The sequence below is a fragment of the Nocardia sp. NPDC059236 genome (genome assembly GCF_042754085.1).
Taxonomy (GTDB): Bacteria; Actinomycetota; Actinomycetes; order Mycobacteriales; family Mycobacteriaceae; genus Nocardia.
This window is the reverse complement of the sequence record NZ_JBHZAF010000004.1, coordinates 461,374-518,426: the sequence shown is the minus strand read 5'-3', so window position 1 is coordinate 518,426 and position 57,053 is coordinate 461,374. Positions and strand designations below refer to the sequence as shown.

The window sequence follows — 57,053 nt, the reverse complement described above, 5'->3', positions numbered from 1 at the left end:
GCCGACCCAGTCGCCCTTGGTCGAGCTGACCGTCGCCGGGACAGCGGCCAGGGTCGGTCCGTCGACCTTGGCCAGTTTGTCCTTGCCCTCCAGCAGATTCAGCGCGGGCGGGTTCTCGGCGAAGTACGCGTCGGCGGGCGAGGCGTCGCCCTCCTCGAGGATCTGATTGGCCAGCTCCGCCTCATCGCCGGAGCGGACGTTCACCGTGACGCCGCTGCGCTGCTGGAAGTCCTTCACCAGCGCCTGCACGGTCTGCTCGTGCTGGCCGCTGTAGAGGGTGAACGAATTCCCGTCGTCCTTGGACGAATTGCCACTACAGCCCGCCAGCAGCAGGGCCGCCGCCGATACCGACGCGATCGCGACGATCGACTTCTTCATGAAATCCTCCGAAAACTGATTACGTTCGACTGTGAATCGAGGTGGTCTGCCGTTCAGGCGAACAGCGTGGCGCCGATCCAGTCGCCCTCGCCGTGGGCGCCCGGCGGGATCGCGAAGATGCCCGTGGCAGTGTGGGTGGTGAACTGGCTCATCGCGTCGGTGAGCGCGAGTTTCTGGTTGACCGGGATGAAGCTGATGCGTGGATCCTTCCGATAGGCAAGGAACAGCAGCCCGGCGTCGTAGGCCAGGGTCTGCCGCCACGGTGGCCACCGTTCGGTGAACGGTGTGGTGCCGTTGTTGTAGGAGAACGCGCGGCGCAGCATCATCGCGCTGTTGTTGTTCTCCGGCGCGGCCAGCCGCACGTCGGAGTCCACACCAGCGCGCACCCCGCGATGCGTGCCCGACCTGTGAATCCATATTTGGTCATTTGACTTGCTCATTCCTCATCAACCATGCGGCCTCGATCACCGCACGGCGGAGGGTAGCATTACCTAACAATCTATGGATAGTGTTACCTAACACACGGCCCATCGGCTGCTTTCGTCTTGATCCGATCGAGACACCCGATCTCTATTACGCCGTCGCCAACGCCGACGCGTGGACAGTCTCGGCCGCCGAGAAACGCCCACCGCGAGCAATCCCCATCTTGGGTTGATCGGTTGTTTCGCGCCGGCATTCGCACTCACCTATGCATCCGTTCGGACCGGCGCGGCTGTGGCCGCTCTCGATACGGCGATTAATCTGTTGCGACACTTCGTAACCCATCGCGCACGCCGGACCTCGCCGCGATAGGCGGTGACCGCCAACACCTGACGACAGCGCCGCCACCTCGAACGCTCGGCCGAAACTTCACGGGCGCACCTCGGTCCGGAATTCTCCTATGCGCACAGTGGCAGCGAGACGCTGAATCGCGCCCCGCCGAGCGATGATTCGCCGACCTGGACGCTACCGTGGTGTGCAGCAACGATTTCGGTGACGATGGCCAGTCCGAGCCCGGTGCCGCCGCTGCTGCGTGCGCGGTCGTCTTCGAGCCGGACGAACCGGTCGAATATTCGGGAACGATCCGCTGGAGGTATTCCCGGCCCGTCGTCGTCAATGATCAGATGTGCTGTGTCATCAGTTGCCGAGATCGTGACGATGACAGCCGACCGGGCATGGGTGACAGCGTTATCGATCAGGTTGCGGACGACACGGGTGAGCGCCTGCGGATCGCCGGTCAGCCGGACAGGCTGCAGCCGTGCTGTGACCGTCACGTCCGAGGTGTGCCGTAGCAGGTCGACGACGGTGGCGGTGATGTCGTCGAGGTCGACGTCGGTGACGCGGAGGGTGAGGCCATGGTCGTCGGCGGCTGCCAGCGTGAGCAGGTCGTCGATGAGCTGCTGCATGCGGATTGCTTCGGGCAGCAGGGTAGACCCGATCAGCGTTTCGTCGAGGGTTTCGGGATGATGTTGGGCCAGTTCCAATCCCGCGACGACGGTGGCCAGCGGACTGCGCAACTCGTGCGAGGCGTCGGCGAGGAAGCGCCGTTGGGCGGCCTGCCGCGGTCAGTGCCGAGCGCACCCGCAGACCCCACCGGGACGGGGCACACACGATGTCGAGGAGGGCCATGCCTGGCATTCTCGACCACACCGGTTCGGATCTCGGGCGCGGTCTCAGCGTGTTCTCAGCGCCGCTTTGTCACCGTGGCACGGTGCTAACGAAGTCTCCGGGTCCGAACGAGGCGGTGCCGTGCAGCACCTGATCCTCACCTACGGTCTCACCGCGATCCTGCTGCTCATGGCCGCCGAATCGGCATGCATCCCCATCCCGTCCGAAATCACCATGCTGCTGGGCGGAGCCTTGGCGGCGGGTGCGGTCAGTGGCCCGCACCCCAATCTGATCGCCGTGATCGCCGCCGGCACCGCCGGCAATGTGCTCGGCAGTTACCTGGCCTGGCTGGCAGGCCGCTACGGCGGCCGCCCCCTGCTGCACCGCTGGGGCCGGTACATCTTCCTGCGCGCCGACGACATCGACCGAGCCCAGGACTGGTTCGTCCGCCGCGGTGCTTCCTCGGTGTTCTGGGCCCGTCTGCTGCCCGGTATCCGCACCTTCATCTCATTGCCCGCGGGCATCGCCGGTATGCCTGCCGTCCGGTTCGGTCTCTACACACTCGCGGGCTGTCTGCCGTGGACTGCGGTTCTGGCGGTCGCCGGTTACGGAGTCGGAGCCAACTGGCATCACCTCGAGGACAGCCTGCGCGGCCCCAGCTACGTCGTCGCGGGTCTGGTGGCATTGGTGATCGCCGTCGCGGTCGTCGTGGTAGTGCGGCGACGCCATCGAGTTGCCGCCGGCGCGGATGAGCAGTGACGTGGCGAAACGGCAGGTCGTCGCTCTCAGCGTCGTCACAGTCATTGGTCACTACCGTTCCCGCCGTGACGGAGATGACGAATTCCAGGGTTGATTCGACCCGGCGCTTGCTGAGCAAGGTGCCCGAGGTCACGGTGTGGTTCTGGATCATCAAGATCCTGTGCACTACGGTGGGTGAGAGTTTCGCCGATTGGATCAACAGCTCACTCGGGGTGGGCTTGACCCTCGCGGCGCTGCTGTTCACGGTCGTGCTCGTCGCCGTGCTGGCCTGGCAGTTGCGGCTGAACCGATATGTGCCGTTCGCGTACTGGCTGACGGTGGTCGTGCTCAGCGTGACCGGCACCCTCTACACCGACATCCTCACCGACAATCTGAATGTGCCACTCGCAGCGAGCACCAGCGTCTTCGCCGCGGCCCTGGCCGTGGTCTTCGGGATCTGGTTCGCCCGCGAGCGCACCCTGTCCATCCACAGCATCGTCACCCTGCCCCGCGAATTGTTCTACTGGCTGGCGGTTCTGGTCACCTTCGCCCTCGGCACGGCGGCCGGAGACTGGACGCTGCAGCTGACCGGATGGGCGCCGGGCGTCTCGGTGCTGCTGCCCGCCGGGCTGATCGCCGCGATCACGCTCGGATGGCGGCTGGGAGCCAATGGCGTGCTGTCCTTCTGGCTCGCCTACATCCTCACCCGTCCGCTGGGGGCCAACCTCGGCGACTGGTTCGCCTCGGCGCGTGCCGACCACGGCCTCGGCTTGGGCACTGCGGCCACCAGCGTTGTGTTCCTCGCCGCCATCCTGGCCACCGTCGTCTACCTCACCCGCACCCGCGCCGACGTCATCGACAACCAAACAAACACCGCGACAACGGTTTCCGCCGCGAACCCGGCACGTGAGCGGCTCATGCTCGGTTACTACGCGGTCATCGCGGTGCTGGCCGGAGCGCTGCTGGTGTGGGCCGCCGGGCAACCGCACTCCAACGCGGCTGGAGACGACGAGAACACGGCCGGTCCGTCCACCACGGCGGTGGCGTCCGGTGCGGTGACCGCGCATTTCCCCGCAGCGAAAATCGCGAACTACCGCACCATCACCCAAGACACCCTCGCCAAAGTCCAAGCCGGACAACAGGCCGACGCGAAGACGCGGATCAAGGACCTCGAAACCGCGTGGGACAAGGACCAGGACACCCTGCAGCCGATGGACAAATCCGCCTGGGACACCCTCGACCACCAGATCGACACCGTGCTGCACGCGATACGCTCCGCCAAGCCGGACCCCGCGACCGAGTCCCAGGCCCTGACCACGCTGCTCACCTCGCTCGGGTGAGTCCGTCATGGCCATCACCTATCTGGAATCCATCGTCGTCGGGGCACTGCAAGGGGTGAGTGAGCTCTTCCCGGTGTCCAGCCTCGGGCACAGCATCCTGCTGCCCGCCTGGATCGGCGGGCAGTGGGGCCGCGACCTCGACATGTCCGCCACTGATTCGCCGTATCTGGCGCTGCTGGTGGCTATGCATGTCGCCACCGCGCTCGCCTTGGTGATCTTCTTCCGGCGCGATTGGGGCCGCATCCTCGGCGGATTGTGGGATGTGCTGCGTACCAGGCAGATCCGCACACCCGAAGCCCGCCTGGGTGTGCTGCTGATCCTGGCCACCATCCCGGTGGGCCTGGCCGGGCTCGCACTCGAGAAGGCGGTCCGCAACTATCTCGGAACGCCCATCCCGACCTCGATCTTCCTGACACTCAACGGTTTCGTGCTGCTCGGCACCGAGCTGCTGCGCAAGCGGGACAACGAACGTACCGCGGTGCTCACCGCCGGCGGACACATCGCCGATGCATCCGCGCAGGACACCATGGTGCTGCCCATCCTCGACTACGACCGCGCCTCGGATGTCCGGCTGTCGCGCCTCGGTGTCAAGGACGCGGTGGTCATCGGCTCCGCGCAGATCGCGGCGCTCTTTCCCGGTATCAGCCGATCGGGCAGCACCATCGTGGCGGGCCTGTTCAAGGGCATGAAGCACGAGGACGCCGCGCGCTTCGCTTTCCTGCTCGCCACCCCGGTCATCCTCGCGGCCGGAGTGCTCAAGACTCCGGAGTTGTTCAAGCCCGCCAACCATGACATCCTCGGCCCGGCGCTGGCCGGATCCGTCGTGGCGGGCATTCTCGCCTACGTCTCGGTCAAGTTCCTGGTCAAATACTTCGAGACCAAGACCCTGACCCCCTTCGCCATCTACTGCCTCGTGATCGGCTTCGCCAGCCTCGGATACTTCACCCTCCGTGGGTGATACCCGAGCATCGCGCTCGCGGCGGTGTTCGTCGCGTGGCATCGCACCGAACACACCCTGTCGATCCACACCGCGTGCTGATGTGTTGGAGGCCGAAGGCGGGTCGCGTCAGACTGGTCGATGGCTATCTCAGACGGGTATCCCTTGTCTCGGATAGGCCAACTCTTCGGGTACCGGTCCGGCGGTCAGGAGCGCACCTTCGTGGATGACGATGCCCGCCGTGCAGTGGCGGGTGAGCAGGTCGAGGTCGTGGCCGATGACGATGACCGCGATGTCGTCGCGGACGGCCGCTTGGTCGAGCAGCGTCATGATGGATTCGGCGGTGGCGGGGTCCAGTGCGGAGGTGGCTTCATCGCAGATCAGCACATCCGGGTCGAAAGCCAGTGCGCGAGCGATGGATACGCGCTGGCGCTGGCCGCCGGACAGCTCGTGTGGACGCCGGTCGGCGAATTCCGGTCGCAGTTCGACGGCTTCGAGGGCGGTTCGGATAGCAGCGGCGCGGTCTTGGATGCCGCGCCGCACCAGCGGGCGGTCGAGGATCTGGCCGACGGTGCGTTGCGGATTCAAGGCCGACAACGGGTTCTGCGGCACCAGCTGGATGCGGGCACGGGTTCGCTTGTCGCGGCGATGCCCGGCCACCGGGATCTCGTGGTCGCGGAGAAGCAGCTGTCCGGTCGCGGCGGGCTCGAGGCCGGTCAGGATGCGTGCGAGGGTGGTTTTGCCCGCACCGGATTCGCCGAATATCGCTGTCACGCTACCGAACGGGGCGTCGATGGCGACATCCTTCAGCACGGTTCGCCCGGCCCGCCGCAACCCTATTCCCGTTGCGGTGAAACGACTTCGGCCTACATCGGTTCCCCGAGTGGTCCCGATCGCCTTCGATACCGCGCCCTGATGAGTGCCCAGGTGTATCCGCTGGTCGGCCAGAGCGTCGAGGGTGGCGTGGTCATGACCGGAGACGAGTACTGTCCTTCCGTCGTCACGGGCGAGTTCGCGCAGCAGGTCGGCCACGATGCGGCGAGCGTGGACGTCCAGGCCGGCGAACGGCTCGTCGACGATCAGGATCGGTGTGCGACGCAATAGGGCTCGAGCGAGAGCGACCCGCCGCTGCTGGCCGCCGGACAGCTCGTCGCGCCGCCGCAGCAGCAGTGCCTTGGGCAGCCCGACCTGTGAGAGAGCCTGCTGAATGGAATCGGAATCGGCGGTCGCTTCGGTCAGTATGGTCTGCACCTGCATCGCCGGGTTGAGCGCCGAACCCGGATCCTGGCCAACGAAACTCACCTCGGCGCGGCGGAAGCGGCGCAAGGATCCGGGGTCGAGCCGCAGCACCTCATGGCCCGCAACATGAATGGATCCGGCGGTGTGGCACGTCGTGGCAGGCAGCGCACCGAGTAGCGCCCGCATGAGCGTTGTCTTGCCGGACCCGGATCCGCCGGTGAGACCGGTGACGGTCCCGGCGTGCAGGGTCATCGATACGGCGTGCAGGATCGGCAGACGGTTGCGCCGATCGAGCAGCGTCAGTTCCTCGACGTTGACGGATGGGTGGCTCATCGAGACGGCTCCTGGGTGCCGATGGGTTGGAGGGCGACGGCCACACTGACCGAGACCACCGCGATGGCGGTCGCGGGCGCGACGACGGCCCACGGGTTGAGCATGACGCCGGAGCTGTTGTCGCGCACCATGATCGCCCAGTTCGAGTCGCCCAGCGTCGCGGGCAGTTGGAGGAAGGCGGCGGTACTGACCAGGTAGATCGCCTCGACGAAGCGCAGCCCCAGCTGCGCGAGAATGGTGGGGCGCAGATTCGGCAGCACCTCCCGGCCCAGCAGATACGGCAGCGATTCTCCGCTGGCGACCGCCACCTCCACGTACCCGCTTGCGGCGATCGACGCGGCCGCCGCGGCGAAAACCCGTGCCGAGTACGGGGTTCCGATCGCGACCGCGACAATTACCAGCCCGAGGGTCCCGGAGCCGGGCCACGACAGCATCACCAGCAGGATCGCCAGAATGGGCGGCACGAGCATCGAGACATCGGTGATCCGTTCGAGGCAGACGCCTAGCCGTGGGCGCAGGGCGGCGGTCACGCCGAGCATGGCCGCGCACGCGGTCACCGCCACGGCGATCACGGCGGCGACCGTGAGCAGTCCCCATCCGCCCGAGCACAAGTGGGCGAGGACGTCCTGGCCGAGATGATCCGTGCCCAGCAGCGCTGTCCGCGAGGGGCGCGCGAAGGGAATGTCGACACCGTCGGTCCGTCGCCCCGGGGCGATCACCGCCGCGGCAGCGAGCATGAGGACCACGGCCGCGGGCGGAGCCCCGGCCAGCACAGCGCGGCGACGCTGGGCCTCGCCGTGCGGCGTCATCGTTGTCCCCGCAGGGACCAGTCGCGGACCAGATCGGCCAGGATCAATACGGCCGTGATCGCCGTCCCGGTCAACGCCACCACGGCCGCCGCTACCGCGCTGTCGCGATCGCTCATCGACCCCGCCAGCACCGATCCGATCCCGGGGTAGTTGAAGACCGCCTCCACCACCACGGCGCCGCCGAGCAGCATGCCGACCGACGTGGCCAGCGATGCCGCGACGGTAGGTGCGGCGACCGGCAGCACATGCCGGGCCAGGATGTGGCGATCGGTGAATCCGTCGAGTCGTGCGGCGTCGACGTGCGGCAGGCGCGCGGCTTCCTCGAGCGCGGCGCGGGTGACGCGAATGTTCCACGCCGACTGTGGAATCGCCAAGGCGAGTACCGGCAGCACCAGCGAGGCGGCATCGGCGGGCGCGCCCGCGAGATCGGTGACGGTCACCGCGGGCAGCCAGCGCAGCCCCAGTGCGAAAATCGAGACCAGCATGATCGCGACCACGAACTCCGGCACGGCGACGGCGGCAGTGGTGCCCGGCCCGAGCAGCCGGGCGGGTCCGCGCGGGTGCAGGAACCACCACGAGCCGATCACGATGGCGGCGATCGCGGTGAGCACCAGCGCTGATCCCGCCAGGAGCAGGGTGTTGGGGTACTTCGCCGCGAGCATGTCGTTGATCGACGCGCCTCGCAGGCTGGTACCGAGGTCACCGTGCAGCAATCCGGTCAGCCAGGACCAGAATCGCACGGGCAGTGGACGATCGAGTCCCATGGCGGTCTCGTAGGCCGACACCTGCGCCGGGCCGGCGTCACGGCCCAGGACCGCGGCGGCGCTTGCTCCCGGCAGTAGTGCCACCGCCGCGAAAACCAGTATCAGTACGCAGAACAGACCGGCTGTCCGAAGGGCGAGCATTCGTGCCCAGCGGGCCCCGGCACCCATGAACCCTGTCCGGGACATGGGAATTCGTCGGATCGAGCCGGGTTTCCTCACCGAGTCAGCCACGCCCGTTCGAGTTGCATTCGCCCGTATCCGGCGAGAGTCGGCAGGTCTCGGACCTTCGCCGACGCCACATCGACGCCGTCGGCGATGCCCCAGACCAGATAGCCGCCCCGGTCGTACTGGATGCGCTGGATATCGTGGCTGGCCGTGCGGTAGCTCGCGTCGTCGGTGGCCGACAGCGCGCGCAGGTAGGCCGCGTCCAGCTCCGGGTCGTGGGTTCCGGCCTCGCTCCATTTGGTGGTCGAGATCATGGTCTTGCTGGCGAAGAAGATCACCGAATCGTTGGTGCCCCAGTTCGCGGTGTACAGCGGTGCCCTCAACCAGGTTTCGTCGTAGAAGACGTTCGCGTCCTGGACAACGACATCGATCTTCACTCCGGCCTCGGCGACCTGGGTCGCGAACAATCGTGCCGTATCCACCTCGCCGACCGCTTCGTCCTTGGTGACCAATGGGTAGGTACGGCCGGTATCGAATCCGGCCTCGGCCAGCAGCGCCCTGGCCCGCGCGATGTCACGGCCACGCTTGGGCAGCGCGGTGTCGTAGGTCGGGTCTCCGGTACCGAGTATGTCGTTGGCGGGTGTGCCGTATCCGGAGGTGATCTGTTTGACCATGGCGTCGCGATCCACCGCCAGCCGCAACGCTGTCCGGACCCGGGCGTCGGCGAACGGCCCGTCGGCGGTGCGCATCACGATCGGGATGACGACGTCGTTGGCCCGCCTGACCACCGCGAGATCGCTTCGTCCTGCAGCGGTCCGGCCCGCGACCGCGCCCACATTGGAGGCGAGGTCGATCTGCCCGGCCAGGATGGCGTTGGAAAGCGCCGTGGCGCTTTCGAATCGGCGGATCTCGATGGCATCCAGCTTCGGCGCACCGCCGTGCCAGGCGTCGTTGCGGACCAGACGGGCGTTGCCGTCGTTGTAGGACTCCAACCGGAATGGCCCGGTGCCGACGGGAGCGGTGAAATCGGTGACACCGTCCTTGACGACGAAGGTCATCAGACGCAACAACATCGGCAGATCCCGATTGGGGGCGGCGGTTGTGATGATGACCGAATCCGGCCCGTCACCCGCTATGGAATCGGGCGAAGCAACCGGAACCTTTGTCGCCCCGGCGATTTCGTGAAGACGGCGCAGTGACCAGACCACATCCCCGGATCGAACCGGCGTTCCGTCGTGAAATGTCGCGCCCGGCGCGATGGTGAACCGCCAGCTGCGCGGATCATCGAGCTGTTTCCACGCCGAGGCCAAGCGCGGTGCGACATTCGGGTTGGCCGCGGGCACCGTCAATGGGTCGAACACCAGAGAAGCGATCAGGAAGTCGCTGTCGTTGCTCAGCGTCCTGTGCGGATCGCGTTCGATCTTCGACGCCTTCCCGAGCGCGCCGACCCGCAGGGTTCCGCCGCTTCTCGGAACGCCGTCCGATCGGTCGGAGGATTGACACGCTGTGGCCGCGAGGATCCCAGCCGCGCCGAGTCCGGTGACCGCGATGAACTGCCGACGAGAGAACTGCACGAACACACCTTCGGCTCGAACTGTCAAAGTTTGGGATGCCTAACCTAACGTATGATCCTCGCGTCGACAATGACGTACGGGCACGTAGACCGTGCGCGTCCTCGTCGACTGCTGTGGATGCCAACCTCGGAATGGAGGTTAGGGCAACCTAATTTCCGGGTAGGTTGAGGCAGGCTCGCGGCGAGCGAACCACGATGAGGGGTGGTTCGGTCGCCGCGACGCGCCAGTTGCACCGCACCCGCGTCGCCGAGGTCAGCACCTTCTCAGGCGACGGTCGCCGCGATCGTCCCGGCCCTGGCGCACCGCCGAACAGAAATCCTCGGCCTCATGAACCATGCGGCGCAATGGCTCGCGACATCCCCCATCAAGGACAACTGCAGCGGTAGTTTCGGCGCACTCGGGATATTGCCCATCCCGGCCGACACGATGGCCACCATCAATAGGTCGCTCGACAGTGAATCGGCTGAGGCGATTTTCCAACAGCTGAGTATGAAGGGCCGGAAATCGGGAGTGCCGCTGTTCATTTACCACGGCATCAACGATCCTTGGATTCCTGTGTCGGAGGCCGAGCAGCTGTGGCGCGAGCAATGTGCGCTGGGGGTGGCGGCGACGAAGAATATCGTCGGCGGTGAACATCTGACGGCCTACGTCAGTTCCTATGGCGCGACCATGAATTGGGTGGATCAACGATTGCGCGGTGTGCCGGTGGACGGAACATGTGCCGCGTCACCCGGCGGACGGTGACACCGCCGGCACAACTCGGATTGTCAGTGTTTGGGAGTCACCGGGTCCGTCACCGCCGACCACGCGCCGAGCACATCCTCGGTCTGCTGCTCGGCGGTGCCGTAGGTGTGGGCGGCGACGGTGAATCCGGGGCCGAAGGACACCGATGCCACTTCCGGAGCTCCGACATCGGACCAGCCCCACTTGGTTCCGTACACCTGTGGCAGTCGCGCGGTGCCCCAGTCCTGGCGGGTGCCGTCGGCCGCCCGCTCGCTGGGCTGCTCCATCCAGGCCAGGATCAGACTGTCGGGTTCGTCGCGGATTTTCGCGGCCAGGAAGTCGGCCACGTCGGCGACGCTGGTGGTCGACAGTTCCCACCCGCCGCCGCCGTGGGTGGCGCGCAGGCCGTACTCCTGGGCGACCGCGTCGATGGCGTACGGATATTTCGCCGCGATCCGGTCGGCGGCCGCGTCGTCGGACTTGCAGACCATGCGCTCGCCCAGCTCGCGATCCTCGGCCGAGCCGTCGCCGTGCCGCAGGGCGAAATCCGCCAAGAACAGCTTGGCGATGGACAGCGCCGCACGCTCCTGGGTCTCGTTCTCGGTGCCCCAGCCCGCGCCCGGCACCAGCGTGCGCACCGAGAGCGCGGTGCGCGGCGGGATGTGAACGGGCTGCAGGATGTCCGGGTCGAAGCCCGGTTGTGCGCACGCGGCGCCCGCCACGGCCATCCAGACCCCCGCCACCACGGCCGCGACCGCACCGGCTCTCGTACCCATCACCACCTCCGCGTCGTGTTCCGCCCGATGCCACCTTGCTCTCCGAGGCCGGGCGGAGGTTCACGACACGCCGATGACTCTCAGACCGTGAGGATGGTCCGGCCAACGGCGGCGCGGGAGCCGATGGCGGTGTGCGCGGCGGCGGCCTGATCGAGGGGGAAAGTCTGGCCGATGACGACCTCGAGGCGACCGGCCGCGACCTCGGCCTGGGCGCGGTCGTGGAGGGTGAGCCAGTCGGTCTCGGGGGTCGCGATCTCGAACAGGGAGACGATGGTGATGGCTTGGGCGGCAGCGGATTCCGCGTCGACCGCGGCGAAGCCACCGGCCGAGTTGCCGTAGGCGATGAGCAGCCCGCCGGGAGCGGTGGCGGCCAGGGCCGCGCGGCCGATATCGCCGCCCGCGCCGTCGAGGACCACCTGCACGCCACCGGTCCGTTCCCGGACTTGCTCGGCCCAGCCGGGTTTCGAGTAGTCGACCACCTCGTGCGCGCCGAGCCGTTGCGCCAGAGCGAGTTTCGCCTCCCCGCGCGCGGCGGCGATGACCTGTGCGCCGGCCGTGCGGGCCAGCTGGATGAGCAGGGTGCCCAGACCGCCCGCAGCGGCGGTGATCAGGACCCACTGACCCGGTTGGATCGCGGCCCGGTCGGCGACCGCGAGCACGGTGCGTCCGTCGTGCACGAGGGCGGCGGCCTGCTCGAAGCTCAGCCCGTCGGGGATGACGGCCAGGGTGGCGGCCTTGGCCAGGGCCAGTTCGGCATAACCGCCGACGGGCAGGCCGCCACCGATGCCGCTGGCCGCCGTCGGGGTGGCGACCCGCTTGCCGACCCACCCGGGGTCCACGCCGGGCCCGACCGATTCGACCGTGCCCGTGACCGCGCCGCCCGGCACGAACGGGGGCTCGACGGGGAAGAAGTCGCTCGCCCACCCGCTGCGCAGTGTCGTGTCCAGGAACATGACGTCGGCGGCCGCGACCCGCACCACCACTTCACCCGGACCGGCGACCGGATCCGCGACCTGCCGCACGGTCAGCACGTCGGGTCCACCGAACTCCTCGGCCTGCACTACACGCATCTCGCTGCCTCCCTTTCGCTTTCGACGGGTTGTCGATGACTCCAGGATCGAACCTCCACTTATGTTGAGGTCAAGTGCGCGGGCCGCGATTCCGCTCTGAGCGAACCGTGGGTGATCCATGGGCATACCGAAACCGGGGCTGCGTCATGTCCCGGAGCCGGGGTGAGCCCGTGCGAGAATCGAGCGGTGGCGGGATCATCACCGAGGCCGAGGCGCAGCGCGCCGGATCGGGCAACGCCATCCCGCAGCGCACCACATGGCAACTGCGTGAGGCCGTTCCGGTGAACACCGTCGTGCCCCTGCTGGCCGCACTGCTGTCGCTCGCCGCGGCGGGGGCCCGGCTGCGGCGCCGACGGGCTCGCGACTCGCGGCCGTTCACCATCGCCATGGTGTTGCTGGCGGTGTGGGCGCTGCTGCGCACCCCGGCCATCAATGGCTCGGCCGACGAATTGGCGCTGCCGAGCGGGCATTTCGAGGGCTTTCCGGGTTTGGTCGCCGATCTGACGCTGGTCGGCGCGGGCGCGCTGATCGGGGTGACGGTGGCCGGCGTGTGGGGAAAGTCGCTGTTGAAGCGGGCGTTCTATCTGGGGCTCGTGACGATGGAGGCCGGGCTGCTGCTCACCTATGACCCACTGCGTCCGTCGTATATGACCATCGAGACCCACCAGTGGATCCTGGCGCTGTCGGGCCTCGCGGTGAACGGTGCGGTGGTGATCGCGGCAGCGCCGAGTTATCGCATCGTTCCGGCGCGGTTCCGGCTGCCGTTGTCGCTGTTCATGTTCGGCGGGCTGAGCGGGGTGACGCTGGCGGCGATCCGGGTGGTGACGCTGCTGCGACCGGCGGGGCCACAGGTGAATTCGTGGTCGCCGATCGTCGCCGTTCCGATTTTCGGGTTCGCGCTGGGCTCGCTCATCGCCGGTGCGCGCATACGCGAACAGGAACTCGAGGACATCGAACCCGGCACGCGCACTCGATAATGACCGCATGCAGTACCCCGAATCGCGGCTTTCCGACACCACCCGCGTGGAAGCCTTCAGCGACGGCGTCATGGCCATCGCGATCACCCTGCTCGTGCTCGAGATTCGCATTCCGGAGACCGATGACGGCTCGCTGTGGCACGAGCTGACCGGGCTGTGGCCCAGCTACCTCGCCTATGCCGGATCGTTTCTCACCATCGGTGTGATCTGGCTGTGCCATCACCGCTTCTTCGGCCGGGTCCGGCGGATGGACGGACTGCTGCACTGCGGCAATCTGCTGTTACTCCTGGCGGTGGCGTTCCTGCCGTTCCCGACGACCGTGCTGGCCCATCACCTGGAGGACGGGGGCTGGAATGCCAAGGTGGCGACCGCCTTCTACGGGCTGGCGGGTGCGGTGCAGGCGGCGGCCTGGTTCGTGATGTGGATTGCCCTGCGCCGCAACCCGGATCTGTTCGAGCCGGGCTACGATGCGGACTACGCGCGGCGGGAGAGCATGCAGGCGGTGATCGGCTTCGTGGGCTTCGACCTGATCGCGGCGATCGGACTGGTGCTGCCCGCGGCGGCGTTGCTGCTGTATCTGGTGGCGGTGCTGGGCTACGGGTACCTTAGTACGCGCCCGCAGGTCTTCGCCCGCGTCTGAACCGTCGTCCCGCTCAACGGGACTCGTGATCGCCAGCGGGTTCGCGCTCGGGTAGCGCGGCCCGCCCGGTGCGCTTATGCTGCGTCCGGCAGATCCGAATCTGCTTGCCGGTCCGGGCATTTGGCACGGGTCCCGCATGCGGGTGCGGTTGGGGGCATCGGGGTATTCGCTCTGGTGGACGTCGGTTCGGAAGTGCGGAGCGTGTCGGAATCAGTGAATCCGCCGGGCGGGGAGCAGCAACCCGTCCTGCGACAGCGACCGCCCCTGTCCACACTGGCGGGATCCCTGGCGCTCAGCACGGCCGCAGTGGCAGTCGCGGTCTTCAACTCCCCCACCGATTTCCGGCTGCCGCAGGCCATCGGAGCGAGCGTGGCGGCGCTGTTGCTGACCGCCGCCCTCACGGCCGCCGCCTACTACCGGGGCCGGCTGCAGGCGGTGCGGCAGGAGGCACTGGCCTACACCGCGCAGGCCGATGCCCATGTGGCCGCGACTGTTTCCGCCGCGCAGGCGCGAATAGCCGAGTCCGAGGCCAGGATTCACGGCATTCGCGAACAGGTCGCGGCCGAGGCCCGGGCAGCCAAGGAGAGCGAGAGTCGCCGCGCCGCCGCCATGGCCGCGTTCGCCGGCGCGGCGGGCCGCATGCAGGCCATGAGCACCAGCATGCTGGCGGAGCTGCGCGAGATGGAGCACCGGCATGCCGACCCGAAGGTGCTGGCCGACCTGCTGGAACTGGACCACCGCACCGCGCAGGCGGGCCGGCTGGCCGACAGCATCGCGGTACTCAGCGGTGCGCGCTCGGGCCGCCGGTGGGCGAAACCCATTGCCATGGAATCGATCCTGCGCGGCGCCATGGGCCGGGTCGCGGGCTACCAGCGCGTGCGCCTGCGCTCGATCACCGAGATCGCCATCGCGGGCCATGCCGCCGAGGGCGTCATGCACGCCCTGGCCGAGCTGCTCGACAACGCCTGCAACTTCTCCCCGCCCACCACCGAGGTCCACGTCTACGCCGCCGAGGTCCCCGCCGGGGTGGTGATCACCATCGAGGACTCCGGCCTCGTCATGAGCGAATCTGCCCTCCGGCGAGCCGAATCCGCCGTTTCCGGCCCGCGCGCCGGCTCCGACCTCTCCACCCTTTCCGGCACCCGCCTCGGCCTGGCCGTGGTCGGCCACCTGGCCCGCAAACACGACCTCACCGTCAGCTACCGCCCCTCCGCCATCGGAGGCACCGCCGTGGTCGTCGTCATCCCCCGCGAACTCACCACCCGCCTGGAACGGCAATCCGGCACCTTCGGCCGCCTCACCCCGGTCACCACCCGCCCGCACCCCGGCACTCCGGCGAGGGATGTCCCCGCCGCGCCCGAAACGGCCCCGCCGCCGAAACCCGCCTTCGCCTCCGCCGCCCAGGACCTTTCAACGGCCCATCCCGAAATCGACCAGCACACAGCGACTTCCAGCGGCCTGCCGAAGCGCCGTCGCGGCAGCACCCTGGCCGCCGTCCACCCGGACGGCCTGTCCGGCCCGGCGCAACCCGAGGCGCCACGCGCACCGTCCGCGCCCTCGGCCATGGCCGCCTTCCAACGCGCCTTCACCACGAACTCGTTCCCCGCCCCTACGACCCCATCGGAGACCGATCGATGACACCGTCCGCCACACATCTGGGTTGGCTGCTGGAGCAGTTGCTGGCGCGTACGCCGCGGGCGCGGCATGCGCTACTGCTGTCCGGCGACGGGTTGAAGATCTGTCATACGGCCGGGCTGGGGAACGACAGCGCTGATCAGCTGGCGGCGATCGCCGCTGGGATCCAGAGTCTTTCGCACGGGGCCTCGGTGGAGTTCGGGGACGGGCGGGGCGGGGTGCGCCAGTCGATGACCGAGTTCTACGGGGGCATCCTGTTCATCGTCGAGGCCGGGGTGGGGGCGCACATCGCGGTGGTGGCCGCGGAGGACGCCGATGCCGGGCTGGTCGGCCACACGATGCGGGAATTGGTCGAGCAGCTCGGCGAGCATCTGGCCGCCGCCCCGCGGGTGCCGGGGGCGAGCGTGTCGTGACCAGGCCAGACGAGGATCCGGATCGGCTGTACACGCTGACCGGCGGTCGCAGCCAACCGGATTCGGACGCATTCGATCTGGTGACCCTGGTGGTCAGCGAATGCGATCCGGTGCGCGGCATGCAGTCCGAGCATGCCGCCATCCTCGACATGTGCCGCGCGCCGACGGCGGTGGTGGAGATCGCGGCCGAGCTGCGGTTGCCGGTCGGCATCACCGTCGTCCTGCTGTCGGACCTGCTGCACGCCGGCAAGATCACGGTGCGTCATCCGGATCATGCCGCGCGGCAATGGAATTCGCTGCCCGATACCGACATGCTGGAAAAGGTGCTCGTTGGACTCCGTAAGCTCTGACATCCGGTGCGCCGGCACCGAGGACCCGCGTCCGGCCCGCGCCGACGCCCCGCTGCACGCCGATGCCCGGCAGGGCCTGAAGATCGTGATCGTGGGCGGCTTCGGCGTCGGCAAGACCACCATGGTCCGCTCGATCAGCGAGATCCGCCCGCTGGACACCGAGGCCACCATGACCCAGGCCGGCCAGGACGTCGACGATCTCGCGGGCGTGCCCGGAAAGACCACCACCACGGTGGCTTTCGACTTCGGCCGCATCACCATCGACACCGAGCACGTGCTGTACCTGTTCGGCGCGCCCGGCCAGGAACGCTTCTGGTTCCTGTGGGACCGCCTGTTCGCGGGCGCGCTGGGCGCCATCGTGCTGGTGGATCAGCGGCGGATCGCCGACTCCTGGTACGCCATCGACCGGCTCGAGCACCAGCGCACCCCGTTCATCGTGGCGTGCAACAACTTCGGACCCGGTCCGGCCCTGCCCGCGGTGCGCGAGGCGCTGGATCTGGACCTGCACATCCCGCTGCTCGACTGCGACGCCCGCGACCGCGACTCCTGCAAGAACGTCCTGATCGCCCTGGTCGAATACCTCTCTCACCCGGAGACCGCGCTGTGGAGGAATCCCGCATGACATCGCCCGCGCCGGGTTCCTGCCCCGTGCCCCACGAGCCCGGCGTGGTGCCGTTGAGCGGCCCCCGCTTCCGCACCGACCCGCATTCGCTCTACCGGGAGATGCGCCGCGACCACGGGCCGGTGGCCGCGGTCGAGCTGCCCGGCGGGATTCCGGCCTGGCTGGTGCTGGGGTATCGGGAGATGCACCAGGTCACCAGTTCTCCCGAACTGTTCCCCCGCGATGTCAGCCTGTGGAATCAGTGGCCGAACATCCCGCCGGACTGGCCGCTGCTGCCCATGGTCGGCTCGCCCATGCCGTCGATCTATTTCACGGCGGGCGCGGAGCATCGGCGGCACCTGGCCATGGTCGAGCCCGCGCTGGAATCGGTGGATCCGTTCGAATTACGCCGGGTCTGTGAGGGTTTGGCCGATCGGCTGATCGACTCCTTCTGCGGTCGCGGCCAGGCCGATCTGGTGGGCGAGTTCGCCGAACCGCTGCCCGTGCTCGTCCTGGCCTGGCTGCTGGGCATTCCCGACGCCGAGGGCCCCGGGCTGGCGCGGGCCATGAAGGTGATGGCCGACGGCGGCGTGGATGCGCAGGCGGCGCACCTGCAGTTCATGCAGTACATCCAGCATCTGCTGGCGGTGAAGAAGACCGCGCCGGGCGATGATCTGGTCTCGCGCATGCTGGCCTTCCCGGCGCCGTTCACCGATGAGGAGTACGTCAACGACCTGATGGCCGTGACGGCCGCGGGACACCTGCCGACCGCGGACTGGCTGGTCAATTCGGTGCGCCTGATGCTCACCGACGACCGCTTCGCGGCCGCGCTGGGCGGCGGGCGGCGCAGTGTGGACCAGGCGATGAACGAGGTGCTGTGGGAGGACTCCCCCACCTCGATCCTGGCCGGGCGCTGGGCCGCGCGCGATACGCGCCTGGCGGACCGGACGATTCGCGCCGGCGACCTGCTGCTGCTCGGGCTGGCCGCCGCGAACACCGATCCGCACGTGCGCCAGGCGGTCGGCGAGGCCGCCACCCACACCGGCAACAATGCGCACTTCGCGTTCAGCCACGGCGAGTACCGCTGCCCGTTCCCGGCGCAGCAGATCGCGGAGGTGGTGGCGCGCACCGGCATCGAGGTGCTGCTGGACCGGCTGCCGGACATCGATCTGGCGGTGCCCGCGCAGAACCTGGTGCGGCGGCCGTCGCCGTTCCTGCGCGGAATGACTTCCCTTCCTGTTGTTTTCACTCCTGTTCGTGCTCTCGGAGGTTTCCAGTGAGTTCCCCCTGCCCGCATGCGATTTCGATAGATCCGATGGTCGGTGATCTCGCCGGCGAGACCACCCGTCTGCGCGCCGCCGGGGCGGTCACCCGGATCGATCTGCTCGGCGCCCCCGCCTGGACGATCACCGACCACACCATCGCCCGCCAGCTGCTCACCGACACCAGGCTGGTCAAGGACATCAATGCCTGGAAGCTGTGGCGGGACGACGTCGTCACCCGGCAGTGGCCGCTGATCGGCATGATCGACGCCGGCCGCTCCATGTTCACCGTGGACGGCCCGGAGCACCGCCGCCTGCGCATCAAGACCACCCAGGCGCTGACCCCGCGCCGCCTGGAAGCCTTGCGCCCCACCATCGAACGGCTCACCAAGGAGCTGCTCGACGATCTGGACGAGGCGGGCCACGACGGCGCGGCGGTGGATCTCAAGCAGGTCGTCGCCTACCCGCTGCCCATGCGGGTGATCTCCGAGCTCATGGGGGTGCCGCGCGCGGACCACCCGATGCTGCTGGACTGGTACAAGAAGTTCTTCTCCATGGTCACCCCGCAGGACGAGCGCCTGCAGATCATCGAGGACATGGACGTCTACTTCACCGAGATGGTCCGCCGCAAGACCGCCGAGCCCGGCGACGATCTCACCAGCGCGCTGATCCTGGCCGACGAGGGCGGCGAGCCGCTCACCGAGGAGGAGGTGGTCGGCAACCTGAAGGCACTGGTCGCCGCCGGGCACGAGACCACCGTGAGCCTGATCCTGAATGCGGTGCGCGCCTTGCTGACCCGGCCCGAACAGCTGGCCCGGGTGCGCTCGGAGGAGGTGGAGTGGAAGCAGGTCATCGAGGAGACGCTGCGCTGGGACGGCCCGGTCACCCATCTGCTCATGCGCTTCGCCACCGAGGACATCACCGTCGGCGACACCGTGATCGAGCAGGGTGAGGGCGTGGTCATGTCCTACCGTGCCATCGGCCGCGACACCGCGGTCTTCGGCGAGGACGCCGACGATTTCGACATCACCCGGCCGAGCGCGCACCGCAATATCTCCTTCGGATACGGCCCGCACATCTGCCCGGGCGCGGCGCTGGCCCGCCTCGAAGCGGGCATCGCGCTGCCCGCCCTGTTCGACCGCTTCCCGGAGCTCCGGCTGGCCACCCCGGTCGAGGAGATCGTCAATCTTCCGGTCATGACCCAGAACGACATCGCCGCCATGCCGATCCACGTGGGCTGAGCCGGGATTCGGCGCGCGGACGACTGTCCGGGCCGCACGATCACGACTCGGTGATCGCGGCCCGGGCGGGTCACGGGCGCATGCCGGATTCGGTCCACCTCCTGAAGACGTCCACCTTCTCCGTCGACCAGGCGCCGTCGCAGGGCATGGTGCCGGCTGCGAGGCGGTCGAGGATCTCGGCGGCGTGCTTGGTGACGTCGTCGAGCGACCACAGGTCGAAGACGAAGCTCATCGAGCGCTGATCCTTGTCCCGGAACAGGGGTTTGATGTGGGCGGCGAAGCCCACGGCCTCCTCGGGTCGGGGCAGGGCAGGGTCGGATGATTCGGCGGACGGCTGCGGCGCCACGTAGGACGGCGGTCCGGCCGGGCCCCAATCCCAGTCGGGCGCAGGGCCTTCGGCGGTGACCGCCCAGGCCACGAAAGCGGCGAAGGCGGAACGGAATTCGGGATCATCCGGGAGTCCGGACTCGCGTGCGGCGCGCAGGATCAGCTGTCCCCAGCGCTCCTGCTGATCCTCGGTCAGGTCGGGCCTGGACCGCGGTTCGTCCGACTCCCGGGGCGCGCCGAACGCGACGGCCAGCCAATCCGCATCCCGGCGTGCGTGATCGGCGTCAGGATCGCTGAAAGCCGCTGCCAGGATCGCATCATCCGGTATCAACTGTTCATAGAGCAGCGCGGTCATCCGCCGCAGTGCCGGATAGCCGCCCGCCCATTCGAACAGCGTCGGCTCCCGGCCAGGCGCGGGTACCGGATCCTGGAAGCCGACATACCAGTGCATACCGCTGCAGAACGGCTTGTTGCGGGACTGTCCGCACCGGCACAGCGCGTAGTGCTCGGCGGAAGCGCCTGCGGCACGGCCGATATCGCCCCCTTCGGGGCCGGTCAGCGGGATCCCGCCGCGAATCCGGTAGGGCCGTCCTTGGTCACCTCGACGACCGGGCAGGTGCAGCATCTCCTGGGTGGCCACGTGCGACACCAGTTTCCGCCAGCGCGTGACCTTCTCGGCCTCGGCGGCGCTCAGGCCCTCCGCGGCGGAGGTCTTGAGGGAGAAGGCCGCGAACAGGTACTGGCACATGATGCCGTGTTCGAGTTCGGCGGCCTGGCAGAGCATGTAGATGAGCGCTTCGCGGTGTTCGATGACGAACGGCGCCTCCGGGGCCGCCAGTCCGCCGCGGGCGGCGATGGTCCGGGCCAGGGCGCCCCGGCCGGTGAGAGAGGGAGTTTCGGGCGCATTCGCACTCATGCGCATGCCTTTCGGAACCCGGCGGACTCCCCACGCAGCCACACTGCCGTCGTGCAGGAGCCACTGCCGTCATGACGTCGTCGGCCTCCATCATGACCCGGAAAACCCAGCGTCGACGAGGGTTTCGCTGCCCGAGAACGCAGGTCCGGCCGCCGCTCACGGGACGAAACGCGCAAGCCGGTGTATTGCGACACGCTCATTTCGGGCGTCGGCCCTGCTACCTTCGAATGCGCCACCTCGAGGCAAGGAGCATGCCATGGGCATCATCACGATGATCATCATCGGCCTCATTGCGGGCGCGATCGCCCGCCTTCTGGTTCCGGGCAAGGAGGATTTCGGCATCATCTGGACCGCCGTTCTCGGCATCATCGGCGGTTACGTCGGCGGCACCCTGGGCAGTCTGGTCTTCGCCCCGCACAAGTTCAGCGTGCATCCCCCGGTCCAGCACACCTTCCTCGGCGCCATCATCGGCGCCATCGTGGTGCTGGTCGTCTACAAGTGGATCAGAGCCCGCGTCTGACCTGCCGCACAACCGAATACGACCGAGGGGCGGGGCCGCTGATTCGCGGCCCCGCCCCTCGTGTGTCGACAGCCTTGCGCGTGATGAGGGGTCCGCACAATCCTGCCGCCACGACGCCGTCCCCACGGCGCCCTCAGCCGCAGGTGGTCTACGGCCCGAGCTCTTTCTACGTATCTACTAAGTAGATACGTAGAAGATAGCAGCCCCTGCCCCGTCGATCAATCGGGTTCGGCGCCGCGGTTCGAATCCTGGTGCAGGAACGGCGGAAGGCCGGCCGCGAGGTCGGGCTGGGCCAGGACCCAGCGGATGGAAACGGATATCGGCCGGGTGTACAAGTCGTCGATTTATGCCCGGCGTGTTGTCCAATTCGGCACGGGTGATCGCGGGTGCCGTGGCGCAGACTGATGACCGGTGCCACCGACCCTCGACCGGGAGAATTCCGCATGCCCTCGATCGACTACCGCCTGCCCCAGCGTCGCGACCTCGTCACCGAGCTGCCGGGCCCGCGTTCCCGGGCGCTCACCGCCCGCCGGACGGCAGCCGTGGCGGCCGGGGTCGGATCGTCGGTGCCCGTCTACGCGGCCGACGCCGACGGCGGGGTCATTCTCGATGTGGACGGGAATTCGCTGATCGATCTGGGCTCGGGCATCGCGGTCACCACGGTCGGCGCGTCCCACCCGGAGGTGGCGGCCGCGGTCGCCGAGCAGGCCGCGCGGTTCACCCACACCTGCTTCATGGTCACCCCCTACGAGAACTATATCCGCGTGGCCGAGGAACTGGCCGCACTCACGCCCGGCGCCTTCGACAAGCGGACGGTGCTGTTCAACTCGGGCGCGGAGGCGGTGGAGAACGCGGTGAAGGTGGCGCGGCTGGCGACCGGCCGGCCGGCGGTGGTCGCGTTCGATCACGCGTATCACGGCCGCACCAACCTGACCATGGCGCTGACCGCGAAATCCATGCCGTACAAGGCGCATTTCGGCCCGTTCGCACCGGACATCCACCGCATGCCCATGTCGTATCCGTACCGCGACGAGCCGGGGCTGACCGGGGAACAGGCGGCGCGGCGGGCGATTTCGCGGATCGAGGTGCAGATCGGGGCCGATTCGCTGGCCGCGATCGTCATCGAGCCGATCCAGGGCGAGGGCGGATTCATCGTGCCCGCCCCGGGATTCCTTGCCACGCTGGCGAACTGGGCCCGCGAGCACGGGGTGGTGTTCATCGCCGACGAGGTGCAGACCGGATTCGCCCGCACCGGAGCGTGGTTCGCGAGCGAGCACGAGGGCATCGAGCCGGACATCGTCACCATGGCCAAGGGCATTGCGGGCGGCATGCCGTTGTCGGCCGTCACCGGCCGGGCCGAGCTGCTGGACGCGGTGCATCCGAGCGGGCTGGGCGGCACCTACGGCGGCAATCCGGTGGCGTGCGCGGCGGCGCTGGCCAGCATCGAGGTGATGCGGTCGCTGGACCTGCCGGCCCGCGCGCGGGCCATCGAGGCGACCGCCGTGCCGCGGCTGCGGGAGCTGGCCGCCGCGACCGGCGTGATCGGTGACGTACGGGGCCGGGGTGCGATGGTCGCCATCGAACTGGTCCGGCCGGGCACCGACACCCCCGACCCGGATCTCACCAAAGCCATTGCCGCCGAGGCACTCTCGCGCGGCGTGGTGCTGCTCACCTGCGGCACCTACGGAAACGTCATCCGGCTGCTGCCCCCGCTGGTGATCGGCGACGAGCTGCTCGCCGACGGTCTCGGGGTGTTGTCCGAGACGGTGCGGGATCTGACCCGCTGAGTTCGAAATTCGTTGAGTATGAGGAGAACCCGCAATGCGTGAAGTGGCCGAGCTGATGGCGGTCGTGCCGGCCGGACTCTGGATCGGCGGCGAGCAGGTCCCGGCGAGCGACGGCGCGACCTTCCCGGTGCACGATCCGGCGACCGGCGAGGTCCTCGTCGAGGTGGCCGACGCCACCCCCGCCGACGGCGCGCGGGCACTGGACGCCGCCGTGGCGGCGCAGGCGTCGTGGGCGGCCACCCCGGCCCGGGAGCGGGCCGAGATCCTGCGCCGCGCTTGGGAACTGGTGATGGCGCGGCGCGAGGACGCGGTCGCCAAGGGCGCGACGGTCGCCACCGGCGGCGCGGCGGTGCCCGGACCCGGCTGGTTCTACGAGCCGACCGTGCTCACCGAGGTGCCCGCCGACGCACGCATCCTGCGCGAGGAGGTGTTCGGCCCGGTCGCCGCGATTACCGGATTCGACGGCGAGGCCGCCGGTATCGCCGCCGCCAATGACACCGAATTCGGTTTGGCCGCCTACATTTACACCCGCGACCTGGACCGCGCGCTGCGGGTGTCCGAGGCGCTGGAATCGGGCATGGTGGGCGTGAACCGGGGCGTCATCTCCGATGTGGCCGCGCCGTTCGGCGGCGTGAAGCAGTCCGGGCTGGGCCGGGAGGCCGGGGTCGAAGGCATCGAGGAGTACCTGGAGACCAAATACATCGCCCTGCCCTAGCGGAATCCGGCCCCGGCCGTCCGGACTAGCCGACGGCAACCGTCATCTTGCCGCCGGCGGTCCCGGACTCCATCACCTCGTGCGCCCGCACGATCTCGTCGAAGGTGAAGGTGCGCACCGGTTTCGCGTGGTACACACCGGCTTCGGCCTTGGCGACGAGGTCCGCGAGCGGGACCGCCGAGAGCGGGAATCCGGGCGTCCCGAAGACGAAGCTGCCGAAGAAGGACAGCTGGACTCCGCTGGGCAGGTCGGCGATCGGGTCGAACTCGGGTACGGGGGCCAGGCCGCCGAGGAATCCGGCCTGGCAGACGCGCCCGCGCGGTCGCACGGTCGCGACCGAATCACGCAGGACGGAGTTGCCGACCAGATCCAGCAGGGCGTCGACGACGAATCCGGCCGCGTGCACGCGCTCCGACAGGTTGCCGTCCTCGGTGAGAACCACTGCCGCACCGATCTTTTCGAGCATCGCCGCATTCGCCTGCGATCGGGTGGTGGCGATGACCGTGGCCCCGAGGTCGGCGGCGATGTTCACCGCCGCCTGTCCCAGCGACGAGGTCGCGCCGCGCACCAGCACCGTCTCGCCGTCCGTGACGGCGAGATTGTCGTGCAGGGTGGTCCACGCGGTGGCGTAGACCTCCGGGACGGCGGCGAGATCGGTCCAGGCCAAAGCGGTGTCGACCGCGACGACATTGTCCGCGGGCACGGTGACCAGCTCGGCGTAGGAGCCATTGCGGGTGCGGCCCATGCCGCCCATGATCGCCACGACCGGGGTCCCAGGAGCCAGCTTGCCCGAATGGTCGGCGGCGACGACGCCCGCGGCTTCGATACCGGTCACCTGGGCGACATCGCCCCACTGCCCCGACCGCATGTAGGTTTCCGCGTGGTTGAGCCCGAAAGCCTTGACCTCGACCAGGATTTCACCTGCGGCCGGTACCGGATCGGGCAGTTCGGTCACGGTGAGCACCTCGGGCGCACCGTAGTGGGAGATGGTGATCGCCTTCATGACATTCCTTCATTCTTGAGTGAGTGTTCAAATATTGGCGGTAAAGAGGGGCCGTCCACAAGGACGACCCTGCAACGGTTTTCGCCGCGCCTAACCGGGCGACAGCCCGGCGAAGGCATTGTCGACAATCGCGCGCAACACCGGCTCGTCGGGATTCGCCTTGCCGACCACCATCAGCCCCTGCGAGGTGGCCACCAAACCCTTCGCAACAGCGACGGGATCGACGTTCGATCGGACCTCCTTGCGACGCACGGCATTCCGCAATGCGTCCCGCATCCGATCCTCCAGCCGCGCCAGATGCCCGCGCACCACCGCAGCAGCCGCGTCATCGGTGGCGGCGTTCTCGATGGCGGTGTTCACCAGCAGGCATCCCATCCGCCCCTCAGGTGAGAGCAGATCGGCCACCAAGCCGTCGAAGTAGCCGCGCACTTGCGCCAGCGACGCGTTCGGATCATCGAGTTCGCCCAATTTCTGGGGCACGATCAGGTCCGAGTAGCGCCGCAGCGAGGCCAGGAACAGCGCGTGCTTGCCGCCCGGGAAGGCACTGTACAGGCTGCCAGGTTTCACGCCGGTCGCCTTGACCAGGTCCTCCACCGAGGTGGCCCGATACCCGCGCTCCCAGAAGCGCCGCATGGCGGCATCCACCACGTCATCGGGTTCGAATTCACGAGTGCGGGCCATACGTGCACGGTACTTGAATGGTTGTTCAAGAATCAAGGGTGAAGCTGTGACCGAACCCGTGACCCGGCGGACGCGGATACTCCACATCGCCTGCGCGAACTCCTACTCCCCAGTAGCATTCGAACGTAAGCCCTACGGGGCGAACGACTTTCGATCGCACGGGATGGTCCCCATGACAGCACCGGCCACAGGAAGCACCGAACTCCACCCGCCGCGGTGGCAACCCGCACCCATGCGCTGGCACAACACGCCGGTCACCTGGGGGCAGTCCTGGCGGCTGGCGCTGGGACTGCCCGGGCGGATCCGGGAGCGCACCATCATGCAGTACCTGGCGGCCGAGCTGCCGGGTCAGGACGATGTGCTGATCGCCCGCCTGCCGATGGCGAAGTACGTCGTCGTGCGCAGTCCGGAACTGGTCCGGCACGTACTGATCGCCAATCACGAGAACTATGTGCGCGGCGCCGAATTCGACATGCTCGCCGTGGTTTTCGGCCAGGGCCTGGTGACCCAGCACGACGATCGCCTCTACTACCGCAACAAGCGCCTGGTGCAGCCGATCTTCGCGCGCAGCGCCATCGACCAGTTCGATGTGCCCATGGTCGAGGCGGCCCAGGAGACGGCCCGGCGGCTGCGGGCGGCCGGGGCGCCGGTCGACGTGGGCGTGGAGATGACCCGCCTCATGCTGGATATCGTGGCGCGCACCATGTTCGGCACCGATCTGGACGGGCCCATCTCCAAGATCAAGCTCAAGCGGCTGCTCAAGTTCTTCGGCGTGGGCGTGGTCACCAATGTCAGCCGGACGCTGCGGCCGCTGTCCATGTGGCTGGTGCGCCGCACCGAGAAGCCCGAGAAGCAGGCGGGCTCACGGATTCCGATCCGGGCCATCCGCGCCGCCTCCTGGATGGTGGCCCCGCACATCATGTTCGAGCTGCGCGGCATCGAGAAAGCCGTGGCGGGAATCATTTCCGATCATCGCGAGGGCCGCATCACCCGCAAGGACAATCTGCTCGGCCTGCTCATGGCGGCCACCGATCCCGAGACCGGGCACCGCTACACCGATCTCGAAATCCGGGACGAGCTCATGACATTCATCGGCGCGGGCATGGAGACCTCGGCCACCGCGCTGACCTGGGTGTGGAAGCTGCTCGCCGACCATCCCGAGGCCCGGCAGCGCCTCCACGAGGAGCTCGACACCGTGCTCGGCGGGCGCGCCCCCACCGCCGCCGATGTGGACAAGCTGGTGTGGACCAAGGCCGTCTTCCTGGAGACGATGCGGCTGTACCCGCCGATCATGGCCTTCAGCAAGGTGGCGCTGGGCGAGGACGTGCTGGCGGGCTATCGCATCGAACCCGGCACCACCATCATGATCAGCATGCACGGGGTGCACGGCAATCCGCGGGTCTGGGATCGGGCGGGCGAGTTCGATCCGACGCGCTATCTGCCGGAGAACATGACCCGGCCGCATCGGGAGGCGTCGCTGGCGTTCGGGGCGGGCAAGCGGATCTGCATCGCGCAGAACTTCGCGACCATGGAGGTGGTGCTGTCCATCGCCACCATCGCCCAGCAGCTGGATCTGCGGATCGCCACCAGCGAGCCCATCCGGCCGCAGCTTTCGTTCATCGGCGCGCCGGACAAACCGCTGCTCATGCAAGCAGCGACACGGGACTGATCAGCGGGGGGGGGGCAGCGCCTCCGGTCGCCCGGTAGGCGGCCGGGGTCATACCCAGCTCGATGCGGAAGGCGCGGTAGAACTGCCGTTCGGTGGCGAAGCCGGAGTTGTGGGCGACGGCGGTGACGGGGAGATCCGGTCGGGCGGTGAGCAATCCGCAGGAGTATTCGATCCGCATCCGGCGTAGCAGGGTCGCCGGGCCCTCATCGAATTGTTCGAGGACGCGGTACAGGGTCCGGCGTGACACCCCGCAACCGGCCGCGATGCCGTCGACCGTGAGGCGCGGATCGCGGCAGTGCCGTCGCATGAATTCCATGACCTGTCTGCGGCTCAGCGTCTCCGCCGGCTCTCCCCGGACCGTCCGCCCGATGGTCAGGGAGATGGCCGAGGCCAGCAGGTCCACCGCCGAACCGGCCAGGACGGCGGCCTGTTCGGGTGCGGTGTTCTGCAAATCGGTCAGCTCGCGGAGGAAGCCGGTGACCACGCCGGCCGGACTGCGCTGCGCCACGGCGGTCGCGGTCGGGATCTCGCGCGGGGTGATCCCGGCCCGCTGCCGCAACCGGCTCAGCGGCACCTGCACCGCCGCCATCTCCCAATCCCCCTCGAACTCCCAGTGATACGGCCGTGTGCTGTCGTAGAAGACCATCTCTCCCGGCGCGACCTCGGCGACCCGGCCGTCCTGGTGCAGCCGGCCGCGTCCGGTGAGCTGAATGCTGGTGTGCAGGAACTCATCATCGGTGCGGGCGATCAGGGTCCGGGTGCGGTCCACCCGCTGCCGGGTGGCCCCCAGTTGCGACAACTCCACATCGCCGTAGGTTCCGTGCACGATCCAGCCGGTGAACTGCCCCGAAGTTCGCGGCGAAACCGCAAGCGGCACATAGGCCTCGCTGAGCCCCGCCTCCCACTGCTCGAACACCCGGCCCGAGTACTCCCCGTCCCCGCCCCGGACCTCGATCCGCCGAACCCCGGACAACCCGACCACTCCGAACTCACCCGACACCAAGATCAGTACCCACCCAGTCTTTCACGTCCCACATAGGCAGGTATGAAGCGAGCCAACGCCTTCGACGGCATCGGCACCCGCACGCGGCGCCGACCGCCGGCCGTCATCGACCCGATCGAACGCGATCGGATCGAGCTGTCACGCGGCAGTGGTCTTCTCGGCCGCGGCGGTCCGGCTGGCGGATCGGGCCAGTGCGGCCCAGTGCCGGGCCTGCTGGGAGGCCAGTTCGGCGACCAGGGCGGCGCAGTACGGCGGGAGATCATCGGCCAGGTCCGCCCAGGCCACGGGGTCCGCGGGCAGCTCGTCGAACAGGCGTAGTAGTTGCCTGCCGGATTCGGTGCGGGTCAGCGCCGGGTCCGAGCGCAGATTCCACAGTGCGCGAGCGGGATACGACAGGTCCTTCGCGGCAGCCCCAGGACCGGCCTGGGGACGCTCGTCGCGGATTCGCTCGGGGTGACACTGGCGCGGCTGTGGCGCGGGAGCCGCGAGTGCGCGCCGGGCGAGGTGGCGGCCGGGGCGCGCCGCCGACCGCTTCCGGACGGCGGCGATGGTCCGCTCCGGCAGGCCGATCACCTCGGCCAGCTTGTGGTCGGACCAGTCGGGATAGAACGAGAGCGCCTGTTCGGCCGCGGCTTTGCGGTCGGCCGCGGACAGGGGCAGGCCGTGCCTGCTGTTCAGCCGGACCGCGAGCAGCAGGGCCTGCCCGTCGTCACCGTCGAAATAGACCGCGTCGATCCACTGGGACCCGCTGCAGATTGCCGCGCGCACGCGATGGGCGCCGTCGATGACCGTCATGCGCGATCGGTGCACGACGATCGGCGGCAGGGCCGCGGCGACCTCCGACAGCGCCGTGACATGCCGGGAATTCTCGCCGGATTGCCGGATCGTGGTGTCGATGTGCAAGCGGTCCAGCGGAATTCGCACGATATCCGTGGGATTGGGCTCCAGCAGCGGGAAATTCACGTCCAGGCGCGGCCGTGCGTAGTTCTCCCCCACTCGGATCGCCCGGGTGACGATCCACTGCCAGATGCGGCCGCGCGGGTGCACCCACCACGCGTATGTCGGTCCGAGCACTGCGCCGCCTCCCAACGCCGAGCAGCCCCGATTCCCGGAGCACTCCGCGAGCGTTCCCGGGCAGGGCTTTCCTACGACGCGACAAGCGGCATCACACGGATCACCGGCAAGATTCCCGCTCACGCGGGTGCGTGTACGCGGCAGTGTATCGACGCGCACACAGTGTGATCAATTGAGCAAATCGTGTGCCTGCCTGCGTATTTACTGGCGAAACACGCTGACCTGGAGCGGCAGTCCCGGACCGATTCGGACGGTGTTAGATACACAACAAACATTGCCGCTGGTCTGTTTGCTGGCGGTCGGGTGACCTAGTCCACGTCCGGCATATCCGGATCCCGGACGGTGACCAGGGCGGCCGTCGTGTGCTGGTCCAGTGCCATGAGCACGGCCCGGGCTCGCACCGATTTCCAGCCCCCGTCGAGCGTCCGGAGCCGCAGCCGCCCGGCGGTGCGGGAGTGAGCGAGGTTGCGGCTCATGGTCTTCGCCGTCTCGATATCGTCCGGGTGGATCGCCGGCTCCGGTTCGCCCGCCAGCGACTGCCAGGCGATGCCCGGCATGGGCGGACCCATCCAGCGCAGCAGCCGCAGGGTGCGCAGGTCGACAATGGCCCGGAAATCGCCCTCCGCGGCGGCCGCATCGAGCACCCGGTGCTCGAGGATCACCGGCGGCGGCGCGGCGCTGACGTCGGTGGCATCACCGATGTCATGCGTGACGCCACGCATGAACACCTCGGAATTCCCGGCGGCATCGGTCTCTTCGATGATCCGGCACGAGAAGTGCGCCGCCCGCAAGGCGCCGTCGTCGCGGCGGACCGTCCACACCGCCTGATGCTCGGTGCCCGGCGCCGACCGGACCACCTTGGCCAGGGCGTCGGATTCGTCGCTATTGGTGATGACGCGGGCGAACACGCCCGCGATGGCGTGCTCGCGCGCCCGATTCTCCGGCGCGACACCGTAGAGATCCAGCAGATCGTCCGAGCGCGTGGACTTCGAGGTGGACAGGTTGAAGTACCACGCCCCCACCGGATCTCGCGGCGGCACCGTCTCCTCCGCCGGACCCGACCACACCAGCACGGCGTGCATGCGCTCCGGGGTGATCAGCAGCGGCGCGGTGAGAGTCCGCCGGCGGCCGCCGTCGCTCATGACCTCCACCGGCGCCAGTGCCTCCGCGGTCGCCGCCACCGCCCCGCGGATCGTCGCCAGCGTCTCACGCTGCCGGAAGATCTGCGTCAGCGGCACGAACTTCCTTGGCGCACTGCCCAGTCCGATGACGGTCGGCTCCCCGCCGCCGAACGTCTCTATCAGCAGCCATCGTGTACCTGGCATCGTGTCTTCCCCTTTTATCCCCTGACCACGAGCCGAATCAGCTTCTCGTACTGCCCGCCCGCCACCCTGGCGGCGACTTCGGCAAGGATCGCGTCGGGTCCTATCAGTACACGACTCTTCCCCCGCGCGACACCACGCAGAATCACCTGCGCCGCAATACCGGGATCGGTGCGGGCCACATACCGGTCGAACCGCTGCGCCGCCCGCTCCGCATCCACCCCCGCCGCCGCCAACGCCGACCAGGCGATCCCGGTCTTCACCCCACCCGGAAACACGCAGCTGACAGCAACATTCGGCTGTCCGCGCAATTCCGACCGCAGCGACTCGGTGAAGCCGCGAATCGCGAACTTGGCCGCCGTGTAGGGCGCGGCCCCGCCGAGCCCGATCAACCCGTACGCCGACGAGAGATTCGCGATCCGTCCCTCGGGCGACTTCACCACATACGGCAGGAAGGCTCTCGTACTCACCACGGTCGCACCGAAATTCGCCCGCATCACCGCCTCGAAGTCGCCCGGCTCGGACTCCGCCACCCCGCCATAGAAAAGCTTCCCCGCATTGTTGATCAACACATCCACACCCCCGAGCCGCCCCACCACCTCGGCCGCAACCTCCCCCATCCGCTCCGGATCAGCGACATCGGCCACCAGCCCCACCACCTCCCCATCCCCACCCCTGACCATCCCTGCCGTCTCCCCCAGCGCCCCTTCATTCGTATCCAACAGCACCACCGACGCCCCCTCCCGCCCCAGCCGCACCGCCAGCTCCCGCCCGATCCCGGCCCCCGCCCCGGTAACCACAGCAACCCGACCCGCATAGAAACTACGATCCATACCCGTGAGTCTGCACAGACCGCTGGCATCCCGCGAGACATGTTCCGCGCCAACCCATCCGATCGCCCAGGGTCGCAACCTTCTCCGTTCGACCCAATCAGTAACGACGACCGATTCCGGCCGCGCCGTCGACGAACTGATCCACGACATACTCACCCCGGTGATCGCATCCTCACGCTGACATCGAGCGATCCGCGCCCACAACAAGGCCGTTGTATCAACAATTGAGAGGATCTCCGACGAATACCAGAGCAACCATGTAGATTGAATCTATGTAGATGTCATCTACATAGATTACAACTACCTAGGAGTGGTGGTGACGACGGGATTCGTCGGACGGAGAGTCGAGCTGGGACTTCTGCAGACTCGCGTGCAGCGAGTCACGGAGACCCGCATGGGCGTCGCCGTTGCCATCAGAGGGCGGCGGCAGGTCGGAAAATCACGGCTTGTCCAGGAGTTCTGCGATGCGGCCCAGGTGCCGTATATGTACTTCACCGCCACCAAGGGCATGCCCGTATCCGAATCGCTCGCGATGTTTCTGGCAGAGATGAAGGGCTCAGGGATCGCCCCTGATCCCGAGACCCTCCCCGAGAGCATCAGCGGGTGGCCCGACGCTTTCCGAGTGTTGGCGACCGCGCTGGGCGACACACCGACCATTGTTGTGATCGACGAATTGCCTTGGCTGGCAGAACAAGACGACGTCTTCGACGGCGCGCTGCAAACAGCGTGGAACAGACTGCTGCAGCAACGCCCGGTTCTGCTGCTTCTGCTGGGCAGCGACATTCACATGATGGAAAGGCTCACCGCCTACGACCGACCCTTCTACGGGCGAGCCGACAACCTCGTCCTCGATCCGCTCAACCCCGCCGAAGTCGGTCGCGCTCTCGGACTCGACGCGGCCGAAAGCATCGACGCGCATCTGATCACCGGCGGGCTGCCGGGCATCTTGCGCAGTTGGCCGCCCGGGCTGCCGCCACTCGAGTTCGTGCGACGCGAATGCAGCGACCCTGCCGCGCCGCTGTTCGGAGTGCCCGAGTCCACCCTCCTCGCCGAGTTTCCCGTTCCGGACCAGGCGCGGCGTGTTCTCGAAGCGATCGGCAGCGGAGAACGCACCCACGCCACCATCGCCGCTACGGCGGGCAGCCGCAGCGGCGCATTACCATCCGGAACGTTATCGCCTCTGCTACACCGCCTTTCGACGGATAAGCAAGTGTTGGCCGTGGACCAGCCACTGTCGGTCAAACCGGGAAAGCCGGCCCTCTACCGGGTTGCCGACAGCAACCTGCGGCTCTACCTCGCTACCCTGCGCTCGGTTCAAGACCTGGTTCGACGCGGGCGAAGCAACGCCGCCTACGAGCTGTTCGCACGGCGCTGGACCTCTTGGCGCGGAAAAGCTGTCGAACCCCTCGTGCGAGATGCGCTCGAACTCAGTGCGCTCGCGGGAGGACTGCAGTGGAAGGATGTCACCACTGTCGGCGGCTGGTGGAACCGCGCATTCAACCCCGAGATCGACATCGTCGGCGCCGACCGCTCCCCCATCGCCAATCGAGTGATCTTCACCGGATCGATCAAGTGGCTCGGCACCCCGTTCGACCACCACGACCTCGCCGAACTCACCCGCGGAATCGCCAGCATTCCAGGCTTCGAGCCGCACGAAACAGCGTTGGTCGTCGTATCCCTGGCCGGTATCGAGCAAACTCTCACCGACACCGTCGATCTGGTATGGAACGCCGCCGACGTGCTCTCGGCATGGAGTTGAGGTAGCCGAAGAGCCGGCTGCCGCTACACCTCGGCGTAGACGGTGTTCAGGTCATCTCGGGGCCGACACCACCGAGCGGCCATGACAGCGGCCCGGGCTCGGCATGCAGTTGGACCCAGAGCATGAGCAGGGCGAACTGTAATGCGTCCATCGAATCGACGCCTGACGCGACATTCTCGCTCGGCGTCTCGTCGATTCCGCCTTTCAAGCGCTTCGCGTACCAGTCCAATACAACCTTCTTGCACTGGACCATCTTTGATGAATCGTCGATGAACCGAGCGCGATTAAATCAGATACTGCGCAATCCAACGTTCGGCCCAGCGAACGTCGCCCGGTTGGTCGTATGGCTCAGAGGTACGCTGAATTTGCGACAGGTTTGTTGGCGGATTTCTGGGCACGATCCGCGTACTCGCACCGGTGGCGGGGCAGTGCCCGACCGCGTACTTGCCAGCATGAGCATGGCTGGGAAATTCGCGCGCCGACGATAACGCCAACTCTCGACTGTCTGGCCTGGCTAAATCAACTAGTGTGGGCTACCCGCTGGCAGGCGGGGGTTGGAATGCAAGCAAGTACACCGATTGCCAGTCGGGTGGTCACGGGACGGCGCAATGGATGACAAGTCAGCGCGTGGCGTGGACGCCACCTGGGGGCCGGCGGAGACGTTCGGACGCTATCGGCTGCTCTCGCTGCTGGGTCAGGGCGGCATGGGCCAGGTGTGGCGGGCGCATGATTCGCTGACCAACCGGGTGGTGGCGCTCAAGGTGTTGCCCGAGCGCTTCGCCGATGACGAGCGGCTGCGCGAGCGCTTCCGCCGGGAGTGCCGGGCGGTGGCACAGTTGACCGAGCCGCATGTGATCCCCATCCACGACTTCGGCGACATCGACGGTCGGCTCTATCTGAATATGCGGTTGATCGAGGGCACCGATCTGCGCAAGGTGATCACGCGAGAAGGGGCCTTGTCGCCGCAGCGGGCAGTGGCGATCATCACGCAGGTGGCCGGCGCGCTGCAGGCGGCCCACGACGTCGGTGTGGTCCACCGCGATGTCAAACCCACCAACATCCTGCTAGGGGCGGATGAGTTCGCCTCCCTGATCGACTTCGGGATCGCCCACGCCGCGGACGACCGTACGCTGACCGCGATCGGCGAGACCATCGGCACCGTCGCCTACATGGCGCCGGAGGAGATCAGCGCGGAGGTCAAGGCCGATGCCCGGGTGGACGTGTACGCGTTGACGTGCGTTCTGTACGAGTGCCTGACCGGCCAGCCGCCGTTTGCGAGCGAATTGGGGATGCAGGGTGTGATAGCCCATCACCTGCACACCCCACCCCCGCGTCCCAGCACCACTACACCCGATGTACCAACTGCGTTCGATGCGGTCATCGCCAAGGGAATGGCCAAAAATCCCGACGATCGTTACCAGACCGTGCGCGAGCTGGCCGCAGCGGCCCGCGCCGCGGTGGGCGATTCCGCGGTCAGAACCACCGGGGGCGTGGCCGCGCGCCATGGGCGGCGAATCAGATTGTCGCCCAAGACCGCCGGGCTGCTCGCGGCCGCGGTCGCGGTTGCGGTGGTGGCCGCCGTAGCTGTCGTCATCAGTGTCCAACGAGAATCAGGCGGCGGTGGCAACTCGCCGACATCTATCGCCCCGGCCTACTCACCACAGACTCCACTGCCGTTCACCGGCGTCAGCCTGCCCACCGGTGTGGCGGTCGACGCGGCCGGCAACGTATACGTCACTGACATGGGTAACGATCGGGTGGTGAAATTGGCGGCGGACGCGTCGACGCCGAGCCCGTTGCCGTTCACCGGCCTGAAGAATCCCCAGGGTGTGGCGGTCGACACGGCGGGCAACATATACGTCACCGACACGAGTAACAATCGGGTGGTGAGGCTGGCGGCGGGCGCGTCAGCACCGACCACGCTGCCGTTCACCGGGCTCAAAGATCCCCGGGGTGTGGCAGTCGACACGGCGGGAGACGTGTACGTCGCCGATCGGGCCAACGATCGGGTGGTGAGCTTGGCGGCGGGCGCGTCGGCACCGACGACGCTACCGTTCACGGGGCTCCAAGATCCCCATGGTGTGGCGGTCGATACGGCGGGCAACGTATACGTCACCGAATTGGGTACCGAGCGGGTGATGAGGTTGGCGGCGGGCGCGTCAGCACCGACCACGCTGCCGTTCACCGGGCTCAAAGATCCCCGGGGTGTGGCGGTCGACAGGGCGGGAGACGTGTATGTCGTCGACTTTGGTAACGAATCGGTGGCGAGGTTGGCGGCGGGCGCGTCGACGCCGACCCGGTTGCCGTTCACCGGGCTCAAGGATCCCCAGGGTATGGCGGTCGACACGGCGGACAACGTATACGTCACCGACCTGGGCCCCAATGCGGTGGTGAAACTCCCGGTCGGCTGAACCCTCATTCCGCGTACTTGGGTTCCAGCTAGTTCTGGTACGCACGGTGTTGATGATGAAAAGCGTTCTCGCGGTTTGTAACTGACAGCTGGCCACAGCCGGTATAGCTACCTGTGGTTCATACGTTGATGATGATTGCAGACCGTAGGTGTCAGAACTCCTGCTGCGTACTCCGCGCCGCCGCCCTGCGCCGCAATGCCTCCTGGCATAAACGTTTCGGCAGATACGCCGTCCTGTTCCCTTTCTCTGGTGCCATATCCCTTGGACGACAATAATTCTCGCGCACGATGCAAACGGTCGACATGCCCGATGGTCATCGTGCGATCCCACCTGGCCTTGGTCGGACACGGAAACTCCTCGATAACGACCAGCCCGTCCCCCACCACTGCCTACAAAATCGCGGCCGTCGTGATCCTCGGGAACGGTGGGGAGCATGGGAGCGGCTACCGACTTCACCGTGACGCGTTGGCCGGCAACTTCATAACCCAGTTCTTGGTGCTATCTGTGATGAATACGTTCCCGGCCACGTCGGTCGTGACGCCAGCCGGCGTACCAAGACCGGTGAGAGGCAGCACGGCCTGGGCGTCGGACCCCGCGGCTAGCTTCAGTACCCGCTGGTTCATCCAGTCGGTAACGAACACGTTGCCTTGGGCATCCACCGACAGGCCGACCGGGAAGTTGATGCCAGAAAAGGGCACCGTCGTTTGGGATGGCGACCCGACGGGCAATGTCAACACCCTGTTGTTATTGGAGTCTGCTACAAAAACGTCACCCGCAACGCTCACGCCAACGCCGTGGGGGTAATTGAGCCCCGAGAAGGGCAGCACGTTTGGAGTCGCGGACCCAGCGGGCAACTCCAACACTCGGTTATTTTCGTCGGTGACGAACAGGTCCCCGTGGGCGTTCACGGCCAACTCGATCGGGACATAGAGTCCGGTGATCGGCAGAACTACCTGCTTGTCGGACCCTGCGGGCATCTCGACTACCCGCTGGCCATTTAGGTCGGCAACAAACACGTCCCCGCGGGTGTTCACTGCCAAGCCGACGGGGTTACCTAGGCCGGTGAAGGGCAGCACGACCTGGGTCTGCGATCCCGCATTCAGCTTCAGCACGCGGTTGTTTCCGCTGTCGGTGACAAAAAGGTCGCCGGCGCTGTCCACGGCCACACCGTGGGGTCCGTTGAGCCCGGTGAACGGCAGTATTGTCATTACCTGGGTCGGGGTCGGCGTCGAGGGGGTGACGCTCGGTGAAGTTCTGTGCACTTTGTATGCGACCACCACGGCAGCGGCCGCTGTCAGTGCCGAGAGGATTACCGCCGTCCACAGGGTCGAGGTTCGGCGCCACCGAGGAGGCTGAGCCTTGTCGATCGGGGCGTGTTGGATTGGTGAGGGAGTGGGAGCAAACCATGCGGGGGACGGTCCGCCGAGGCCGGTGGTCGGTGGCCGGGGTGGGCGCTGCGTCTTCTCGACGATGGTGCTGGCCTGGTTGCCTTCGAGGATGGTGGCTGCCATGTGCCGGTCGGTGTCCGTCAGTGCGTCGTTTGCGGCGCGGGCCAGATCTCCGGCGCTGGGATAGCGGGCGGCCGGATCTTTCGCCATGCCGCAGGCGATGACGGAGTCGAATGCCGTGGGGGTTCCCACGTGGACCTCGCTCGGGCGGGGGATCGGGTCGAACAGGTGGGCGGTGATGACGACCTGGACGCTGTCGCCGGGGTAGGGGCGGGTAGCGGTCAGGCATTCGTGGAGTACGCAGGCGAGGGAGTAGATGTCGGCGCGGTAGGTGATTTCGCCTTCCCTGAACCGTTCGGGAGCCATGTAGGCACAGGTTCCGACAGCGGTGGCCGCGCTGGTCAGTCCGGTGCTGGTGGTGGAGTGAGCGATGCCGAAGTCGACGAGATAGGCGAAGTCGTGGGCGGCGATGAGGATGTTGGCGGGTTTGATATCGCGGTGGATCAGTCCCTCGGCGTGGGCGGCGTCCAGGGCGGCGGCGATTTGGCTGATGATGGCCACCGCGCGGGCCGGGGCCATCGGGCCGTGCCGGGTCAGCAGACTACCGAGGTCGCCACCTTCGACGAGCCGCATGTCGATGTACAGAAGCCCATCGATTTCGCCGTAGTCGTGGATCGGGACGATGTGGGGTTCGCGCAGGCGTGCGGCGGTCTGCGATTCACGGCGGAACCGTTCGCGGTAGCGGGTGTCGGTGGCCAGATGTTCGGGCAGCAGTTTGAGGGCCACGATGCGGTCCTTGGTGGTGTCGTAGGCCTCGTAGACTTCGCCCATGCCGCCGCGGCCGAGCAGTCTTCTCAGCTGGTAGTGCCCGAAGATGGTGCCTACCCGCGAGTCCGGCGCTGGCTGGCTCACCCGCATGCCCCTCTCGGAAGGTTGCACGGACCTCACCGATTTCCTGCGATACCCGACCCTAAACCGCCACCGTTGCTCCGTCGACAGGGCCAGCTCGAATCGTTGGCGGACGCGTCTTGCCGTTCCCGGTAAACCTGGGTGGAAGCGCCGGCAGCGGCTACCGGTCAATGGTTGTTCGAAGAAACAAGTTCTGGCAATGCCCGCGGGTGCCCGGGGCGGTGACGAAGGAGTTGCCAGCAGCGCCTGTTCGTCCAGCACCGCGTCGAAGCTCTTGCGCGGCACCCCAGGATGTGGGTGCCGATTGCGCCCGATTCAGATCTTGATGTCGGCCAACTTGGCGAAATGGGTCAGGGTGTCTGTGCTGCGCCGGGCCCGGGCGAGGACTCGGATGGTCTCGTGGACCAGAGGATGGTTGCGGGTCAGTTCTGGGGCGATGCTGCGTGCTTGTTCGATCTGACGTGACAACGGCAGCACGGATCGGTAGAAAACCTTGGGGTGCAGCGGTTTTGGTCGACAGCTGATCTACCAGGAGGCTTCGACATTCACTGAATCGAAGGCCCTCCTATCGCTACGACGGGTGATCAGTCCCCTGATCTCCGCTTCCCGCTTGCGGTTTGGCCGAAGAAGAAGCCCAGGATGAGGCGCAACATGTTGATGATGAAGATCTATCTCGGCGTTTACATTGAATAGCTGACGCCAGCTGCCATCTCCACCTGCGGTTTTCGCGCTGAAATTTGCTACCTAAAGCGAGGCAGAGGCAGCACTGCTGCGCACGCCTTGCGTATCTGTGAGTGATCTTGCGGCAATGTTGAGTCCTACCCCGGCGCTCAGTCCGAGGTCGTCACGCGTCAGGCGTCCACTGAACCGTCGACCCGGGGCAACCTCATTTCGGTACGGGTGCGCCGTTCCGCGAGGACAACGTTCGCCTTTTCGATGAGTTCGGCACGTTCCTGGCCCCGACGACACCGGGCAAGATCAGGATGCGAGCGGACGTGCTCGGCGTTTCTGGACACTTTCAGGACAATCAGCTGATCCAGGTACGAATTCGGCCCCTGACCGGTGAATTCTCACACTGGTCAGGGGCCGTTTCGGCTCCCCCATCTGGACTCGAACCAGAAACCTGCCGATTAACAGTCGGCTGCTCTGCCAATTGAGCTATAGGGGATTGTTTCCCTGGCTGACCCTCTCGGACCGGCCGGGGAAAACTTTAGCGTATCGGTTGTACAGTTCCCAAATCGCGGCTCTACCTGCGGGGATGTGGGTGGGGTGCCGGATCGACAGGTGGGGGTGGGGTCGGGCAGGATATGGGGGCAGGCTGGTCTATGGGAGGAGCTTCTCGGGATGCTGCGGTTGATCATCGGTGTTGCGGCCGGGTATGTGCTGGGCGCTAAGGCCGGGCGGGCTCGGTATGAGCAGATCAGTAAGACGACCCGCGCGATCAGCGAGAGCCCTGTCACGCGGAAGGTCGTGATGATGGGGCGGCAGAAGCTCGCGGACAAGCTGAGCACCCAGCCGAAGCTGGAACCGATGGTGCCGCTGGACGAGCGCACCACCATTCTCGTGCCGCAGGATCAACTGCGGCGCTGAGGGATTGGGGCGTTGCCCCACCCAGCTGAGATTCGAACCGGGAGCCTGCCGACCCAGAGTCGGCAGGCTTGTCAGCGCACCCTGAAGGGCACCGGCGGCGGGCTTCGCCGCCTGCCAGCGGGGGTCAGCTGCCTACGGCGAAGTCGCCCGAGTTGCCCATGGCCTGGGTCAGCAGGCTCTTCCGGTACTGCTCCAGGGCGACCAGGTCGCCGAACAGGGCCATGTAGCCGTCGGGCTGTTCGGTCGAGGAGATGCGCTGGAGTTTGGACTTCAGTTCGGCGATCTGACGGCCGACCCAGGACTCCTGCGTGCGGGCCAGGACGCCGGTGACGAAGCGGGGGATGTCCTCGGCGGACTTCACCGGGAGGGGCTCGGCGGCCAGTTCGGAGACCAGCGCCCGCAGGGTGAGGTCTTCGGTGTTGTCGGCGACCGTGGCGACCCATTCCGCGCCGGCCAGACCGCTGGCGGTGCCACCGGCCTCGGCGATGGCGGCGCGGACCGCGATGTAGGCGGGCTGCGTGAAGGCTTCCGGCTCCAGGGCATCGAAGACGGGGCCCGCGAAGGCGGGGTATTGCAGTGCGGCGGCCAGGGTTTGACGCTGCGGGAGCAAAGTCGGGTCGTGGGGGTTGGGGCGGGCGGCGGGGTGCTCGGTGACCTCTTGGCGCGCTTGGCGTTCGGGGATGCCGGGTTTGGCGCCGGTGCGGGCGCCCTTGCGGGCTTCATCGCCGACGCGGCGTACGACCTGCTGGATGTCGTCCCAGCCGACCCAGCCGGCCAGTTTGGTGGCGTACGCCTTGCGGAGGGCGAAGTCCTTGATCTGGGAGACGACGGGGACGGCGCGACGCAGCGCCTCGACCTGCCCCTCGGGGGAATCCAGATTGTGTTCGGCGAGCAGGCCGCGGATGACGAACTCGTACAACGGGACTCGGCGGGCGACCAGGTCACGGACCGCGCCGTCGCCATTGCGCTGGCGGAGTTCGCAGGGGTCGAGGCCGTCTGGGGCCACGGCGATGTAGGTCTGGCCGGCCAGTTTCTGGTCGCCGGAGAAGGCCTTCAGGGCGGCGGCCTGGCCCGCCTCGTCGCCGTCGAAGGTGTAGATGATCTCGCCGCGCCAGAAATTGTCGTCCATGAGCAGGCGGCGCAGGATGGCGAGGTGCTCGTCGCCGAAGGCGGTGCCGCAGGAGGCGACAGCGGTCTTGACGCCCGCCATATGCATGGCCATGACGTCGGTGTAGCCCTCGACGACGACGGCCTGGTGACCCTTGGCGATCTCGCGCTTGGCATGGTCGAGGCCGAACAGCACCTGAGACTTCTTGTACAGCAACGTTTCCGAGGTGTTGATGTACTTGGCGGTCATGGTGTCGTCGTCGTACAGCCGGCGGGCGCCGAAGCCGATGACCTCACCGCCGAGATTGCGGATGGGCCACAGCAGGCGGCGGTTGAAACGGTCCATGGGCCCGCGCTGGCCCTGCTTGGACAGACCCGCTGCCTCCAGCTCCTTGAAGTCGAAACCCTTGCGCAGCAGGTGTTTCGTGAGCGTGTCCCAGCCGCCGGGGGCGTAGCCGCAGCCGAACTGGCGGGCGGCGTTGTGGTCGAAGTTGCGGTCGGTGAGGTACTTGCGCGCCGCTTCCGCGCCGGGCTCGCCGAGCTGGGAAACGTAGAACTCGTGCGCGGCGGCATTGGCGGCGACCAGGCGGGAGCGGGTGCCGCGGTCGCGCTGCACCGAGGTGCCGCCACCCTCGTAGTTGATCTTGTAGCCGATGCGGTCGGCCAGCTGCTCGACCGCCTCGACGAAACCGACGTGCTCGATCTTCTGCAGGAAGGCGAAAGCGTCGCCGCCCTCACCGCAGCCGAAGCAGTGGAAGACGCCGTGATTGGGGCGCACGTGGAAGGACGGGGACTTCTCGTCGTGGAAGGGGCACAGGCCCTTCATGGAGTCGGCGCCGGCGCGCTTGAGAGTGACGTACTCACCCACGACATCCTCGATCCGGACACGTTCACGAATCGCCGCGATATCGCGGTCCGGAAGTCGGCCTGCCACGGAGCGAGTCTAGCGCTCCCCCGCCTCCGCGCGATTCGGCGCACAGCACAGAACAGCAGCCCTCCCCGACCCGTTCCCGTCGTGGATCGTCGGGAACGTGACGACTGATCTCGTTGCGAGGAGGGTAACTCGCCGGGGACGTCCGAGATGGGTTCGGCACTCGACCGCCGGCACGCCTCCGCGACGGTCAGCGGCTCGCTGCTGTGCGCCGAATCGCGGAGAGGCGGGGGAGACTGCGAGGATCTATCGGTGCTCAGCCTCTATCACGACGCCCGGACGCCGGTGCATGCCGTGCCCGCCGGGGTGAAGGTGCTGGTGCTGGCGGTCGCGGGGACGGCGTTGTTCTTCGTACCGTCGGTCGTGTGGGTGGGGGTCGCGCTGGCGGTGGTGCTGGGTTTGTATGCGGTCGCGCGGATTCCGTGGCGGACGACCGGGCGGCAGGTACTCGGGCTGGCACCGTTTCTGGCGTTGATCGTGGTCGCGCAGGTGCTCTTCACCGGCTGGTACACCGCCATCCTGGTCGGCGAGCGACTGCTCACGCTGGTCCTGCTGGCCAATCTGGTGACACTCACCACACGTACGTCGGCCATGGTCGAGACCATCGAGCGGGCGCTCGGTCCGCTCCGGCCGCTGGGCGTCCGCCCCGAGCGCGTGGGCCTGCTGGTCGCCATGACCATCCGATTCATCCCCGTCATCCGTGACCAGGCCGAACTCGTGCGCTCGGCGCAACGCGCCCGCGGCATCGAGCGCAGCACAGTCTTCCTGGTTCCGCTACTGATCCGCACACTCCGCATGGCCGACGGGGTCGGCGAGGCGCTGGACGCCCGCGGCCTGGACTGAAGGGTCCGAACCGCGGCCATTTAGGATGCCTCGGTGCGTAGTAGGGATTTGGCGCAGATCGCGCTGTTCGCGGCAATCATGGTGGTGTTGGGATTCTTCCCGCTCATTCAGCTACCGGGAGCCTTCGCGCCGTTCACTTCGCAAACCCTGGGCGTCATCCTGGCCGGGTCGATTCTGGGCGCCAAGCGCGGTGCGCTGGCCATCCTGCTGTTCGATGTGCTGGTCTTCGCCGGCCTGCCGGTGCTGCCGGGCGGACGCGGCGGGCTGTCGGTGATCATGGGCCCGACGGGTGGCTTCGTGATCGCCTATCCGATCGGCGCATTGGTGATCGGACTGCTCACCGAACGCCTGTGGCGGTACTACAACCTGCCCATCGCCCTGCTGATCAACTTCCTGGGCGGCGCGATCGTGCTGTACGTCATCGGCATTCCGTGGATGGCCGCCGCCGCGCACATCTCGCTGGGCAAAGCGATCACCACCTCGGTGGCGTTCCTGCCCGGCGACGTGTTCAAGACCGTGGTCGGCTCGCTGGCCGCGGTGGCGGTCCGCAAGGCGTATCCGATGATTCCGGCGCGGGCATGATCGAACTCGACGGCGTCTCGCATCGATTCGGGGAGCGCGCGGTGCTGCGCGACCTCGATCTGCGCCTGAGCGAGAACCGGATTGCCGTCATCGGCTCCAACGGGTCCGGCAAGTCCACGTTCGCGCGATTGCTCAACGGGCTGCAGGTGCCCACCGACGGGCGGGTGCGGGTCGACGGGCTCGATACCCGCAAGCAGGGCAGGGCCGTTCGCAAACTGGTCGGATTCGTCTTCCAGGATCCGGATGTGCAGATCGTCATGCCGACCGTCGCCGAGGATCTGGCCTTCGGGCTCAAGCACCACGGCGTCGCCAAATCCGAGATCCCGGACCGCGTCGGCGCGACCCTGGCCGAATATGGCCTCACCGAATTCCGCGACCACCCGGCGCATTTGCTCAGCGGCGGGCAGAAGCAGCTGCTCGCGATCGCCGCGGTGCTGTCGGTGGGACCGAAGTACGTCGTGTTCGACGAGCCCACCACGCTGCTCGACCTGCGCAACACCCGCCGCATCTCCCGTCTGCTGCACGAACTTCCGCAGCAGCTGATCGTGGTCTCACACGATCTGGACCTGCTCGCCGACTTCGACCGGGTGCTGGTCTTCGACGAGGGCCGCATCGTGGCCGACGGCCCGCCGGGCGAATGCATCGCGCACTATGTGGCCATGCACGCCGCGAACTGATCAGCGGGACCTCCCGATTCGGAGCCGACGCGGACGCGCGCCCCACGATGGGTCGGTCTCACTCCTCGCGCCCGAACAGATGCCGCCGCACGTGGGCATTGAGCCGTTGCCCCGGCCGCGAATTGAACGCCATGTGCACACTCACCCGCGGAATCTCCCCCTGCACCGGTGTCACCCGATGCCGTGATCGCCGCCCCGCGTGCAGCACCAATGTCCCCGGCACGGTCGGCAGCATCTTCACCATGTGCCGGTGCCGCATGGGCAGCCCGCCCCCGCGCTCGATGAAAGCCCCGGGCAGCGGAATGTATTCGAGCGCCCCGCCCCGCTCCGGCGCGACGATGTGCAGCATCACGGTGTAATCGGACATGTCGTAGTGCCAGTCCTGCGCATCCCCGTTCTCGTGGATCTGCACCGTCATGGCCCCCAGCTCGTCGGCAGAGCGGTACGCCTGCTCCCCCACCAGGTGGGACACGAACGCCCGCAATGGTTCCCAGTGGTAGAGCGCCTTCAGCGGCGAGGAATCCGGAATCCGATCGCACGCGACCGTGTACTCGAACCGCATGGCGTCGCCCAGCCCGTCGGAGAGCACATCCGCGGCCATCTCGGTCACCGCGGCGGGGCGCAGGAATTCGGGCAGCACAGTGACACCGCTGACCAGGAAGTCCGCCTGCGCCCGCTCGATCACCTCGCGCAGCCGTGCCACCGACCTCCGGTCCAGCGGGTACCGATCCAGGTCGACTATGCCGTCCACCTCGCGGGTCATCGCGCCCCCTGCCGCCGGTTCCACCGGATTCAGGGTATCGCGGCGGCGACCCGTTCCAGGCGGCTCTCGGTGTAGGACGCGATCTGGTCGACGATCACCCGCACCCGCGCGGTGTCGTCGCCGGCCGCCTCCCACCACGGCAGCAGCAGCCGGTCCAGCCCGTGCGGGGCGGCTTCCAGCAGCCGGTTGGCGACCAGCAGGATGCGCTCGCGCTGCCCGGCCTGGCGCACCCGGTGGATAGGGTCGGAGAGCACGTAGCGCAGCGCCATGGTCTTGAGCACCGCGACCTCGGCGGCCGCGATTCGCGGCACCTCCAGATCGGCGGTGTAGCGCGACAATTGGCGGCCGCCCCAGGCGGCGCGGGTGGCCTCGACCGCAGCGGTGGCGAAACGGCCCACCAGGTCGCTGGTCAGCCGTTTCAGCGCCACGGAGGCGCGCAGGGAGCCGTCGTATTCGGCGGCGGCGGAGACCACCGGCATCTCCGAGAGCCGCTGCGCGGCGGCGACCAGCTCCTCCAGCACCAGCGAAGGATGCTGGCGCGCACCGAGTTCCGCGAGCGCGACCTGTTCGACCGGGTCGGCCAGCGCCCGCAGATCGATGCGGCCCACGATCACCCCGTCCTCGACATCGTGCACCGAGTACGCGACATCGTCGGACCAGTCCATGATCTGCGATTCCAGGCACTGGCGGCGATCCGGCGCGCCCTTGCGGACCCAGTCCAAGCGGTCCATGTCGACGCCGTACGCGCCGAACTTGGAGCGGGGACCCGTTCTGCCCCAGGGGTATTTGATGACGGCATCCAGCGCGGCCCGGGTCGGGTTGAGCCCGAAGCTGACGCCCTGATCGTCGATGACCTTCGGCTCCAGCCGGGTGAGGATGCGCAGGTTCTGCGCATTGCCCTCGAAACCGCCGTGTGCGTCGGCGAATTGGTCGAGCGCCTGCTCGCCATTGTGGCCGTAGGGCGGATGCCCGATGTCGTGCGCCATCCCGGCCAGATCCACCAGATCGGGATCACAGCCCAGGCTGTCGGCGATGCTGCGGCCGATCTGGGCGACCTCCAGCGAATGGGTCAGCCGCGTGCGCGGGGTGTCCCCGTCGCGCGGACCCATCACCTGCGTCTTGTCCGCCAGCCGTCGCAGCGCCGCGGAATGCAGCACCCGCGCCCGATCCCGCGCGAATTCGCTGCGCCGGGCCGGGCACGGCGACCAGCTCAGTCCCGCGGTCCGCTCGGTTTCGGGCACCATGCGCTCCCGATCGGCCTCGGAGTACACACTGTCATAGTCGATACGTGCGTTCATCGCTCACTGATCCGCCGTGTATTTGAAATCCGCCGAGAAATGGGTCAGCTGGTACCAGAGCAGGGCGAAGGTCTCCCGGAAGATGCCGTGCGCCTGCGATTCCCGGGTGTACACCGCCGGGCCGGTGCGGGTGGGCGCGGTCCAGGCGGCCAGCCCGGCATCACGCATCATGGTGCGGGTGCGCAGCGAATGCCAGGGGTCGCTGACCAGCACCACCGACGACTTGCCGCGCGCCCGTAGCGCTCTCGACACCGCCTCCACGCTCTGCAGGGTGTCGGAACCGGTTTCGACGGCCAGGATCCGATCCTCCGGCACGCCACGGTCTTTCAGATAGTTCTTGCCCGACGCCGCCTCGGTGTAGTTGTCACCGACCTGTTTGCCGCCCACGGTGACGATCATGGGCGCGATCTGCTTGCGGAACAGCTTGTACGCCTGGTCCAGTCGCGCCTCGAACACCGACGACGGCGTGCCGTCGTATTGAGCCGCGCCCAGCACCACGATGGCGTCGGCGGGCGTGTAGTCGTCGATGCGGGCCACCTGCCAGACCCGCACGGCGGTACCGCCCACCACCAGGACGCTCATGAGCAACGAACCGATGAGCAGTCGCCGGACCCAGCGCAGCACACCGTGTCCGCCCGGGGGGTTGACGGAGGTCATGTCCCGGACCAGACGGTCCGGTTCGATCGGACGGTTCCGGAGTTTCACCAACCGCGTCGCCGCCACTCGGGCAACTGCGGGCGCTCCACTCCGAGGGTGGTGTCGTCGCCGTGGCCCGGGTACACCGCGGTGTCGTCCGGGTAGCGGCCGAAGAGTTTGGTCTCGACATCGCCGAGCAGCGAGGTGAACTGCTCCGGTGAGAGGGTGCGGCCGACGCCGCCCGGGAACAGCGAATCCCCGGAGAAGATGTGCGTGCGGCCGGCACCGTCGGTGAGCGCCAGCGCGACCGAGCCGGGCGTGTGCCCGCGCAGGTGGATGGCTTCCAGCTCCAGCTCACCGACCTGGAACCGGTCGCCGTCCGAGAGCAGCCGGGCCGGGGTGACGGGCAGCGGGTCGGCGTCCAGCGCGTGGGCGGCGGTGGGAGTCTCGGTCGCCTTCACGACATCCGGCAGCGCCATCCAGTGGTCCCGGTGCTGATGCGTGGTGACGATGAGTTCCACCCGGCCCGGCGCCTCCTGGCCGATGAGCTCGAGAATCCGGTCCGCCTCATTGGCGGCATCGATGAGCAGCGTCGCGCCGGTGGCGGCGCACTGCACCAGATAGGTGTTGTTGTCCATGGCGCCCACCGACATTTTCACGATGCGCGCACCCGGCACCTCGCGCTGCTGCGGGTTGGAGCCGGGCGAGACGTGTCCCGTGTAGGGCGAATCGATCGTGATCACTCCCCGATCGTAGTCATGGCCCTCGACACAGGGTGCAGAAGAAACCGACCCTCAGTGTTCCAGAGTTAGATTCGGAGCATGCGGCTATCGAAGCAGCTGTTCCTCCTCGTGATCGGCTTGCTCCTGGCCTCGGCCCTCGTCGGCGGGCGGGCCGCACCGGCCACGGCCGACGCGCCGCTGCGGTTGCCCGGCTATGTGACCGACAATGCCGGCGCGCTCGATCCGGGGCAGGCCGCGGAACTGCAGCAGGCCATCGACTCCCTGTATTCGCGCGACCACGAGCGGCTGTGGGTCGTCTACGTGCGCAATTTCAATGGGATGGACACACATTCGTGGGGTGAGCAGACCGCGCGGCTGTCCGGGTTCGGGGATCGGGACGTGCTGCTGTCGGTGGCCGTGGACGATCGGGCCTACGCGTTCACCGGGACCCTGCCCAAGTCGGTCAGCGACAAGGACCTGGACAAGCTGCTGATCGACCAGGTCGAACCCAAACTGCGGGCCGGGGATTGGGCCGGGGCCGGGCTGGCCACGGCGAGCGGGCTGTCACACGCCATGAGCGGGTCCGGCGTTGTCGGTCTCGGGCCGCTGCTGATCCTGGCGCTGGTGGTGGTGCTGGCGGTGCTCGGTGTATGGCTGTGGTCACGGCGGCGAAAGACGCGGCGCGGACGGTCGGTGATGGAGTCGGCTCGCAAGACCGATCCGACCGATACCGTGGCCTTGGAAGCCCTCCCCCTCGTGGTCCTGGACGCGCTGTCCAAGGAAACCCTCGTCGACACCGACAACGCCATTCGCACCAGCACCGAGGAATTACGGCTGGCCACCGACGAATTCGGGAGCACCGCCACCGCACCGTTCACCGCGGCGCTCACGGGCGCGAAGAACGCGCTGGCCAAGGCCTTCTCGATTCGCCAGCAACTCGACGACGACATTCCCGAGACGCCCGACCAGCAGCAGCGCATGCTGGTCGAGCTGATCAGCAGCTGCGGCAACGCGAATGGGAAACTCGACGCCAAGGTCGGCGAATTCGACGCCATGCGCGATCTGCTCATCAATGCCGGGGAGCGGCTGGACGCGCTGACCCGGGCCATGGTGGAACTGACCGCGCGGCTGCCGAAATCGCAGACCACGCTCGCTCAGCTGGTGGCCGACCACCCGGCCTCGGTGCTCGCGCCCATCCGCGACAACGTGGGCATGGCGCAGGAGCGAATCGGCTTCGCGGAGCGGACGATCGAGGACGGCCGGGCCGCGGTCGCCAAACCCGTCGGCCAGCAGGGCGCGGCGGTCGCGGACATCCGTACCGCCGAATCCGCCGTGGACGCCGCGCGCACGCTGCTCGACGCGGTCGACACCGCCGCCACCGATATCGACCAGGCCCGCGCCGGATTGCCCGCGATCATCGAGGAACTGCGCCGTGACCTCGCCACCGCGTCCGGACTCTCCGAGCACGGCGGGACCGAATTGCCCAGCGCCACAGCGGCTGCCCGCACCGCGCTGGATCAGGCCACCGCCGACGCCGCCGCCAACCCGCTCGGTGTCTTCCGGCAGGCCATCGCCGCCGACACCGCCCTCGATCAGGCCATCGCGTCCGCCACCGACCGCAAGCGGGCCGCCGACGACCTGCGCCGCCGCCTCGACCAGACCCTCACGGCCGCCCGCAGCCAGGTCAATGCCGCGGCCGACTTCATCAGCACCCGCCGCGGCGGCGTGGACGCCGAACCCCGTACCCGCCTCGCCGAGGCCCAGCGCAGCCTCGAGCAGGCCGAGCAACTCGCACCCGCCGACCCTGATCTCGCACTGCAATCCGCCCAGCGCGCAGCCGAACTCGGCGCCCGCGCCCTCCACACCGCCCAGGCCGCCGTCCGCGACTGGCAGGCCCAGCAGCAGCGCGTCACCTCCGGCTCCCAAACCGGCGCCATCCTCGGCGGCATCCTCATCGACGGCATGCTCCGCGGCATGGGCAACGAATACCGCCGCGGCGGCGGAGGTTTCGGCGGCGGAGGCAGCAGCTACGGCCCCGGCTCCTTCGGCGGCTCCGACGGCTCCCGCCGCATCAGCCGCGGCGGGAGGTTCTGAGGTCTGCCCGGACAACGGTTCGAACGCGCGAGGGGCAGGTCAGAGCCAGCCGAGGCGTTCGGCGGCGCGGACTGCTTCGGCTCTGGTTCGGGTGCCGGTTTTGCCGATCGCGGAGGACAGGTGATTGCGGACTGTGCCTTCGGACAGGTGGAGTTGTTTGGCTATCGCGCCGGCGGTGGCGCCGTTGGCCGCGGCGGCGAGGACTTCGCGTTCGCGGGCGGTCAGGGGTGAGGTTCCGGCGGTGAGGGTTTCGGTGGCGAGGGCGGGGTCGACGACGCGCAGGCCCATGTGGACGCGTCGCACGGCATCGGCCAATTCCCGGGCGGGCGTGTCCTTGACGACGAAGCCCGAGGCTCCGGCGTCGATGGCGCGGCGGAGGTAGCCGGGGCGGCCGAAGGTGGTGACCATGAGGATGCGGACTTCGGGGTGGGCGGCGTGCACCTGCGCGGCGGCCGAAATGCCATCCTGGCCCGGCATTTCCACGTCCAGCAGGGCCACATCGGGAGCGGTGCGCGCGACGGCCGCGAGGACCTCGTCGCCCCGGCCCACCTCGGCGACCACCTCGAGGTCGGGCTCGAGGCTGAGCAGCGCGGCGAGGGCGCCGCGCACCAGGGCCTGGTCGTCGGCGAGCAGCAGTTTGATCATTCCGGCTCCTTGATGGTCGCCGGAAAGCTTGCCAGCACCCGCAATCCGCCCTCCGGCCGGTTGGCGAGGGTGAGGGTGCCGCCGGTGGCCTGCACCCGCTCGCGCAGGCCGGCCAGGCCGGAGCCGGTGCGCGCCGAATCGCTCATGCCGACGCCGTCGTCGGACACCTCGATGCTGGTGGGGGTGACCCGCACCCGGCAATGGGCCGCGCCGCTGTGCCGCACCACGTTGGTCACGGATTCGCGCAGCACCCAGCCGAACACCACGCTGTGGCGGATCGGCAGATCGTCGGAATCCGGTAGCTCGGCCTCTATCTCGGCGGCGCGCAGCGCGGTGCGGGCATTGGCCAGCTCACCCGCCAGCGACACCTCACGCAGGCCACCGACGGTGGTGCGCACCCCGGCCAGCGCCTCCCGGGCCAGCCGCTCCACATCGGCCATCTCGGTTTTCGCCCGGTCCGGGTCGAGATCGACGAGTCGTTGCGCCAGTTCGGTTTTCACCGTGATGACGGTCAGCGAGTGGCCGAGGATGTCGTGCACGTCGCGCCCGACCCGCAGCCGTTCCTCCGCCACGGCCAGCTCGGTGAGCTGCTTGCGGGCCAGGTACAGCTGGTGATTGCGCACCAGGATCACGCGAATCCCGCCGACGGCGAAGCCCGCCAGCGCGATCGACTGGATGAGCCCCCAGTCCGGTGGCTGACCGGTGACCAGCTGCGGCACCACCCCGAACACCGCGATCAGCACCAGCTCGAGGGGAATCGCCCACCGGACCGGCGCGCTGAAGCCGATATAGGAGGCCATGTAGACGCTCATGCCCAGCATCGAGGAGTGCAGGGTGATCGCGGCCGCCGCGATCAGCACCGCCTGCATGAGCAGGGGAACCAGGACCGTGCGCGGTTCGGGGTTGGGCGGCCACGCCCCGCCCACCGGCCGGCCGCCCCGCACGATCCGCCAGTAGGACCAGATGTAGCAGGCGCCGAAGGCCACGATCACCGTGAGCGTGTACGCCCGGGCCACCGGATTGTCCAGCTCCCAGCCCCGCCGCAACGGCTCGATCAGATACACCGCCCACACCGCCGCGAACAGCGACCCGAACCGCCGCCGTCGCCGAATGCCCTCTTCCTCCTCGTCCACAGAGCCGGACGCTACACCGAACAGGACCGGTCGCGGCGACAGTCGCGGACCGCCTGTGCCGCGGACGGATCGCTCGGTGTCCGGGCCGCCGTGGTCCGCGGAGCCGCTCCACACCGCGCGGACAGCCGCGCCGAGGCCCGGCCGGGCGGTGTGCTCGGCCGGACCGGCGTCCCCGGATCGGTCAGCGGGCGGTGTCACGGCGGAAGAGGTAGGCGGAGCCGAGGGTGAAAACGGCCGCCCAGGTCACGACGTTCACGATGGCCAGGACGATGCCCGCCGCGCTGGGCTGGGCGAAGGGGGCGCGGGCGAGGACGGCTATTCCGTTGGTGGGCACCAGTTTCGAGACGATCTCGAACCAGCCGTGCAGCGGGTTGAACAGGCCGCCGGCGAAGGACAGCAGGGCCAGGGAGACGCCGAGCAGCTGCATGACGTTCTCGGCGGGCAGCAGGTAGCCCATGAACAGGCCGAAGGCGGCGAAGACCAGCGAGCCCAGCCAGGCGATCAGGAAGCAGCTCACCCACGCCGACGCCGGCAGGTGTGCGCCGAAGATGGCCCCGGTCACGAAAACCACGGTCACCGAGAGCAATCCGAGCACCATGGCCACCAGGATCTTGGTGGCCATGTAGGCCAGCGGGTGCAGCGGGGTCAGGCGCAGCTGGCGACTCCAGCCCGCCGCGCGCTCGACGGCCACCCGGGCCGCGCCCGTGGAGGTCGCCAGTAGCGCGCCGTAGACGGCCATGGAGACCATGACGTAGCCGGTGGTGTTGCCGGAACCCGATGCCTGACTGCGGAAGTCGGCGCTGGTGCCGAAGATGATGAAGAAAAGCGGCGGCATGACCAGGGCGAACAGGACGGTGCGCTTGTCGCGCAGGGTGCGCCGCAGTTCCAGGCTCAGGAAGGCGGGCCGGAATCCGCCCAGCGGTCGTGCGGGCCGGGTGTCGAGGGTTGTCATCGGTGGTCTCCCGTCGTGGTCAGGGCGAGGAACGCGTCCTCCAGGTTGTGTCCGGAGATCTCCAGATCGACGGCCTCGGTGGCGGTCAGCAGGTAGCGGGCCACCACGTCGGAGTCCTTGGCGCGCACGATGATCCGGCTGCCCCGCTGCTCCACCTGGTCGACGCCGGGCAGGGCCAGCAGTCGCACCGGATCGGCGGCGGGCAAGGTGGCGCTGACGGTGCGGCCCGCGGCCAGGCTCTTGATCCGGGCGGCGCTGCCGTCGGCCACCACTCGCCCGGCCCGCACCAGCACGATGCGGTCGGCGTAGGCGTCGGCCTCGTCGAGGTAGTGGGTGGCGAACAGAACGGTGCGGCCGCGGCGGGCGTCGTCGCGGATGGCGTGCCAGAAGTCGCGCCGCCCTTCGACATCCATGCCGGTGGTGGGTTCGTCGAGCACGACGAGGTCGGGATCGGGCAGCAGGGCCAGCGCGAAACGCAGCCGCTGCTGCTGGCCGCCGGAGCATTTCCCGACGGGCCGGTCGGCGATATCGTCGATCCCGGCCCGCACCAGCACCTCCCGGACCGGGCGCGGGCGCGCGTGCAGGGTGGCGATCAGGCGCACGGTCTCGCCCACGGTCAGGTCCGGCAGCAGCCCGCCGGACTGCATGACCGCCGAAACACGTCCTCCGGCAATGGCTTCCGCAGGTGTCGCGCCGAAGACCCGTATCTCCCCCGCATCGGGCCGGGCGAGGCCGAGCAGCATGTCGATGGTCGTCGTCTTCCCCGCGCCATTGGGCCCGAGGAAGGCGACGATCTCACCCGGCCGTACCGTCAGATCCAGTCCGTCCACGGCGCGCACCGTCCCACCGGGCGCGGCGAAAGTCTTGACCAGCCCCCGTATCTCGATGGCCGGGGCAGTCCCGTGCCCGGACCGCTGGACCGCGATGCCATCAGCAGTAGCGTTCATAGCTCTACTGTCGGCCGCCAGGGTCCGCGGCACCTCCGTCGTCCGTCACTACTCGGGCATGACAGATGTCATGGCCGGTGCCCGCAGTGGACTAGGCGGTGACCGTGACCGTGTGCAGGCCGCCCGGGCCGAACGGGAAGGGCGGACGTTCGGCCGAGTCCTGGACCTCGCCGGAACGGCTGGTCACGCGGGCCTGCAGGGTGTGGGCGCCCGGCGGGAGATCGACGAGGGTACGCCAGCGCCGCCAGGCGGCCGGCGCCAGTTCGGAGCCGAGTTCGACCGGGAGCCATTCGGTTTCGTCGATGCGGATCTCGACGCCCGCGACCCCGTGGGGCGGGGCCCAGGCCACGCCGGCGACCGTGAACTTGCCGGAACCCGTGCCGCCGCAGGTCGCTACATCGATGCGGGCCTGCGGGCGCACCCACAGCGGCTCGACCGGCCAACCGCGCTTGCACCAGTAGTCGACATGGGTGTCGTCGGCGAGTTCGAGCTCGGTGATCCACTTCGCCCCGGAATACTGCCCGTAGATGCCGGGCACGAAAACCCGTGCGGGGAAGCCGTGTTCGGGCGGCAGCGGTTCGCCGTTCATGCCGATGACCAGGTAGCCGGGCCATTCGCCGGTGCGCAGCGGTTCCAGCGGCAGCGAGATGGTGTAGCCGTCGGCAGCGCGGGTGACCAGCCGGGTCGCCCCGGCTTCGGGGACGGCGTGGTCGAGCAGCGCGGTCAGCGGGACACCGAACCAGCGGGCATTGCCGCAGCGGCCCGAGCCGGCCGTATTGTGCACGCACACCATGACGGCATCGAATTCCACGGCCTGCTCGGCCAGATCGGCCAGCGACAGCCGCAGGTGATGGGCCACCCGGCCGCCGATGGCCAGCCGCCACTGGGCGGGATCGATGCGCGGCGGCCGCGAATTCACGTCCGCCACATAGAATTTGCCCGCGGGTGTGATCAGGGGCGACAGTCCCGGTTCCGGCCCGAGGCCGTCCTCGGGGACAGGCGCGTGCGCACCCCACGACCCGGACCGCCGCGCCACCTCGCGGTACCGCAGATCCTCGCGGCGCACCAGCACCTCGGCCGCGCCGAGCATGCCGGTTCCCGCTGCCGCCCACAGCAATCCGTGACGGGGCGCGGTGGAGCTGCGCAGTCCCGCACGCAGTAGCGCCGCCGCGGCCACGCCGCCGACCGCGCCGGGCACCGACCGGTTGGCGCTGCGCAGTGCCGCGGCCGCCGTTCCCGCGCCGAAGGCCACCGCCGCGGGGGTCCGCAGCCGCGGCGGCAGCAGGGCCATCCCGGCGGCCGCGGCGACGCCGCCGAGGGCCACCCCGAGCCGGGTCATCTCCTTGTCGTGCTCCCCGGCCTGCGCCACCATGGTCTCGACCACCGGCACGGGCGCGTAGTCGGCGGCCAGCCGCCCGATTCCGTCGAGCACGGACCCGCCCCTGGCCGCGGCGAGCAGCTCGCCCGCGCCGAGCGCACCCAGCCCCACCGCCGCCGCGCCCAGCAGCCGCCGTTTCCCGTTCACCGACACTTGCCCGAACCTTCCGTAGCCGACCGGGTTTCCAGCGCCCATTCTTCCCCAGCGGCGGCGCGAGATCGCGCGCTTTGCGCGGCATCACCGCCGCAGGTAGGCGTCCACGAGGGGTCCGATGACGGCCAGCGCCTCGGCGGTGATCATCTCGTTGTGGCTGTACGGGAGCGGCCGATCCTCGATGCTGCCGCCGATATACCGCCGCCAGGTGGTGACGTTCGGGTTGGGGTCCGGGTTGTGGGCGGCGGCGAAGAAGAGCAGGTCGCCGTCGAAAACCTCGTGCTCGTGGGCCGCGATCTGGCGCAGCAGGTGTTGCAGATCGGTGTAGAAGTTCTCCAGATCGGTTGCGGTGAAGGTGATTCCGGACGCGGCCAGCAGATCCGCCGCCTGGGCGGGCGTGAGGTGCTCGAGCTCCGGCGGGATGTCGATGCCGCCGAATTCGGCCAGCAGCATCGACAGCGGCGGGAGGGCGCTGTCGTCGGGCACCGCGACGTCGGCGCGCGAGTCGATCATGACCAGGGATGGCACCTCCGCACCGCGGCGGCGCAATTCGACGGCCATGGCGTGCGCCAGCGGCCCGCCGGCCGAGTACCCGAGCAGGTGGTACGGGCCCTCGGGCTGGACGTGGAGGATCTCCTCGACGTACCGGACGGCCAGTTCGCGCACGGTGCGGTCGGCGGTGCCGCCGTCGGTGACGCCGGGCGACTGGATGCCGTAGATGGGGCGGTCACCGTCGATGTACTGCACCAGTCCGCCGTAGCACCAGGCCAGTCCGATGGCCGGGTGCACGCAGAACAGGGCTGGCGCGTCGCCCTGCGGGCGCATCGGCAGCAGCACCCGCATGGACGCCTCCACCCCCGGCTGGTCGGCGGCCTCGACCAGGCGCTCCGCCAGCGCGGCGGGCGTCGGGTCGAGGAACATCCACTGCAGGGGCATGGGGATGCCGGTGTGTTCGCGCACCAGGGTGACCAGGCGGACCGCGCCCATGGAGTTGCCGCCGGTATCGAAGAAGTTGTCGTCCACGCCGATTCGCGGGGATTCCAGCACGGTCTCGAAGGCGTCGACGAGGGTGCGTTCGGCGTCGGTCCGCGGGGCGCGGTAGGCCCGGCGGGCGGGGGCGGGCTGCGGATTCACCACGACGGTGGCTTCGTCGTGGGGATGCACGGTGAGCGCGGGCAGCGGGGTGCCCGCGGCGGGCGTCACGGCAAGTGTGCCGATCGCCGCCGCCGGGGCGGCAGTTGCCGCGTCCAGGAGCGCGAGGAAGCCGTCCACCATGGTGGCGGCGGTGCCGCGGTCGAACAGGTCGGTGGTGAAGGTGAGGGAGGCGGTGATGCCCGCCGGTTCCCCCGCCGCCCCGAACTGCTCGGCCAGCATCCATTCCAGATCGAACTTGGATCCGGGTGCGGGCGCGTCCAGGGGTCGAATCTCCAACCCGGGCAGCGTGGTTGCCTCGGTCTGCAGGTTCTGGAAGGCGAGCAGCACCTGGAACAGCGGGTGGTGCGCGGTGGAGCGGGCCGGGGCCAGCGCCTCCACCAGCCGCTCGAACGGCAGGTCCATATTGCCGTAGACGGCCAGGTCGGCCTGCCGCACGGCGTCGAGGGTGCCGGCGAAACCGGCGGCGGGATCGAGCTGCGAGCGCAGCACCACGGTATTGACGAACATGCCGACCAGGTCGTCGAATTCGCCGTCACCGCGGCCCGCGACCACCGAGCCGATGGCGATGTCGGTGCGGCCGGACAGCCGCCCCAGCAGGACGGCCAGCGCGGCGTGCACCACCATGAACGGGCTGGCGCCGTGGTTGCGGGCGAGTACCTGGATGCGGTCGTGAACCGTTGCGGGAACCGTGAATTCGATGCGGTCGCCGGACCCGGACGGAGCCGCCGGGCGCGGGCGGTCGGTGGGCAGCGCGTGGACCTCGGGCACACCGGCCAGGGTGGTACGCCAGAACTCCAGCTGACGGCTGGCCAGGCTGTCGGGATCGCGGTCGGAGCCGAGCAGTTCGTGCTGCCACAGCGCGTAGTCGGCGTATTGCAGCGGGAGCGAAATCCACTCGGGCGCCACCCCGGTCGAGCGAGCGATGAAGGCGTACATGACATCCCGGGCCAGCGGGGCCATGGACCAGCCGTCCGCCGCGATGTGGTGCACGGCCATGGCCAGCACCGTGCGGTCCGGCGCGATGCGGAGCACGCAGACCCGCAGCGGCGTCTCGCGGGTGATGTCGAAGCCGCGGGACAGCTGGGCGATCAGGGCCGCCGCGATGTCCGCCTCCGCCACCTCGAGTTCGGTGACCGGCAGCGAACCCGCTGTCGCGGGCAGGATCTGCTGGTACGGAAGCCCGTCCGGCCCCACCGGGTAGATGGTGCGCAGTGTCTCGTGCCGGGCGACGACATCGTCGAGTGCCTCACGCAGCACCGAAATATCCAGTGCGCCGGTGATTTCGAACGCTCCCGGGATGTTGTAGAGCGGCGAGGCGGGGTCGTAGCGGTTGAGGAACCACATGCGCTGCTGTGCCGCCGACAATGGGATGCGCTCCGGGCGCGGGCGCGGTCCCGGGCGCGGACGATCCGACGCGCCACCGGAGGCGACCAGCGCCGCCAGCTCTGCCACCGTCGGGGCGTCGAACAGGGCGCGCACCGGGACGGCCGTGTCGAGCGCCGCGCCGAGCCGCGCCAC

At 68.3% G+C, this 57,053-nt stretch carries 53 protein-coding genes, 1 tRNA gene and 1 pseudogene (2 of these 55 only partly in view); 23 read left to right on the top strand and 32 right to left on the bottom strand.

Annotation, left to right across the window (positions count from 1 at the left end; genetic code table 11):
* The 4 genes and pseudogenes from ACFXIV_RS14495 to ACFXIV_RS14480 all read right to left on the bottom strand — a co-directional run.
* Positions 1-378 carry the 5' portion of an extracellular solute-binding protein gene (locus ACFXIV_RS14495; protein WP_379404143.1) on the bottom strand. The gene continues 642 nt to the left of window position 1, outside the view, so 378 of the gene's 1,020 nt are visible here — the first part of the coding sequence; its start codon is at positions 376-378; its stop codon lies off the left edge, out of view.
* Between the two features lie 53 nt (positions 379-431).
* Positions 432-752, bottom strand: coding sequence for a hypothetical protein (locus tag ACFXIV_RS14490; RefSeq protein WP_379421262.1), 321 nt, complete (start codon positions 750-752; stop codon positions 432-434).
* Between the two features lie 504 nt (positions 753-1,256).
* Positions 1,257-1,733, bottom strand: a complete 477-nt coding sequence (locus tag ACFXIV_RS14485; protein WP_379404156.1) for a sensor histidine kinase — start codon at positions 1,731-1,733, stop codon at positions 1,257-1,259.
* A pseudogene (locus tag ACFXIV_RS14480) lies at positions 1,731-1,898 on the bottom strand (histidine kinase dimerization/phospho-acceptor domain-containing protein); the annotation flags it as partial. The pseudogene ACFXIV_RS14480 and the gene ACFXIV_RS14485, both read right to left, overlap by 3 nt.
* 208 nt (positions 1,899-2,106) lie before the next feature.
* Between ACFXIV_RS14480 and ACFXIV_RS14475 the strand changes: the two are divergent.
* The 3 genes from ACFXIV_RS14475 to ACFXIV_RS14465 all read left to right on the top strand — a co-directional run bounded on the left by ACFXIV_RS14475 (position 2,107) and on the right by ACFXIV_RS14465 (position 5,001).
* A complete protein-coding gene (locus ACFXIV_RS14475; RefSeq protein ID WP_379404141.1) occupies positions 2,107-2,724 on the top strand; it encodes a DedA family protein in 618 nt (205 codons plus the stop codon).
* Positions 2,725-2,798: 74 nt separating this feature from the next.
* Entirely contained in the window at positions 2,799-4,043 is a 1,245-nt protein-coding gene (locus ACFXIV_RS14470; RefSeq protein ID WP_379404155.1) for a hypothetical protein, read from the top strand.
* A gap of 7 nt (positions 4,044-4,050) precedes the next feature.
* Positions 4,051-5,001: an undecaprenyl-diphosphate phosphatase gene (locus ACFXIV_RS14465; protein ID WP_379404140.1), complete on the top strand. Its 951-nt coding sequence runs from the start codon at positions 4,051-4,053 to the stop codon at positions 4,999-5,001.
* 129 nt (positions 5,002-5,130) lie between these two features.
* On the opposite strand, the gene ACFXIV_RS14460 is transcribed toward ACFXIV_RS14465, so the two are convergent.
* From ACFXIV_RS14460 to ACFXIV_RS14445, 4 genes are read right to left on the bottom strand one after another with little or no spacing between them, the layout of a single operon-like run.
* Positions 5,131-6,552: an ABC transporter ATP-binding protein gene (locus tag ACFXIV_RS14460; RefSeq protein WP_379404139.1), complete on the bottom strand. Its 1,422-nt coding sequence runs from the start codon at positions 6,550-6,552 to the stop codon at positions 5,131-5,133.
* Complete coding sequence (locus tag ACFXIV_RS14455; protein WP_379404138.1) at positions 6,549-7,361, bottom strand: ABC transporter permease subunit; 813 nt, start codon at positions 7,359-7,361, stop codon at positions 6,549-6,551. Before ACFXIV_RS14455 ends, ACFXIV_RS14460 begins: the two co-directional genes overlap by 4 nt.
* Positions 7,358-8,311, bottom strand: a complete 954-nt coding sequence (locus ACFXIV_RS14450) for an ABC transporter permease (protein WP_379404137.1) — start codon at positions 8,309-8,311, stop codon at positions 7,358-7,360. The genes ACFXIV_RS14455 and ACFXIV_RS14450 overlap by 4 nt, the downstream gene beginning before the upstream one ends.
* 29 nt (positions 8,312-8,340) lie before the next feature.
* On the bottom strand, positions 8,341-9,864 hold the full coding sequence (locus tag ACFXIV_RS14445; protein WP_379404136.1) for an ABC transporter substrate-binding protein: 1,524 nt from the start codon (positions 9,862-9,864) through the stop codon (positions 8,341-8,343).
* A gap of 327 nt (positions 9,865-10,191) precedes the next feature.
* Here ACFXIV_RS14445 and ACFXIV_RS14440 point away from each other — a divergent pair, with 327 nt between their 5' ends.
* Positions 10,192-10,608 (top strand): lipase family protein, encoded by a 417-nt coding sequence (locus ACFXIV_RS14440; protein ID WP_379404135.1) that lies wholly within the window; start codon positions 10,192-10,194, stop codon positions 10,606-10,608.
* A 23-nt stretch (positions 10,609-10,631) separates the two neighbouring features.
* Here the strand turns inward: ACFXIV_RS14440 and ACFXIV_RS14435 are convergent, their stop codons facing one another.
* Entirely contained in the window at positions 10,632-11,363 is a 732-nt protein-coding gene (locus tag ACFXIV_RS14435) for a hypothetical protein (RefSeq protein ID WP_379404134.1), read from the bottom strand.
* A gap of 80 nt (positions 11,364-11,443) precedes the next feature.
* Positions 11,444-12,433 (bottom strand): zinc-binding dehydrogenase, encoded by a 990-nt coding sequence (locus tag ACFXIV_RS14430; protein WP_379404133.1) that lies wholly within the window; start codon positions 12,431-12,433, stop codon positions 11,444-11,446.
* 170 nt (positions 12,434-12,603) lie between these two features.
* On the opposite strand from ACFXIV_RS14430, the gene ACFXIV_RS14425 reads away from it, so the two are divergent.
* The 8 genes from ACFXIV_RS14425 (at position 12,604) to ACFXIV_RS14390 (ending at position 19,552) form a co-directional block, all read left to right on the top strand.
* On the top strand, positions 12,604-13,410 hold the full coding sequence (locus tag ACFXIV_RS14425; RefSeq protein WP_379404132.1) for a hypothetical protein: 807 nt from the start codon (positions 12,604-12,606) through the stop codon (positions 13,408-13,410).
* 7 nt (positions 13,411-13,417) lie between these two features.
* Positions 13,418-14,050: a TMEM175 family protein gene (locus ACFXIV_RS14420; protein WP_379404131.1), complete on the top strand. Its 633-nt coding sequence runs from the start codon at positions 13,418-13,420 to the stop codon at positions 14,048-14,050.
* 201 nt (positions 14,051-14,251) lie between these two features.
* Entirely contained in the window at positions 14,252-15,688 is a 1,437-nt protein-coding gene (locus tag ACFXIV_RS14415; protein WP_379404130.1) for a sensor histidine kinase, read from the top strand.
* Positions 15,685-16,098, top strand: a complete 414-nt coding sequence (locus ACFXIV_RS14410) for a roadblock/LC7 domain-containing protein (RefSeq protein WP_354838000.1) — start codon at positions 15,685-15,687, stop codon at positions 16,096-16,098. Before ACFXIV_RS14415 ends, ACFXIV_RS14410 begins: the two co-directional genes overlap by 4 nt.
* Entirely contained in the window at positions 16,095-16,448 is a 354-nt protein-coding gene (locus tag ACFXIV_RS14405; RefSeq protein ID WP_364615320.1) for a DUF742 domain-containing protein, read from the top strand. Before ACFXIV_RS14410 ends, ACFXIV_RS14405 begins: the two co-directional genes overlap by 4 nt.
* Positions 16,449-16,524: 76 nt before the next feature.
* A complete protein-coding gene (locus tag ACFXIV_RS14400; protein WP_379404154.1) occupies positions 16,525-17,070 on the top strand; it encodes an ATP/GTP-binding protein in 546 nt (181 codons plus the stop codon).
* On the top strand, positions 17,067-18,329 hold the full coding sequence (locus ACFXIV_RS14395) for a cytochrome P450 (RefSeq protein WP_379404129.1): 1,263 nt from the start codon (positions 17,067-17,069) through the stop codon (positions 18,327-18,329). Before ACFXIV_RS14400 ends, ACFXIV_RS14395 begins: the two co-directional genes overlap by 4 nt.
* Before the next feature lie 35 nt (positions 18,330-18,364).
* Positions 18,365-19,552, top strand: a complete 1,188-nt coding sequence (locus ACFXIV_RS14390) for a cytochrome P450 (RefSeq protein WP_379404128.1) — start codon at positions 18,365-18,367, stop codon at positions 19,550-19,552.
* Between the two features lie 70 nt (positions 19,553-19,622).
* Here ACFXIV_RS14390 and ACFXIV_RS14385 read toward each other — a convergent pair whose 3' ends face one another.
* Positions 19,623-20,795 carry a CDGSH iron-sulfur domain-containing protein gene (locus tag ACFXIV_RS14385; RefSeq protein WP_379404127.1) on the bottom strand — a complete coding sequence of 391 codons (1,173 nt, stop codon included), beginning with the start codon at positions 20,793-20,795 and terminating at the stop codon, positions 19,623-19,625.
* Between the two features lie 256 nt (positions 20,796-21,051).
* Between ACFXIV_RS14385 and ACFXIV_RS14380 the strand changes: the two genes are divergently transcribed.
* The 3 genes from ACFXIV_RS14380 to ACFXIV_RS14370 all read left to right on the top strand — a co-directional run bounded on the left by ACFXIV_RS14380 (position 21,052) and on the right by ACFXIV_RS14370 (position 23,817).
* Positions 21,052-21,315, top strand: a complete 264-nt coding sequence (locus tag ACFXIV_RS14380; protein ID WP_379404126.1) for a GlsB/YeaQ/YmgE family stress response membrane protein — start codon at positions 21,052-21,054, stop codon at positions 21,313-21,315.
* A 443-nt stretch (positions 21,316-21,758) separates the two neighbouring features.
* Complete coding sequence (gabT, locus tag ACFXIV_RS14375) at positions 21,759-23,102, top strand: 4-aminobutyrate--2-oxoglutarate transaminase (protein WP_379399259.1); 1,344 nt, start codon at positions 21,759-21,761, stop codon at positions 23,100-23,102.
* A gap of 34 nt (positions 23,103-23,136) precedes the next feature.
* On the top strand, positions 23,137-23,817 hold the full coding sequence (locus ACFXIV_RS14370; RefSeq protein ID WP_379399260.1) for an aldehyde dehydrogenase family protein: 681 nt from the start codon (positions 23,137-23,139) through the stop codon (positions 23,815-23,817).
* A 25-nt stretch (positions 23,818-23,842) separates the two neighbouring features.
* On the opposite strand, the gene ACFXIV_RS14365 is transcribed toward ACFXIV_RS14370, so the two are convergent.
* Positions 23,843-24,820, bottom strand: a complete 978-nt coding sequence (locus ACFXIV_RS14365; RefSeq protein ID WP_379399261.1) for a zinc-binding dehydrogenase — start codon at positions 24,818-24,820, stop codon at positions 23,843-23,845.
* A 90-nt stretch (positions 24,821-24,910) separates the two neighbouring features.
* Positions 24,911-25,501 carry a TetR/AcrR family transcriptional regulator gene (locus tag ACFXIV_RS14360; RefSeq protein WP_379378675.1) on the bottom strand — a complete coding sequence of 197 codons (591 nt, stop codon included), beginning with the start codon at positions 25,499-25,501 and terminating at the stop codon, positions 24,911-24,913.
* A 172-nt stretch (positions 25,502-25,673) separates the two neighbouring features.
* On the opposite strand from ACFXIV_RS14360, the gene ACFXIV_RS14355 reads away from it, so the two are divergent.
* A complete protein-coding gene (locus ACFXIV_RS14355; RefSeq protein WP_379399262.1) occupies positions 25,674-27,170 on the top strand; it encodes a cytochrome P450 in 1,497 nt (498 codons plus the stop codon).
* Here the strand turns inward: ACFXIV_RS14355 and ACFXIV_RS14350 are convergent.
* The 4 genes from ACFXIV_RS14350 to ACFXIV_RS14335 form a co-directional block, all read right to left on the bottom strand.
* Entirely contained in the window at positions 27,145-28,170 is a 1,026-nt protein-coding gene (locus ACFXIV_RS14350) for a helix-turn-helix domain-containing protein (RefSeq protein WP_379399263.1), read from the bottom strand. The two genes, ACFXIV_RS14355 and ACFXIV_RS14350, sit on opposite strands and share 26 nt — an antisense overlap.
* Before the next feature lie 141 nt (positions 28,171-28,311).
* Positions 28,312-29,247, bottom strand: coding sequence for a ParB N-terminal domain-containing protein (locus ACFXIV_RS14345; protein ID WP_379399264.1), 936 nt, complete (start codon positions 29,245-29,247; stop codon positions 28,312-28,314).
* Between the two features lie 308 nt (positions 29,248-29,555).
* A complete protein-coding gene (locus tag ACFXIV_RS14340; protein ID WP_379399265.1) occupies positions 29,556-30,572 on the bottom strand; it encodes a GAF domain-containing protein in 1,017 nt (338 codons plus the stop codon).
* Between the two features lie 14 nt (positions 30,573-30,586).
* Positions 30,587-31,657, bottom strand: a complete 1,071-nt coding sequence (locus ACFXIV_RS14335; RefSeq protein ID WP_379399266.1) for an SDR family NAD(P)-dependent oxidoreductase — start codon at positions 31,655-31,657, stop codon at positions 30,587-30,589.
* A gap of 55 nt (positions 31,658-31,712) precedes the next feature.
* Here ACFXIV_RS14335 and ACFXIV_RS14330 point away from each other — a divergent pair, with 55 nt between their 5' ends.
* Positions 31,713-33,161: an ATP-binding protein gene (locus tag ACFXIV_RS14330; protein ID WP_379421261.1), complete on the top strand. Its 1,449-nt coding sequence runs from the start codon at positions 31,713-31,715 to the stop codon at positions 33,159-33,161.
* Positions 33,162-33,207: 46 nt separating this feature from the next.
* Here ACFXIV_RS14330 and ACFXIV_RS14325 read toward each other — a convergent pair whose 3' ends face one another.
* Entirely contained in the window at positions 33,208-33,390 is a 183-nt protein-coding gene (locus ACFXIV_RS14325; RefSeq protein WP_379399268.1) for a hypothetical protein, read from the bottom strand.
* Positions 33,391-33,769: 379 nt separating this feature from the next.
* On the opposite strand from ACFXIV_RS14325, the gene ACFXIV_RS14320 reads away from it, so the two are divergent.
* Positions 33,770-35,572, top strand: coding sequence for a serine/threonine-protein kinase PknD (locus tag ACFXIV_RS14320; RefSeq protein WP_379399269.1), 1,803 nt, complete (start codon positions 33,770-33,772; stop codon positions 35,570-35,572).
* A 452-nt stretch (positions 35,573-36,024) separates the two neighbouring features.
* Here the strand turns inward: ACFXIV_RS14320 and ACFXIV_RS14315 are convergent, their stop codons facing one another.
* The 3 genes from ACFXIV_RS14315 to ACFXIV_RS14305 all read right to left on the bottom strand — a co-directional run bounded on the left by ACFXIV_RS14315 (position 36,025) and on the right by ACFXIV_RS14305 (position 39,097).
* Positions 36,025-37,932 (bottom strand): serine/threonine-protein kinase PknD, encoded by a 1,908-nt coding sequence (locus tag ACFXIV_RS14315; protein WP_379399270.1) that lies wholly within the window; start codon positions 37,930-37,932, stop codon positions 36,025-36,027.
* Positions 37,933-38,244: 312 nt separating this feature from the next.
* Positions 38,245-38,406 carry a hypothetical protein gene (locus ACFXIV_RS14310; RefSeq protein ID WP_379399271.1) on the bottom strand — a complete coding sequence of 54 codons (162 nt, stop codon included), beginning with the start codon at positions 38,404-38,406 and terminating at the stop codon, positions 38,245-38,247.
* Positions 38,407-39,024: 618 nt separating this feature from the next.
* A tRNA-Asn gene (locus ACFXIV_RS14305) sits at positions 39,025-39,097 on the bottom strand.
* A gap of 176 nt (positions 39,098-39,273) precedes the next feature.
* Here ACFXIV_RS14305 and ACFXIV_RS14300 point away from each other — a divergent pair.
* A complete protein-coding gene (locus ACFXIV_RS14300; RefSeq protein WP_354835413.1) occupies positions 39,274-39,519 on the top strand; it encodes a hypothetical protein in 246 nt (81 codons plus the stop codon).
* A 124-nt stretch (positions 39,520-39,643) separates the two neighbouring features.
* Here ACFXIV_RS14300 and dnaG read toward each other — a convergent pair whose 3' ends face one another.
* Positions 39,644-41,560 carry a DNA primase gene (gene dnaG, locus ACFXIV_RS14295; RefSeq protein ID WP_379399272.1) on the bottom strand — a complete coding sequence of 639 codons (1,917 nt, stop codon included), beginning with the start codon at positions 41,558-41,560 and terminating at the stop codon, positions 39,644-39,646.
* A 147-nt stretch (positions 41,561-41,707) separates the two neighbouring features.
* On the opposite strand from dnaG, the gene ACFXIV_RS14290 reads away from it, so the two are divergent.
* From ACFXIV_RS14290 to ACFXIV_RS14280, 3 genes are read left to right on the top strand one after another with little or no spacing between them, the layout of a single operon-like run.
* On the top strand, positions 41,708-42,400 hold the full coding sequence (locus tag ACFXIV_RS14290; protein ID WP_379399273.1) for an energy-coupling factor transporter transmembrane component T family protein: 693 nt from the start codon (positions 41,708-41,710) through the stop codon (positions 42,398-42,400).
* Between the two features lie 33 nt (positions 42,401-42,433).
* Positions 42,434-42,982 (top strand): biotin transporter BioY, encoded by a 549-nt coding sequence (locus ACFXIV_RS14285; protein ID WP_379399274.1) that lies wholly within the window; start codon positions 42,434-42,436, stop codon positions 42,980-42,982.
* Positions 42,979-43,659, top strand: coding sequence for an energy-coupling factor ABC transporter ATP-binding protein (locus ACFXIV_RS14280; protein WP_379399275.1), 681 nt, complete (start codon positions 42,979-42,981; stop codon positions 43,657-43,659). The genes ACFXIV_RS14285 and ACFXIV_RS14280 overlap by 4 nt, the downstream gene beginning before the upstream one ends.
* 58 nt (positions 43,660-43,717) lie before the next feature.
* Here the strand turns inward: ACFXIV_RS14280 and ACFXIV_RS14275 are convergent, their stop codons facing one another.
* Genes ACFXIV_RS14275 through ACFXIV_RS14260 form a run of 4 tightly spaced genes read right to left on the bottom strand, consistent with a single transcriptional unit; the run spans position 43,718 to position 47,099 of the window.
* Positions 43,718-44,446 (bottom strand): hypothetical protein, encoded by a 729-nt coding sequence (locus ACFXIV_RS14275; protein WP_379399276.1) that lies wholly within the window; start codon positions 44,444-44,446, stop codon positions 43,718-43,720.
* 5 nt (positions 44,447-44,451) lie between these two features.
* A complete protein-coding gene (locus ACFXIV_RS14270) occupies positions 44,452-45,720 on the bottom strand; it encodes a deoxyguanosinetriphosphate triphosphohydrolase (protein ID WP_379399277.1) in 1,269 nt (422 codons plus the stop codon).
* A gap of 3 nt (positions 45,721-45,723) precedes the next feature.
* A complete protein-coding gene (locus ACFXIV_RS14265) occupies positions 45,724-46,377 on the bottom strand; it encodes a YdcF family protein (protein WP_379399278.1) in 654 nt (217 codons plus the stop codon).
* A 44-nt stretch (positions 46,378-46,421) separates the two neighbouring features.
* Positions 46,422-47,099 carry an MBL fold metallo-hydrolase gene (locus ACFXIV_RS14260; protein WP_379399279.1) on the bottom strand — a complete coding sequence of 226 codons (678 nt, stop codon included), beginning with the start codon at positions 47,097-47,099 and terminating at the stop codon, positions 46,422-46,424.
* A 78-nt stretch (positions 47,100-47,177) separates the two neighbouring features.
* Here ACFXIV_RS14260 and ACFXIV_RS14255 point away from each other — a divergent pair, with 78 nt between their 5' ends.
* Positions 47,178-49,172: a TPM domain-containing protein gene (locus ACFXIV_RS14255; protein ID WP_379399280.1), complete on the top strand. Its 1,995-nt coding sequence runs from the start codon at positions 47,178-47,180 to the stop codon at positions 49,170-49,172.
* Between the two features lie 39 nt (positions 49,173-49,211).
* Here ACFXIV_RS14255 and ACFXIV_RS14250 read toward each other — a convergent pair whose 3' ends face one another.
* The 6 genes from ACFXIV_RS14250 to ACFXIV_RS14225 all read right to left on the bottom strand — a co-directional run.
* A complete protein-coding gene (locus tag ACFXIV_RS14250; RefSeq protein ID WP_379378751.1) occupies positions 49,212-49,817 on the bottom strand; it encodes a response regulator in 606 nt (201 codons plus the stop codon).
* The gene (locus tag ACFXIV_RS14245) at positions 49,814-51,148 is read right to left on the bottom strand and encodes a sensor histidine kinase (RefSeq protein WP_379399281.1); all 1,335 of its coding nucleotides are present in this window, start codon (positions 51,146-51,148) and stop codon (positions 49,814-49,816) included. The genes ACFXIV_RS14250 and ACFXIV_RS14245 overlap by 4 nt, the downstream gene beginning before the upstream one ends.
* Positions 51,132-51,902 (bottom strand): ABC transporter permease, encoded by a 771-nt coding sequence (locus ACFXIV_RS14240; protein ID WP_379399282.1) that lies wholly within the window; start codon positions 51,900-51,902, stop codon positions 51,132-51,134. Before ACFXIV_RS14240 ends, ACFXIV_RS14245 begins: the two co-directional genes overlap by 17 nt.
* Entirely contained in the window at positions 51,899-52,849 is a 951-nt protein-coding gene (locus ACFXIV_RS14235; protein WP_379399283.1) for an ABC transporter ATP-binding protein, read from the bottom strand. Before ACFXIV_RS14235 ends, ACFXIV_RS14240 begins: the two co-directional genes overlap by 4 nt.
* 91 nt (positions 52,850-52,940) lie before the next feature.
* Complete coding sequence (locus tag ACFXIV_RS14230; RefSeq protein ID WP_379399284.1) at positions 52,941-54,380, bottom strand: molybdopterin-dependent oxidoreductase; 1,440 nt, start codon at positions 54,378-54,380, stop codon at positions 52,941-52,943.
* Positions 54,381-54,464: 84 nt separating this feature from the next.
* Positions 54,465-57,053, bottom strand: partial view of an amino acid adenylation domain-containing protein gene (locus ACFXIV_RS14225; RefSeq protein WP_379399285.1) — the final stretch only. It continues 10,818 nt past the right edge of the window; the window shows 2,589 of its 13,407 coding nt (coding positions 10,819-13,407); its start codon lies off the right edge, out of view — the gene reads right to left on this strand; it ends in the stop codon at positions 54,465-54,467.

What these genes read in the sequence shown, in the direction of transcription:
- ACFXIV_RS14435 (WP_379404134.1), bottom strand. Translation starts at nt 11,363, where the DNA reads ATGGGTACGAGAGCCGGTGCGGTCGCGGCCGTGGTGGCGGGGGTCTGG.
- ACFXIV_RS14440 (WP_379404135.1), top strand. Translation starts at nt 10,192, where the DNA reads ATGAACCATGCGGCGCAATGGCTCGCGACATCCCCCATCAAGGACAAC.
- ACFXIV_RS14255 (WP_379399280.1), top strand. Translation starts at nt 47,178, where the DNA reads ATGCGGCTATCGAAGCAGCTGTTCCTCCTCGTGATCGGCTTGCTCCTG.
- ACFXIV_RS14455 (WP_379404138.1), bottom strand. Translation starts at nt 7,361, where the DNA reads ATGACGCCGCACGGCGAGGCCCAGCGTCGCCGCGCTGTGCTGGCCGGG.
- ACFXIV_RS14385 (WP_379404127.1), bottom strand. Translation starts at nt 20,795, where the DNA reads ATGAGTGCGAATGCGCCCGAAACTCCCTCTCTCACCGGCCGGGGCGCC.
- ACFXIV_RS14240 (WP_379399282.1), bottom strand. Translation starts at nt 51,902, where the DNA reads ATGACAACCCTCGACACCCGGCCCGCACGACCGCTGGGCGGATTCCGG.
- gabT (WP_379399259.1), top strand. Translation starts at nt 21,759, where the DNA reads ATGCCCTCGATCGACTACCGCCTGCCCCAGCGTCGCGACCTCGTCACC.
- ACFXIV_RS14420 (WP_379404131.1), top strand. Translation starts at nt 13,418, where the DNA reads ATGCAGTACCCCGAATCGCGGCTTTCCGACACCACCCGCGTGGAAGCC.
- ACFXIV_RS14290 (WP_379399273.1), top strand. Translation starts at nt 41,708, where the DNA reads ATGGGTTCGGCACTCGACCGCCGGCACGCCTCCGCGACGGTCAGCGGC.
- ACFXIV_RS14410 (WP_354838000.1), top strand. Translation starts at nt 15,685, where the DNA reads ATGACACCGTCCGCCACACATCTGGGTTGGCTGCTGGAGCAGTTGCTG.
- ACFXIV_RS14340 (WP_379399265.1), bottom strand. Translation starts at nt 30,572, where the DNA reads ATGCCAGGTACACGATGGCTGCTGATAGAGACGTTCGGCGGCGGGGAG.
- ACFXIV_RS14360 (WP_379378675.1), bottom strand. Translation starts at nt 25,501, where the DNA reads ATGGCCCGCACTCGTGAATTCGAACCCGATGACGTGGTGGATGCCGCC.
- ACFXIV_RS14370 (WP_379399260.1), top strand. Translation starts at nt 23,137, where the DNA reads ATGCGTGAAGTGGCCGAGCTGATGGCGGTCGTGCCGGCCGGACTCTGG.
- ACFXIV_RS14355 (WP_379399262.1), top strand. Translation starts at nt 25,674, where the DNA reads ATGACAGCACCGGCCACAGGAAGCACCGAACTCCACCCGCCGCGGTGG.
- ACFXIV_RS14430 (WP_379404133.1), bottom strand. Translation starts at nt 12,433, where the DNA reads ATGCGTGTAGTGCAGGCCGAGGAGTTCGGTGGACCCGACGTGCTGACC.
- ACFXIV_RS14380 (WP_379404126.1), top strand. Translation starts at nt 21,052, where the DNA reads ATGGGCATCATCACGATGATCATCATCGGCCTCATTGCGGGCGCGATC.
- ACFXIV_RS14460 (WP_379404139.1), bottom strand. Translation starts at nt 6,552, where the DNA reads ATGAGCCACCCATCCGTCAACGTCGAGGAACTGACGCTGCTCGATCGG.
- ACFXIV_RS14320 (WP_379399269.1), top strand. Translation starts at nt 33,770, where the DNA reads ATGGATGACAAGTCAGCGCGTGGCGTGGACGCCACCTGGGGGCCGGCG.
- ACFXIV_RS14395 (WP_379404129.1), top strand. Translation starts at nt 17,067, where the DNA reads ATGACATCGCCCGCGCCGGGTTCCTGCCCCGTGCCCCACGAGCCCGGC.
- ACFXIV_RS14250 (WP_379378751.1), bottom strand. Translation starts at nt 49,817, where the DNA reads ATGATCAAACTGCTGCTCGCCGACGACCAGGCCCTGGTGCGCGGCGCC.
- ACFXIV_RS14450 (WP_379404137.1), bottom strand. Translation starts at nt 8,311, where the DNA reads ATGTCCCGGACAGGGTTCATGGGTGCCGGGGCCCGCTGGGCACGAATG.
- ACFXIV_RS14390 (WP_379404128.1), top strand. Translation starts at nt 18,365, where the DNA reads ATGGTCGGTGATCTCGCCGGCGAGACCACCCGTCTGCGCGCCGCCGGG.
- ACFXIV_RS14270 (WP_379399277.1), bottom strand. Translation starts at nt 45,720, where the DNA reads ATGAACGCACGTATCGACTATGACAGTGTGTACTCCGAGGCCGATCGG.
- ACFXIV_RS14465 (WP_379404140.1), top strand. Translation starts at nt 4,051, where the DNA reads ATGGCCATCACCTATCTGGAATCCATCGTCGTCGGGGCACTGCAAGGG.
- ACFXIV_RS14365 (WP_379399261.1), bottom strand. Translation starts at nt 24,820, where the DNA reads ATGAAGGCGATCACCATCTCCCACTACGGTGCGCCCGAGGTGCTCACC.
- ACFXIV_RS14235 (WP_379399283.1), bottom strand. Translation starts at nt 52,849, where the DNA reads ATGAACGCTACTGCTGATGGCATCGCGGTCCAGCGGTCCGGGCACGGG.
- ACFXIV_RS14300 (WP_354835413.1), top strand. Translation starts at nt 39,274, where the DNA reads ATGCTGCGGTTGATCATCGGTGTTGCGGCCGGGTATGTGCTGGGCGCT.
- ACFXIV_RS14470 (WP_379404155.1), top strand. Translation starts at nt 2,799, where the DNA reads ATGACGAATTCCAGGGTTGATTCGACCCGGCGCTTGCTGAGCAAGGTG.
- ACFXIV_RS14280 (WP_379399275.1), top strand. Translation starts at nt 42,979, where the DNA reads ATGATCGAACTCGACGGCGTCTCGCATCGATTCGGGGAGCGCGCGGTG.
- ACFXIV_RS14265 (WP_379399278.1), bottom strand. Translation starts at nt 46,377, where the DNA reads ATGACCTCCGTCAACCCCCCGGGCGGACACGGTGTGCTGCGCTGGGTC.